General features: G+C 36.8%; 42 protein-coding genes. 32 read left to right on the top strand and 10 right to left on the bottom strand.

The window, feature by feature from the left end; all coding sequences use genetic code 11:
• Positions 1-334: 334 nt before the first annotated feature.
• Complete coding sequence (locus V6E76_RS10265; protein ID WP_247352570.1) at positions 335-1,591, bottom strand: BaiN/RdsA family NAD(P)/FAD-dependent oxidoreductase; 1,257 nt, start codon at positions 1,589-1,591, stop codon at positions 335-337.
• Between the two features lie 82 nt (positions 1,592-1,673).
• Here V6E76_RS10265 and V6E76_RS10260 point away from each other — a divergent pair, with 82 nt between their 5' ends.
• The 7 genes from V6E76_RS10260 to V6E76_RS10230 all read left to right on the top strand — a co-directional run bounded on the left by V6E76_RS10260 (position 1,674) and on the right by V6E76_RS10230 (position 9,323).
• Positions 1,674-3,311: a polysaccharide biosynthesis protein gene (locus V6E76_RS10260; RefSeq protein WP_247352568.1), complete on the top strand. Its 1,638-nt coding sequence runs from the start codon at positions 1,674-1,676 to the stop codon at positions 3,309-3,311.
• Positions 3,312-3,995 (top strand): pseudouridine synthase, encoded by a 684-nt coding sequence (locus V6E76_RS10255; protein WP_247352566.1) that lies wholly within the window; start codon positions 3,312-3,314, stop codon positions 3,993-3,995. It abuts the gene before it with no gap.
• Between the two features lie 81 nt (positions 3,996-4,076).
• Positions 4,077-4,763, top strand: a complete 687-nt coding sequence (locus tag V6E76_RS10250) for a hypothetical protein (protein WP_247352564.1) — start codon at positions 4,077-4,079, stop codon at positions 4,761-4,763.
• 124 nt (positions 4,764-4,887) lie between these two features.
• Entirely contained in the window at positions 4,888-6,294 is a 1,407-nt protein-coding gene (gene pepV / locus V6E76_RS10245; RefSeq protein ID WP_247352562.1) for a dipeptidase PepV, read from the top strand.
• A gap of 307 nt (positions 6,295-6,601) precedes the next feature.
• Positions 6,602-7,393: a phosphotransferase family protein gene (locus V6E76_RS10240; protein ID WP_166626806.1), complete on the top strand. Its 792-nt coding sequence runs from the start codon at positions 6,602-6,604 to the stop codon at positions 7,391-7,393.
• A 19-nt stretch (positions 7,394-7,412) separates the two neighbouring features.
• The gene (gene trmB, locus V6E76_RS10235) at positions 7,413-8,045 is read left to right on the top strand and encodes a tRNA (guanosine(46)-N7)-methyltransferase TrmB (RefSeq protein WP_247352560.1); all 633 of its coding nucleotides are present in this window, start codon (positions 7,413-7,415) and stop codon (positions 8,043-8,045) included.
• A gap of 84 nt (positions 8,046-8,129) precedes the next feature.
• On the top strand, positions 8,130-9,323 hold the full coding sequence (locus V6E76_RS10230) for an aminotransferase class I/II-fold pyridoxal phosphate-dependent enzyme (protein WP_247352558.1): 1,194 nt from the start codon (positions 8,130-8,132) through the stop codon (positions 9,321-9,323).
• Between the two features lie 14 nt (positions 9,324-9,337).
• Here V6E76_RS10230 and V6E76_RS10225 read toward each other — a convergent pair whose 3' ends face one another.
• A complete protein-coding gene (locus V6E76_RS10225; protein WP_247352556.1) occupies positions 9,338-9,634 on the bottom strand; it encodes a hypothetical protein in 297 nt (98 codons plus the stop codon).
• A gap of 70 nt (positions 9,635-9,704) precedes the next feature.
• On the opposite strand from V6E76_RS10225, the gene V6E76_RS10220 reads away from it, so the two are divergent.
• The 9 genes from V6E76_RS10220 (at position 9,705) to ccpA (ending at position 18,394) form a co-directional block, all read left to right on the top strand.
• The gene (locus V6E76_RS10220) at positions 9,705-10,778 is read left to right on the top strand and encodes a M42 family metallopeptidase (protein WP_247352554.1); all 1,074 of its coding nucleotides are present in this window, start codon (positions 9,705-9,707) and stop codon (positions 10,776-10,778) included.
• Positions 10,779-10,781: 3 nt separating this feature from the next.
• Positions 10,782-11,771 (top strand): PTS sugar transporter subunit IIC, encoded by a 990-nt coding sequence (locus V6E76_RS10215; protein ID WP_247352551.1) that lies wholly within the window; start codon positions 10,782-10,784, stop codon positions 11,769-11,771.
• Between the two features lie 15 nt (positions 11,772-11,786).
• Entirely contained in the window at positions 11,787-12,605 is an 819-nt protein-coding gene (locus tag V6E76_RS10210; RefSeq protein WP_247352550.1) for a DUF1444 family protein, read from the top strand.
• A gap of 11 nt (positions 12,606-12,616) precedes the next feature.
• The gene (gene ytpR / locus V6E76_RS10205) at positions 12,617-13,201 is read left to right on the top strand and encodes a YtpR family tRNA-binding protein (protein ID WP_247352548.1); all 585 of its coding nucleotides are present in this window, start codon (positions 12,617-12,619) and stop codon (positions 13,199-13,201) included.
• 15 nt (positions 13,202-13,216) lie between these two features.
• On the top strand, positions 13,217-14,902 hold the full coding sequence (locus V6E76_RS10200; RefSeq protein WP_247352545.1) for a DNA translocase FtsK: 1,686 nt from the start codon (positions 13,217-13,219) through the stop codon (positions 14,900-14,902).
• Between the two features lie 15 nt (positions 14,903-14,917).
• Positions 14,918-16,219, top strand: a complete 1,302-nt coding sequence (murC, locus tag V6E76_RS10195; protein ID WP_247352543.1) for a UDP-N-acetylmuramate--L-alanine ligase — start codon at positions 14,918-14,920, stop codon at positions 16,217-16,219.
• A 90-nt stretch (positions 16,220-16,309) separates the two neighbouring features.
• Entirely contained in the window at positions 16,310-16,780 is a 471-nt protein-coding gene (locus V6E76_RS10190) for a DUF948 domain-containing protein (protein ID WP_247352541.1), read from the top strand.
• A gap of 33 nt (positions 16,781-16,813) precedes the next feature.
• Positions 16,814-17,242, top strand: coding sequence for a YtxH domain-containing protein (locus tag V6E76_RS10185; RefSeq protein WP_198687538.1), 429 nt, complete (start codon positions 16,814-16,816; stop codon positions 17,240-17,242).
• A 162-nt stretch (positions 17,243-17,404) separates the two neighbouring features.
• Positions 17,405-18,394 carry a catabolite control protein A gene (gene ccpA, locus V6E76_RS10180; RefSeq protein ID WP_247352539.1) on the top strand — a complete coding sequence of 330 codons (990 nt, stop codon included), beginning with the start codon at positions 17,405-17,407 and terminating at the stop codon, positions 18,392-18,394.
• 114 nt (positions 18,395-18,508) lie between these two features.
• Here ccpA and V6E76_RS10175 read toward each other — a convergent pair whose 3' ends face one another.
• From V6E76_RS10175 to V6E76_RS10165, 3 genes are read right to left on the bottom strand one after another with little or no spacing between them, the layout of a single operon-like run.
• The gene (locus V6E76_RS10175) at positions 18,509-19,654 is read right to left on the bottom strand and encodes an acetoin utilization protein AcuC (RefSeq protein ID WP_247352537.1); all 1,146 of its coding nucleotides are present in this window, start codon (positions 19,652-19,654) and stop codon (positions 18,509-18,511) included.
• Positions 19,654-20,289, bottom strand: coding sequence for a CBS and ACT domain-containing protein (locus V6E76_RS10170; RefSeq protein ID WP_247352534.1), 636 nt, complete (start codon positions 20,287-20,289; stop codon positions 19,654-19,656). Before V6E76_RS10170 ends, V6E76_RS10175 begins: the two co-directional genes overlap by 1 nt.
• A gap of 17 nt (positions 20,290-20,306) precedes the next feature.
• Entirely contained in the window at positions 20,307-20,939 is a 633-nt protein-coding gene (locus V6E76_RS10165) for an N-acetyltransferase (protein ID WP_247352532.1), read from the bottom strand.
• 244 nt (positions 20,940-21,183) lie between these two features.
• Here V6E76_RS10165 and acsA point away from each other — a divergent pair, with 244 nt between their 5' ends.
• Both acsA and V6E76_RS10155 read left to right on the top strand, forming a co-directional pair.
• A complete protein-coding gene (gene acsA, locus V6E76_RS10160; RefSeq protein WP_499797809.1) occupies positions 21,184-22,851 on the top strand; it encodes an acetate--CoA ligase in 1,668 nt (555 codons plus the stop codon).
• Positions 22,852-22,991: 140 nt separating this feature from the next.
• Entirely contained in the window at positions 22,992-24,659 is a 1,668-nt protein-coding gene (locus V6E76_RS10155; protein ID WP_247352527.1) for a formate--tetrahydrofolate ligase, read from the top strand.
• Positions 24,660-24,751: 92 nt separating this feature from the next.
• On the opposite strand, the gene V6E76_RS10150 is transcribed toward V6E76_RS10155, so the two are convergent.
• Positions 24,752-27,286 carry a transglycosylase domain-containing protein gene (locus V6E76_RS10150; RefSeq protein WP_247352525.1) on the bottom strand — a complete coding sequence of 845 codons (2,535 nt, stop codon included), beginning with the start codon at positions 27,284-27,286 and terminating at the stop codon, positions 24,752-24,754.
• 402 nt (positions 27,287-27,688) lie between these two features.
• Between V6E76_RS10150 and tyrS the strand changes: the two genes are divergently transcribed.
• The gene (gene tyrS / locus V6E76_RS10145; protein WP_247352573.1) at positions 27,689-28,951 is read left to right on the top strand and encodes a tyrosine--tRNA ligase; all 1,263 of its coding nucleotides are present in this window, start codon (positions 27,689-27,691) and stop codon (positions 28,949-28,951) included.
• A 272-nt stretch (positions 28,952-29,223) separates the two neighbouring features.
• Here the strand turns inward: tyrS and V6E76_RS10140 are convergent, their stop codons facing one another.
• Positions 29,224-30,552, bottom strand: a complete 1,329-nt coding sequence (locus tag V6E76_RS10140) for a YjiH family protein (RefSeq protein ID WP_247352524.1) — start codon at positions 30,550-30,552, stop codon at positions 29,224-29,226.
• A 147-nt stretch (positions 30,553-30,699) separates the two neighbouring features.
• Between V6E76_RS10140 and V6E76_RS10135 the strand changes: the two genes are divergently transcribed.
• Positions 30,700-31,650, top strand: coding sequence for a dipeptidase (locus V6E76_RS10135; RefSeq protein WP_247352522.1), 951 nt, complete (start codon positions 30,700-30,702; stop codon positions 31,648-31,650).
• Positions 31,651-31,686: 36 nt separating this feature from the next.
• Here V6E76_RS10135 and V6E76_RS10130 read toward each other — a convergent pair whose 3' ends face one another.
• The gene (locus V6E76_RS10130) at positions 31,687-32,175 is read right to left on the bottom strand and encodes a hypothetical protein (protein ID WP_247352518.1); all 489 of its coding nucleotides are present in this window, start codon (positions 32,173-32,175) and stop codon (positions 31,687-31,689) included.
• 106 nt (positions 32,176-32,281) lie between these two features.
• Here V6E76_RS10130 and V6E76_RS10125 point away from each other — a divergent pair, with 106 nt between their 5' ends.
• From V6E76_RS10125 to V6E76_RS10095, 7 genes are all read left to right on the top strand, one after another.
• A complete protein-coding gene (locus tag V6E76_RS10125) occupies positions 32,282-33,415 on the top strand; it encodes an MFS transporter (RefSeq protein ID WP_247352516.1) in 1,134 nt (377 codons plus the stop codon).
• A gap of 65 nt (positions 33,416-33,480) precedes the next feature.
• Positions 33,481-33,750: a hypothetical protein gene (locus tag V6E76_RS10120; protein ID WP_499797808.1), complete on the top strand. Its 270-nt coding sequence runs from the start codon at positions 33,481-33,483 to the stop codon at positions 33,748-33,750.
• Between the two features lie 92 nt (positions 33,751-33,842).
• The gene (locus tag V6E76_RS10115; RefSeq protein ID WP_247352514.1) at positions 33,843-35,042 is read left to right on the top strand and encodes a DUF418 domain-containing protein; all 1,200 of its coding nucleotides are present in this window, start codon (positions 33,843-33,845) and stop codon (positions 35,040-35,042) included.
• Positions 35,039-35,713, top strand: coding sequence for a response regulator transcription factor (locus V6E76_RS10110; protein ID WP_247352512.1), 675 nt, complete (start codon positions 35,039-35,041; stop codon positions 35,711-35,713). Before V6E76_RS10115 ends, V6E76_RS10110 begins: the two co-directional genes overlap by 4 nt.
• A gap of 4 nt (positions 35,714-35,717) precedes the next feature.
• The gene (locus tag V6E76_RS10105; RefSeq protein ID WP_247352510.1) at positions 35,718-36,710 is read left to right on the top strand and encodes a sensor histidine kinase; all 993 of its coding nucleotides are present in this window, start codon (positions 35,718-35,720) and stop codon (positions 36,708-36,710) included.
• A 102-nt stretch (positions 36,711-36,812) separates the two neighbouring features.
• On the top strand, positions 36,813-37,574 hold the full coding sequence (locus V6E76_RS10100) for an ABC transporter ATP-binding protein (protein WP_247352507.1): 762 nt from the start codon (positions 36,813-36,815) through the stop codon (positions 37,572-37,574).
• A complete protein-coding gene (locus V6E76_RS10095) occupies positions 37,561-39,498 on the top strand; it encodes an ABC transporter permease (RefSeq protein WP_247352506.1) in 1,938 nt (645 codons plus the stop codon). Before V6E76_RS10100 ends, V6E76_RS10095 begins: the two co-directional genes overlap by 14 nt.
• A gap of 104 nt (positions 39,499-39,602) precedes the next feature.
• On the opposite strand, the gene queF is transcribed toward V6E76_RS10095, so the two are convergent.
• Complete coding sequence (gene queF, locus V6E76_RS10090; protein ID WP_247352504.1) at positions 39,603-40,091, bottom strand: preQ(1) synthase; 489 nt, start codon at positions 40,089-40,091, stop codon at positions 39,603-39,605.
• A 133-nt stretch (positions 40,092-40,224) separates the two neighbouring features.
• On the opposite strand from queF, the gene V6E76_RS10085 reads away from it, so the two are divergent.
• The gene (locus tag V6E76_RS10085; protein WP_247352501.1) at positions 40,225-41,130 is read left to right on the top strand and encodes an alpha/beta hydrolase; all 906 of its coding nucleotides are present in this window, start codon (positions 40,225-40,227) and stop codon (positions 41,128-41,130) included.
• 15 nt (positions 41,131-41,145) lie between these two features.
• Here V6E76_RS10085 and V6E76_RS10080 read toward each other — a convergent pair whose 3' ends face one another.
• Complete coding sequence (locus V6E76_RS10080; protein WP_198687548.1) at positions 41,146-41,364, bottom strand: hypothetical protein; 219 nt, start codon at positions 41,362-41,364, stop codon at positions 41,146-41,148.
• 77 nt (positions 41,365-41,441) lie between these two features.
• Here V6E76_RS10080 and V6E76_RS10075 point away from each other — a divergent pair, with 77 nt between their 5' ends.
• From V6E76_RS10075 to pruA, 4 genes are all read left to right on the top strand, one after another.
• Entirely contained in the window at positions 41,442-42,065 is a 624-nt protein-coding gene (locus V6E76_RS10075; RefSeq protein ID WP_198687549.1) for a GNAT family N-acetyltransferase, read from the top strand.
• An 18-nt stretch (positions 42,066-42,083) separates the two neighbouring features.
• Positions 42,084-43,265 (top strand): M20 metallopeptidase family protein, encoded by a 1,182-nt coding sequence (locus V6E76_RS10070; protein ID WP_499797807.1) that lies wholly within the window; start codon positions 42,084-42,086, stop codon positions 43,263-43,265.
• A gap of 1 nt (position 43,266) precedes the next feature.
• On the top strand, positions 43,267-44,541 hold the full coding sequence (locus V6E76_RS10065) for an amidohydrolase (RefSeq protein ID WP_247352497.1): 1,275 nt from the start codon (positions 43,267-43,269) through the stop codon (positions 44,539-44,541).
• A 119-nt stretch (positions 44,542-44,660) separates the two neighbouring features.
• Positions 44,661-46,202 (top strand): L-glutamate gamma-semialdehyde dehydrogenase, encoded by a 1,542-nt coding sequence (gene pruA, locus V6E76_RS10060; RefSeq protein ID WP_247352495.1) that lies wholly within the window; start codon positions 44,661-44,663, stop codon positions 46,200-46,202.
• Positions 46,203-46,217 lie beyond the last annotated feature (15 nt).

The following is a 46,217-nucleotide window of genomic DNA, read 5'->3' as shown; positions in this document are numbered from 1 at the left end:
CTTTTCTTTAATGTTGTACGAATTTTGATGATGATGCGTTAGATGGTCAACGGCAATTCTTCGTTGAACTCCTAGTCGGTTTGAAGGTCAACATCGTTTTGCTGTTGAACTCCTAATCGGTTTGGAGGCTAACATCGTTTTGCCGTTGAACTCCTAATCGGTTTGGAGGCTAACATCGTTTTGCTGTTGAACTCCTAGTCGGTTTGAAGGCTAACACCATTTCACCGTTGACCTTCTAAACAGTTTGAAGGTCAACATCGTTTTGCCGTTGAACTCCTAGTCGGTTTGGAGGCTAACACCATTTCACCGTTGACCTTCTAACCCAATCTATTCATTAATCCCTGTGTGAACAGTGGTAGCCAGCAGTATAACCGGTGATGAGGGCACTCGTAATATTATAGCCCCCTGTATAACCGTGGATATCTAAAACTTCACCAGCAAAGTGTAGGCCATCAACCAGCTTGGATGACATGGTGGATGGTTGAATTTCTTTTAGGTTTACACCTCCACCTGTAACAAAGGCTTTTTCAATAGATTGTGTACCATTGACGGTAAATCTAAAACGTTTAAAGAATTCGACAATTTTTTGTCGTTCTTGATTGGAAACATGGTGACCACTATTATTCATATCAATGTCTAAGTATTCCAACATAAAGGTAATCAATCGTTCTTGATGCATATTCTTTAAGATATTTTTGAGGCTTTTATCGATATTATCTTTAATGAGTTTGTTTATATCCTCAGTTAATTTACCTTCTGAGATATCTGGGAAGAAATCGATTTGCATGGTAATATCCTGACGTTTTTGAGCTTGTTGTTCACGGTAGACAAACTGACTGCAACGAAGGGCCGCTGGACCACTGACTCCAAAGTGAGTGAAAATCATATCCATTTGATGGGTAATTCTTGGCTTTCCATTTTTCTTTAAAACAGAAAGGGCAACATCATCTAAGGAGATTCCTTTAAGTGTGCCATCTTTAAAGAATTTTTCATTTGAAGTAATTGGAACTTCAGTTGGAAATAACTCAGTAATTGTATGCCCAAGTGTTTTAGCAAATTTATGACCATCGCCTGTAGATCCAGTTTGAGGGACACTTTTCCCTCCAGTTGTTACGATCACATTTTTTGAATAAATGGTTTGATTATCCGTCGTTTTGACACCTGTGATGCGACCATCTTCGGATAAAACAGCTTGCACTTCAGTAGAATACTGTACGGTCACCTTATTTTCTTCTAGCTTCTCTAAGAAGACGTTCAATACATCCCGTGCCTTATTTGACACTGGGAACATACGGCCATGGTCTTCTTCCTTTAATTTCACACCGTTAGATTCTACGAAACGAATGATAGATTCGTTGTCAAAGACAGAAAAAGGACCATAGAGAAATTTACCATTACCTGGAATATGTTTAATGATTTCCTCATATGGCAGACGGTTTGTTACATTGCAACGTCCACCTCCTGAAATCAGTAGCTTTTTACCAAGTTTTTTGTTTTTTTCAATCAGTAGGACTTTATTATTATTTAAACTTGCAGCATAAGCAGCCATAATACCACTCACGCCACCACCAATGACTATCGTATCGTACATTTTCTTGCTCCTTTTAGTTTTAAAGTTTAATCTAATACATTATAATAATTTGTATGTTTAATATAGATAAGAAGGGTTAATTATGTCGGATCAGAAGAAGATGTTTCGCGGCACGTTCTTACTCACGGCCGCAACATTCACAACACAAATATTAGGTATGCTCTATCTCATCCCATTTTACAGCATTATGGGTGGAGAAGAAAATTTAGCTTTATATGGTTATGCATACACGCCATATACAATTATGTTATCAGTCGCAGCAGCAGGTGTACCAGGTGCTGTGTCTAAATTTGTGGCTAAATATAATGCACTAGGTGCCTATGAAACAAGTCGGAAATTATATAAATCAAGTTTGATTGTGATGATGGCCTCAGGCTTCATTGCCTTTTTAGCACTGTTTTTCCTAGCACCATATATCGCCGAAGCACAGAGTGCCGCTGGTGGTAGTGGTGACCATAGATGGAGTGCTGAAGACATCACAAGTGTTATCAGAGTGGTTAGTTTCGCAGTCATTGTCGTTCCATTCATGGCAACATGGCGTGGAATATTCCAGGGACATGAATCATTTGGTCCAACAAGTGCATCATCAGTTGTTGAACAAATCTTAAGAATTGCTGTCCTTCTAACTGGAGCTTTTGTTGTTATTAACGTCTTAGATGGATCTATAAAAACCGCTAACCAAATTGCTGTCTTCGCGGCTTTTGTCGGAGCAATTGGTGCAACACTCACACTTGCTGTTTTTTGGAGAAAGCGTAAGCCAATGATGCAACAACAAATCGGCACTGATACGAGTGGTATCAGTCTATCTTACGGGCAGATGTATAAGGAAATTATACGTTACGGCTTACCGTTTATTATTGTGAGTGTCAGTATTCCAGTTTTATTATTTATCGATCAGATGACACACAATAATGCATTGTCCCTAGCAGGTGTGCCTGGGTCCTTGCAGGATTCATGGTTTGGTATGTTGAACCTAACAACACATAAATTGGTAATGATACCAACTTCCTTTGCATCAGCCTTTGCAATTACTATTTTACCTTTTATAACGAAAAATTATCAGCAGAAGTTATTTGATAATGTACATGGTCAAGTAAAATCGATGATCTTAATGCTGCTATTTTTCGTGATTCCAGCAGGACTTGGTATGATGATCCTTGCTGCACCAATTTATACTGCCTTTTATAGCTACAACGAGGTTGGTATTATGATACTTACGATTTATGCACCGGTCAGTATCATTATTTCACTGTTTTCTGTTACTTGTTCAATTGTTCAAGGTATCGATAAACAGAGCCATACTTTCTATGTAGTCATCATCATGTTAATCGTTAAAGCTGTAATAAATATTCCATTGGTGATGTACTTCTACACAGTGGGTGCAGTTATGGGTACAGCGATTGCACTTGGAGTTGGTGTAATTATGAACTTAATTATTATTAAAAAATACGGTAAGATTCGTTTTAGTGCCTTCGTGATGCCAATCTTTAAAATTATAGTTTTAGCATTAGCAATGACATTAGTTGTTGAAGTCGTATACTACTTATTACTGATGAATATGAACCAACCACTGACGACAGTTACTGCAGTGATTGCTCTAGTGATCACAGTACCTATAGGAGTATTAGTTTATATGCTTATTGCCTTTAAAACAGGTATTGCAGATGAAGTGTTAGGTGAACGCGCTATGAAAATTCGTCGGAAAGTGAAGTTTTTATAAATGAGACTGGATAAATATCTTGCGAACGCAAACATTGGTAGCCGTAAAGAGGTTGGCAAGTGGATCCGTAAGGGCATGGTAAAAGTGAATGGTCAGATTGAAAAGCAAGTGAAAGCTGAAGTCACTTATGAAGATGAAATCACTTTCCAAGATGAACGCGTAAATTTAGAAGAGTATATCTATCTTATGATGAATAAGCCAACTGGTGTTATCTCGTCAACGGAGGAAGGACCAACAAAGACAGTCATCGATTTAATAGACCATCCTCAAAGAAAAGAGCTGTTTCCGGTTGGTCGTTTAGACAAGGACACGACAGGGCTTTTATTAATATCCAATGACGGAAAACTTGCCCACCGCCTTTTATCGCCTAAAAATGAACACTTTAAAACCTATCATGTCACTTTAAAAAATCAGGTTGATAACAAGGATGTTGAACACTTGGAAAACGGCATACAGTTGAAAGATTTTAAGACGAAGCCAGCTCAAGTTGAGCAAATCGATGCGCACCATCTTCACCTATCCATCAGTGAAGGAAAGTTTCACCAAGTTAAAAGAATGTTTCAAGCCTTGGATAATGAAGTTATCGCCTTAAAACGTGTTAAATTTGTGTCACTTGACCTAGATGAATCATTAAGAGAAGGGCAATGGCGTCACTTAACAACAGATGAAATAAAAAAATTGTAAATTTAAGTTTACCTTTGTTAATGCAGGGTATATTTCATATTAAGCAAAAGAATTATAATCAAGAATATGAGGTGTATCAAAATGGGAAAATTATTTAATTTTGTATTTAGAGTCGGGGCAGTACTTGGTATTGCATATGCTGCAAAAAAATTAGCTGATAATAAAGATGCTGTAAAAGCTGAATATAACAAAGCTAAGGAAGATCCTAAAGCTTATGCTCAAAACGTCCAAGAAAAAGCAACGGTTAAAGCACAAGAAGTACAGGAAAGAGCAAAGGAAGAATACGGTAAAGTAAAAGAAGACCCTAAAGCTTATGCTCAAAATGTACAGGAAAAAGCAACTGCTAAAGCTCAAGATGTACAAAATAAAGCAAGCGAACAAGTAGAAGTTGCTAAAAATAAAGCACAAGATGTACAAAATAAGGCTAAAGATGAATATCAAAAAGCAAAAGAAGACCCAGAAGCTTATAAGGAAAACTTAAAAGCAAAAGGGAAAGAACAAGTAGACCAAGCAAAAAAAGAAGTGAAGAAAGCTAAGGATAATTCTAATGAAGCAGTAGATGCTAAGCCAGATTCTGAAAACACTGATGATTTAGCTGAAAGAGAATCTACACTTGCAGATGAAGGCGGATTATCAAGCGATGAAGTTGAAAAAGAAGTAGAACAAGCTGAAAAAGAAAGCAACGTTGATGTAGTTGTAGATGAAGGTGACTATAACGAAAACCATAACGTTCATGTCGTAACTGACAAAAAGAAAAATGAAAAATAAGAATTAGAATTTTATAATTCGAATGAAAGGGAAATCTCGGGAGCTCGAGATTTCCCTTCTTTCTTTTAATGATGTATTAACTCAGTATATAATATAAGTAATGATACTTTGGGGGTTACATAATATGGATGCTAAACAGTTAGCTAACAAGTATAAAGATGAATTAATCAAAGACCTGATGGGACTGTTGGAAATCGACAGTGTAAAAGGGGAAAGTGAAGTAGATGCTCCAGTTGGCCATGGGCCAAAAAAAGCTTTGGAATACATGCTTGATCTTGGTAAGAGAGATGGGCAAGAAACGAAAATGGTTGGTAATTTAGCGGGGCACATAGAATTTGGTCAAGGTGATGACCTATTCGGTATTTTAGGGCATGTAGATGTTGTACCACCTGGTTCTGGTTGGACAACGCCACCATTTGAGCCTGTGATAAGGGACAATCAAATATACGCGCGTGGCGTCCAAGATGATAAAGGACCGACAATGGCAGCCTATTATGCTTTAAAAATTCTTCAGGCTGAGGGTTATGAATTCAACCAACGTGTTCGGGTTATCATTGGTACGGATGAGGAATCGGATTGGGAATGTACAACGAGATATTTTGAAACTGAAGAAATGCCGAGTGCTGGTTTTTCTCCTGATGCAGAGTTTCCAGTTATTCACGGTGAAAAAGGTATCACTTCTTTCAATATAGTCCAAACTGAACTGGAAGATGAGTTCATCGATGGTGATATTGAGCTTAAAGCATTTATATCTGGAGAACGCTATAATATGGTCCCAGAATCTGCTATGGCTAAATTAAAAGTGCTTGTTAACATGAGTGCCGTGATTCAATCATTTGAAAGCTATTTAAGAAAAACTAAGTTGTCCGGAGACTACGAAATAGATGGTGGCTTTTTAAAACTGGAGTTACAGGGACAAAGTGCGCATGGTTCGACTCCAGAAGAAGGAATTAATGCAGGTATAGAGCTATTACGATTCTTATATACTCTAGAACTCGATTCTAACGGGCGTCAATTTGTAAGTTTTGCAAATGACTATATCTTCGATAATTTTAAGGGGCAAGCTTTTAACATGGCACATCAGCACGAAGAATTAGGTGAAGTTAGTGTCAATACTGGAATGATTAACTATACTGAGGTTGACGGTGGCGATTTTGGTATCAACTTAAGATATCCACAAGGTTTAGATTTTGAAAAAGGAATCGAAGCTTTTAAGGACTTAATTAATGAAAAAGGATTTAATATAGAAGATATTCAAGATCAAGCACCACACTATGTCGATAAGAATGATGACCTAGTTGTGACACTTTTAGATAGTTATCGAAAACATGTAAATGATACGAGAGAAGCATTTACCATTGGCGGCGGTACATACGCACGTACCTTAAAACGCGGAGTTGCCTTTGGTGCAATGTTTAAAAACACAGTAGATACAATGCATCAAAAGGACGAGCATATGGATATAGATGAGTTGATTTTAGCTACTGCGATCTATATAGAAGCGATGTATCGATTGGCAGTTAAACATTAATCTATTCAATAAAGTATTTAATTTAGTTATAAAAACTGGTATACTTGCATATGCTATTTATTAATTTAAGAGATTTAAATGTTCGGTGAAAAGTTAACGTTTAACAACATTTAGTTTTTCTATTTAATAAAATCTTAGGTAAAATCACATTTATTCAGTACTAACATTGAGTTGGCAAAAGTATTCATTCTTTTGCTCTTGAAATAAAGCCATAAACGATATAAGATTTTAAACACGAACTAAATTTGCGCTATCCAAATACTTGCTAGCGCATTTTTTATTTGAACGAGGAAACGAGGTGTGAGAATTGGATCATTTCTATCAGCTCGGCTGGCAGTTAGATCCTTTAGGAGGCCCATCTGGGGAAGCTTACAAAGCAGAACAAGATGGTAGAAAACTCTTCCTAAAGCGCAATGCCAGTCCTTTCCTTGCTGCCTTATCCGCCGAAGGCATCGTCCCTAAACTTGTTTGGACGAAGCGTATCGAGACGGGAGAAGTTGTTACAGCGCAGCATTGGAAAAACGGCCGGGAGTTGACAAAAAGAGACATGGGTGGTGCAAGAGTCGCTGCTTTAATGAATAAAATTCATACGTCTCGTCAGTTGCTCACCATGTTAAAACGATTGGGCATGAAACCAATGCTTCCGGAAATTTTACTAAACAAAATACAGTCATCATTGTCACCGAAAGTGAATGCTCACCATGTTGTTAGAGACGCGATCCAATATCTTGAGAACAGAGTGCCTACAATCGATGTTAAGGATTGTCGAGTATGTCACGGTGATGTTAATCATCACAATTGGTTATTGTCCGATACCGATGAGTTATTCCTAGTGGACTGGGAAGGTGCAATGATTGCTGACCCTGCGATTGATTTAGGAATGATTTTATATCCTTATGTTGATCATTCAGAATGGCAAACTTGGCTTGACAATTACGGCGTTGAATTAACAAACGACTTAAGAGCACGTATGAAGTGGTACACGTTTGTTCAGGCGATTACGATGATTCAATGGTATGAAGACCGTAAACGATTTACAGAAATGAACGATTGGATTTTATTCCTGTCAAAAGTGATGGAGAAAGACCGTCTTATTTAAATTGAAAGAGTGAATACGTTTGAGAATGCGCAATAAACCATGGGCGTTTGACTACTTAGAGTCAAACGCTCATCTTGTGGATATTAATAATGAATATGCTAAAAAGATTAAGGACTTCTTTCCAGTTGACCGTGAGCTTCATATCGAAGTGGGCACAGGTATGGGGACCTTTATTACAACATTGGCAAGTCGAAATCCAGATATCAATTTCGTCGGTATTGAGCTCGACAAGAATGTTATGATTCGTGTTGTTGAAAAGGTAAAAGCCTTAGAATTAGATAACCTAAGGTTAGTACTGCTTGATGCTAATAAGATTATGGACTACTTTAACCCTAATGAAGTGGACAAACTTTACTTGAACTTTTCAGACCCTTGGCCTAAAAACCGCCATGCGAAAAGAAGGCTGACACACAGTGGGTTTTTATCGTCCTATAAATTAATATTAAAAAACGATTCTATTGTCGAGTTTAAAACTGATAATAGAGGGCTATTTGAATTTAGTTTACATTCGATGAATGCATTTGGTATGAGATTCCAAGCTCTTAATCTGGATGTACATGATAATGAACCAGAAGATAATATCAGAACTGAGTACGAGGAGAAGTTCTCAAGCCGTGGACATAAAATATACTGGATACAAGCATCTTTCTAAGGAAGGGTGCTTTTTTATATTCGTGTATTATCCTATAAAGAATGTTAAAATAATAGGATAAGAAGAATAGAGTGGAGGAATATTATGACACAGTTCGATTTTGATAAACAGACCACGCGTGAAGGTACATATAGTGTGCAATATGATGGCACAGAAGCCCTATTTGGACGGACTGGCCTAGCACCTTTTTGGATTGCAGATATGGATATCCAAACACCCGAAGTGATTCGCGATGCGATTAAAGCGCGTCTAGATAATGGAATCTTCGGCTACACAATGTGGCAGAATGAGCGTTTTTATGGGCCCATTAAACATTGGTGGAAGACTCGTTTTAATGTCGAGCTTGATAATGATAATATCCACTATGCAGCTTCAGTTTTATACACCGTAGGTGAAGTGATCAGACAAGTGACTGAAGAAGGAGACGGCGTTATACTAACGACACCTTCATATAATTCATTCCCTAATTTAATTAAAGGAAATGATAGAAAGATTGTTGAATCCCCATTAATTTACGATGCTGAAGTTAAAGAATACTTCCTAGACGTAGAAGGCTTCACTAAACTTTGTGAAGATGATTCAGTCACGCTTTATATTCACTGTAATCCTCATAATCCGACAGGCAAAGTTTGGTCTAAGGCGGAATTAGAAACTATTAAACGTATTTGTCAGGACAATAATGTATATTTGATTAGCGATGAAATCCATATGGACTTTGTTAGACCTAAGGAAGATTTTGTATCAATGGTTTCCTTAATCAATGAAAATGATCCTGTCTTAATTACAACTGGCCTTGGTAAATCGTTTAACCTGGCAAGCTTACCTCATTCATATTTCCTTACTAAAGATAGAAATATTACACAGGATATTAATAAAGCTATGGGAGGACGCTATAACGTAAATACAGCCTCCAGCCTTGCCTTAGTAGCAATCGAAGCCGCTTATAATGAATGCGGTGAATGGATGGATGAATTGAACGCTTATATTGAGGGCAATTTTAAATATATTAGCGATTATATCGATGAACATCTTGCTGATGATTTATCTTTTGATATTCCTAAAGCGACTTACTTAGGGTGGATTAGTTTTGAAAAATCAGGATTGGATGCTGAACTCGTTCACAAAGCACTTGTTGAAATAGGGGGCATTGCTGTTTCACCAGGTAAGTTGTATTTAGATCATGAAAATAAGCATTTCAGATTTAACGCAGCATCACCTAGATACAGAATTGAAGATGGTTTAGAAAGAATTAGAAAAACTTTCGAACAGATAAAATAAAAAAATCATGGAGATTACTGAATAGTAATCTCCATGATTTCAGCTGTATACGGGTCAGCTAGGAAGTTATACTTCACAGCGTTGTCATCGTTACCGACATGTAAAACCCCACTGATTGTATTTGTGTTAAGTCCGAAACGGTTTCTTCCGTCTGCTTGATAGTCTAATGAGATAAATGAAATATTCTCAAATTGTAAATGAAGATTATCAACAATTTTCTTAGTGTCGACTCTACGATGTAGACTCAACCACACAATTAATGGAACTACAGTCACAGCTAATAATGTAAATATAATTAAATTACGCTTCATATGTACATCCTCCTTAAAGCTCAGTTTACCATAGAATATAAGGGAAATAACAAGAAAAAGGGGTAATTTTATGGAACTATCACAAAAGACTTTAGAAAGAATGAAAACTTTAACGGAACTTCACGGTGCACCAGGGTTTGAAGATCAAGTTAGAGATTATATGAGAAGAGAGTTAAAGGACAATGCAGATGAACTCATCCAAGATGGTCTTGGAGGTATCTTTGCAGTTAAAAGAAGTAAGAAAGAGAATGCACCTAAGGTCATGGTAGCCGCACACATGGATGAGGTTGGCTTCATGGTAACTGAGTTAACAGATAATGGATTCATAAAATTTACGCCACTCGGTGGATGGTCAACAGATGTTTTGTTAAGTCAGCGTTTTAGTGTTCGAACTTCAGATAATGAGGAAATTGCTGGTGTAATTGGTAGTGTCCCAGTTCATTTTAGACGAGGAAATAATAAGGAAACTAAAATTGAGGACATGCTACTTGATGTTGGTGCAGATTCTAGAGAAGAACTTCTAGAGATGGGAATTAATTTAGGCGACTCAATTGTACCTAAAGTTGATTTCCAAGTACTTAAAAATGAGAAGAAATTACTTGCTAAGGCTTGGGATAATCGTTATGGCTGCTTAATTGCCATTGAAGTTTTGGAGGCACTGAAGGGTGTAGATTTAGATTGTGACTTATACATTGGAGCAAATGTTCAAGAAGAAGTCGGTCTTCGTGGTGCGAAAGCAAGTGCGAATTTAGTACAGCCAGATATTGCTTATGTTGTTGATTGTTCACCAGCAAACGACATGTTAGGTAAGAAAGACGACATGGGTAAAATTGGACAAGGTACATTATTGAGACTGATGGACAGAACGATGATTTTAGCGCCTAAGATGAGACAATTCTTAATAGATACAGCTGAAGAAAACGATATTAAATACCAATACTACACTTCACCAGGTGGAACAGATGCAGGGAGCATCCATGTATCTAATGATGGTGTCGTGAGTGCTGTTGTCGGAATTTGTTCCCGCTACATTCATACTGCAAACTCGATTATTAACTACGAAGATTATCTTCATGCAAATAAATTGTTAACTGAACTAATTAAAAAATCAAATAGAGAAACAATTGAAGAACTAAGAGGATAAACGATGAAGAAAATTTTACATCGATGGTTTATCGAAGCGATGAGCTTTATGGCGCTAGGCTTGTTTGGCTCCTTAATCATCGGTTTGATCATTAATACTATCGCTCAATATATCCCTTTTTTAAGTGGATTTTCAGCCATAGGAGACGCGGCTCAGAGTGTTACAGGTGCCGCCATTGGTGCAGCAATAGCTTATGGTTTAAAATCGCCGCCACTTGTTATATTTTCAACACTTGCAGTCAGTCAATATGCTTATGACCTAGGTGGTGCAGCAGCATCTTATATCGTGGCGCTGATTGTTATCGAGCTCGCAAGGTTATATCAGAGTAAGACAAAGCTTGATATCATCATCACCCCCTTATTAACCTTAACAATCGGACTCTTTAGTGCCTCATTTATTGGTGAGGCTGTAGGTGGCGTGATGACAGGCCTTGGTGACATTATCGTGTTTTCAACAGACCAGCAGCCTTTTGTTATGGGTGTCTTGGTCAGTGTCGTTTTCGGAGTGACACTCACTGCACCTTTATCTAGCGCTGCCTTGGCCTTGATGTTAGATTTAAACGGTTTAGCAGCAGCAGCTGCAGTGATTGGATGCTGTTGTCACATGGTCGGATTAGCTGCGATGAGCTATAAAGATAATGGTATTTCTGGTGTGATCTCTATAGGTCTAGGTACATCGATGTTACAAGTGCCAAATATTTTAAGAAATCCATTTATCATCATACCACCAGTATTATCGAGTGCGATCATTGCACCGATTATGACTGTGTTTTTCCCCATGGCTAACAATGCTGCTGGGGCAGGAATGGGAACGAGCGGTTTTGTTGGTCAAATAATGGCGATTGAAACGATGGGCTTGTCAGTATCAACAATCGTTTTGATATCAGTATTTCATATTATTTTACCTCTGATTATTACTTTGATATTCTATAAGCTGTTTAGTCACTTCGGCTTTATAAAAGCGGGAGATCAAGTGATACGTTTAGGAAAATAAATGTAGGAGGTCACCATGAATATATATAAATTTAAAAACTTAATTATTGAAAAATTGAATGAAAAAAATCTTGAGTTTAATGAAAAGTTTGATAGGGAAGAAGAAACACTCAGAGTTGAGAGAACTGATAACAATAAGGGTATCACAGTAGCCTTGTCTAAAGCTTTAACAAAGGCGAAAAATGATGATTCCCTCATTGATGAAATCGTTTATTATATTGATGAATCACTCAGAAGAATGGGTGAAGAAACGATCGATCCAAAAGAAGCGATGGTTTACCCGGTCATTCGTGCGACTAGTTTCCCAAAAGAAACCAAGGATGGTAAACACTTTATTGTTGAAGAACATACGAATGAAACCAATATCTATTATGCGATTGATTTCGATAAGAGCTATCGACTCATTGATGAAAATCTTCTAGAAGATATGAGTATGTCAAAAGAAGACATGAAGGTGCTTGCAAATAACAACTTAAAAAATTTAAAAATCGACTTGAAGAAGGAAACGATTCAAGAAAATGACTTTTACTTCGTCAATCACAATGACGGTTATGACGCTTCTAGAATATTAAATGTTGATTTTTTAAATGATATGTTGGGTCAAACAGAAGGTGAAATGTTAGTCGGACTGCCACACCAAGATGTGTTGATTATTGCAGATTGTAAAAATAATGTTGGCTATGACATAATGGCCCAAATGATGATGCAGTATTTTGCAGAAGGTCTAACACCAATTACGTCGCTGTCGTTCTCCTATGACGGAGATAAGCTTCAACCAGTGTTTATTTTAGGGAAACAAAAGAACTATAATAAAAAGAAAAATGACAAAGAATAGAGGGAATACTTTTGAGAATCACATACAATAAAGACCATATCGGTGATGTTTTACTTGTCACGATGAAAAAAGCAGATACAGTTTCTTATGATACAAAAGGTGATATTACATTAATCAAAGATGGCAATGAAGTTATTGGATTAAATATCTTCAATGCTTCGAGTCATTTTGACGATTTAGATGCATCATACAGAGACTATGAAAAAATGGTGCCTTTAATCAACGAACTTTTATCAAAAAATGATATTGAGTCTCTCGAATTTGATCTAAAGCCTAAATTTATAGTAGGTAAAGTAATAGAGAAGACACCACACCCAGATGCTGATAAACTAAATGTAACAAAAGTTGATGTAGGCACTGAACTATTACAGATCGTTTGTGGCGCACCGAATGTTGATGTAGAACAAAAAGTTGTCGTGGCATGTAATGGTGCCATTATGCCAAATGGTCTTTATATTAAGCCGTCCGTCTTACGTGGTGTAAATTCAAACGGTATGATTTGTTCTAAAAAGGAATTGAACTTAGAAGATGACGGAGTAAAAGGTATCTACATCCTCGATGATAGTTATAATGTCGGACAAATTTTTTCAGTCTAGTAAAGGTGTGATGAAATGACTAGAAGAAGGCGTGAGTTTAACAGAGAACGCTCTAATAAAGAAGAAAAGAAGGAAACTTTTAAATTTCCTATGGATTTAGATGGTTCAAATCTAGTAAATGATGATCGTAGTGTCGAGACTCCGTCTAATTCGACACCTGACTATGTTAAGCGACCTAAAAGAGAGTCAAGGCATCTAGATACAAAACCATCTGTTAAAAGACCCACACGTTATACAATCTTAAAAGCGAGAGAAGTGCCATCTGCGATCCACGGCCTAAACAAAAAAACAGAACCTGTAGATGAGCGCGAAAGATATTTAGAAAAATTTAAGAACTATAATTCTGTCATTGTTGACAACATTGTTAAAGAAAGGCAGAAAAAAGAAAAGCGTAAGAATGTACTTAAGCGTAAAGAGCAACAACGACGTTTAGATTTAGCGCTTGAAGAGAAGAAGCGTAAGGCACAAAAAGCGAATGGTGAAGTGAAAAGAACAGGGGCAACCGTAACGAAAAAAGACAACGATGCTCTGAGTGTATTAGGTTCTAAACAAAATAGCTTAAAACAAAAGCAACAAGCGGTGTCGGCTAAACGGGTTGGACCAAACGTGAGCCAACCTGGTGTGAGTATATTAGGTCAGGCACAAAATAGTCACTATAAAGAAATGGATAAGTCATTAAGTGAACGAATCAATCAAGCTTTTGATACACTAGATGTGGAGGGTAGAGTGATTGATTACACATCTAATGGTATTATAGGACGCTATGAAGTAAAACTTAATCGTTCATTCAGAGTGTCTAATATTCCGCGTTTAAATCAGGCACTAAAAGAAGCGCTCGGTTTAGAACATTTACGCATTATGTCTTCTTTAATCGGAGCATCGAACATCGGCCTAGAAGTACCTTTACAAGATGTGAGCCCTATTCATTTTAGAACATTATTTGAATCTAGTAGCTTAAAACTTAGGAAGAATGATTTAAAATTTGCTGTAGGAAAAACAGTGGATGATAAAATCTTCTCATACGAGCTATCTAAGGCCGGTCATATTTTAATATATGGTAATCAGCCGAATTACGATGTGCATCCAATCGATAATATTATGTTGTCATTATTAATGAATCATAACCCTCATGACCTAAATACATCTGTTGTTGCAGAATCAGATGACTATGATGATTATCTAGATGTACCTCATGCTTTTGGTTCTAAAATTAGTCCATCACATCCCGACGCTTTGTTGGAAATTTTAACTGAACTTAATGAACGTAACGTTCAGTTTAGACGTGCACATGTAAGAAATATTCAAAGTTATAATAATCGTGTTAAATATGAAAGCCAAAAGTCAACGATGGTCGTTATTATTGATGACTTGGAAACATTAATTAATAATGAAAACGCTGATGTCCCAAGGGCACTCGTGCAAATTTTACGTCAAGGCAAGCCCTTAGGAATACATGTTTTGGCAAACTTTAAAAATAAAGATAATGGCATTAGATATGAACTTTTACAATTAATGCAAACAAAAATTTCCTTCTTCGACAAAGATAATGGTGCGGTAAATACTGCACATGAGTTGACAGAAGGTAACGATACGTTAGTTGTCATTCCGACTTCTAATAAGCCAAACCGTGTGTCGATTGGAACAATTGATAACAGTGTAAGGCAAAGTGTGTTTGATCACATAAAACATAATAATCGATGAAAGATTGGTGTAATCGTGAAGAAATATCATTTTATCGGAATAAAAGGTGCGGGTATGAGTGCCTTAGCTCAGGTATTACATGACATTGGACATACCGTTCAAGGCTCTGATATTACAAATGAAGTGTTTACTGAAGGACCACTCCGTAAAAAGGGTATAAAAATACTTCCATTCTCTGAAGATAATATTGTTGAAGGGATGACATATATAGCAGGTAATGCTTTTAAAGATGATCATCCTGAAATTAAAAAAGCGAGAGACTTAGGTTATGAAGTGGTGCGTTATCATGTATTCCTTGCTGAGTTTATGAGCAATTATATATCAGTTGCGGTCACTGGTGCACATGGTAAGACTTCTACAACAGGCCTCTTGAGTCATGTGATGAATGGCTCGGTAGATACAACTTATCTAATCGGTGACGGTACTGGTTTTGGACTACCAAAAAGTGAATACTTTACATTTGAGTCGTGTGAATATAAACGCCATTTTCTGAGCTATTATCCGGACTATGCCATCATTACTAATATAGACTTTGATCATCCCGATTACTTCAAAGATATTTCAGATGTCGTTGATGCTTTTAAAGAGATGGCATCACAGGTGAAAAAAGCAATTGTTGCTTACGGTGGTGACGCTCACATACAAGAAATAAAAGATTTAGGGAAAAAAGTCGTGACTTACGGTATTGATAGCGATGATGATATTGTTGCAGAGAATGTTGTCGTTAGTGAGAATGGTACAACCTTTGATGTAAAAATTGATGGCGCCTACTTTGAAACTTTTAAAACACCAATGTTTGGTGACCATTTAATTTTAAACTCACTTGCTGTCATCGGAATTGCTTACTTAGAAAAATTAGATATTGAAGCGATAAAAGCTTCATTCTTAAGCTATGGTGGCGTCAAACGTCGATTTTCAGAAACTAAACTTCACAACATGGTGATCGTCGATGATTATGCACATCACCCGAAAGAAATTGAAGCAACTCTAGAAACCGCACGTAAAAAATACCCAAATAGAGAGATTATTTCAGTCTTTCAACCGCATACTTTCTCACGAACAGAGAAATTCTTAAAAGAATTTGCAACAGCCTTATCTGCTTCAGATAAAGCCTATATTGTTGATATTTTTGGATCAGCTCGGGAAGCAAGTGGTAATTTAACGTCAAGAGATTTAGTTGACTTAATAGACGGTGCAGAATCTCTGTCTGAAGCAAACTTAGAAAGTTTAGATCAACACTCAGATGGAGTGATTATCTTTATGGGTGCGGGTGACATTCAAAAATATGAAAAACGCTTCACAGAATTATTATCTTAAACAATAAAATAATTGAAATTTATGTTTATTGCTATGAAATTTAGGCTATGATAATTAAGAAAACAGTTAAGAAATATTGGAGGCGTTAAAATGGATTGGCAAATAGTTTTATACATTGCCGCAGGCGTAGCTGCGATTGCATTTTTAGTATTATGTATCGCGATTGCAGTTGTATTATTCTCAGTTAAGAAAAACTTAGACCACGTAGCTGATACACTCGATGGTTTAGATGGACAAATTCAAGGTATTACACGTGAATCTACTGACTTACTTCACAAATCAAACAGACTTGTTGAAGATATTCAAGGTAAATCAGAAAAACTTAATGCTGTTGTAGATGCTGTTCAAGGTGTTGGTTACTCTGTCACTAACTTGAATGATTCAGTTGATCGTGTGACAAATTCAATTACTCACAACATTTCACAAAATGAAGAGAAAATCTCACAAGTTGTTCAATGGTCAAATGTTGCAATGGAAATTGCAGACAAATGGCAGTTAAGACAACAACAAAGAAATAATGCTTACGGTAAGGTTAACGTACAAAATGACGAAAACTTGTAAGTGTAATGATTAATCCTGTTTGGAGGTAAAATCATGGAAACGTACAATAGAGACAGACACATTCAAGGCATCGACACATATGATGCTACTGTCGAACGATCTACTGGCAGAGACTTCACTTTCGGACTTGCACTTGGTCTTCTAGCGGGTGTAGTCGGCGGATTGTTTATCGCACCGAAATCGGGAGATGCATTACGCGATGACATTAAACGATTACAGGATTCAGTTAAAAATGAGGATGGACACGATGGTCCTTCATTTACTGAAGTGTTAGATGAGAAGTTTGGAGATGTTAAAGAGAAAGTGCTTCACAAGAAAGCAGAACTAGATGAGAAATCTAGAGTAAAGAAACTTGATTCTGAGGATGTCCAAGCTCAAAAGAGAGCAATAAGAGATGAAGTTGCAGATGATAATTTAGACAAAGCGAATGTTGTTGATATGTCAAAATACGTCGATAAGTAAGCTTTTCAAAGAAAAGAATATGAGTATTTTATTCAGTCACTACATGTGACTGAATTTTTTTGTTATAATGTTTGTATATTTGTGCTATGAGAGTGCTAACATTTTTGATATATTAATATATATAAAACGCTTACATTTCACTATTAGACTCGGAGGGATATTATGACAGTAACGATATACGATGTGGCTAGAGAAGCAAAAGTCTCCATGGCAACAGTTTCTAGAGTCTTAAATGGTAATCCAAATGTCAAACCAGAAACAAGGAAAAAAGTTAAAGATGTTATAGACAGGTTAAACTACAGACCAAATGCTGTTGCGAGAGGTCTAGCAAGTAAAAAAACAACGACGGTCGGCGTTATTATTCCTGATATATCAGACCTTTATTATTCTGCACTTGCAAGAGGCTTAGAAGATATTGCAGAAATGTATAATTATCAAATTATTATTACAAATACAGATCAGGATCCAAGAAAAGAGGAAAATGCCTTCTTAAACTTAGTGAGTAAACAAGTTGATGGTATTGTATTTCTTGGTGGTAAGTTAAACGATAAGGTAAGAGAAGATATTTCTTCATCAAATGTGCCTGTTGTAATCTGTGGTAGTGGGGAAGTCGAAAGTGACATACCGAGTGTCAACATTAACTATTTTGAGGCTGCTAAAGAAGCGGCAACAAAATTTATTAAAGATGACACCAAGAACATCGGTTTCATTACAGCTGGCTATTCACGTTTCCAGGAAAACCGTATGGTTGAAGGTATGAAAGCCGCTTATAAAGAAGCTGGATTAAATGGTGATGACTATTTAATGGTTGAAGATGCTGCTGATTATGATAGTGGTAAAGAAATTTTCGGTGATCTGATGGAGAAAGAAAGAGATGCAGTAATTGTCATTAGTGACGAAGCTGCAATCGGTATTTTACATGGTGGTCACGATCACGGCGTTGCGATGCCACAAAGGTTACAAATCATCAGCTGTTCAAATACAAGGCTTGTTACAATGGTTAGACCGAAAATTTCGAGCATTGCAGTACCACTTTATGATTTAGGTGCTGTTGGCATGCGTTTATTAACTAAATTAATGAACGAAGAGAGTGTGGATACGACAATGGTTGAATTACCACACCGTATCGATTATAGAACGACAACTAGATAGTGATACACATGAACGCTTACTAGAGATGGACATTTTCGTCCGTCCTAAGTAGGTGTTTTATTTTGTAATTGTATAAAAAAGCGTATGCCTCGGTTTTAGGCATACGCTTTACATTTATTGTTCAAAATACATTAAAATTCTATTTAAAGTATTTTGATTTTTCTCTGTTATTTCCTTTCGTCGAGGAATTTCCATATAATCTTCTAGTGTATCCTCCCAATTGAGCGGAAAATCGACCTTGCATTCATCTTTATATTTTTCTATAAAGCAAGTAGGCAAGAGACCTCTCGGTGCTTTTTCTTCATTCATAGCCAACCAAATCTGACTCCACATTCTTGGAACGACCTGCCATATATTATAGCCACCACCACCGATAGCAATCCATTTACCGTTCGTATATTGATCGGCCATTTTTTTAACAAACCTAGGTATTTCTTCAAATGATTTTGACGTCAATGATAAGTGAGTCATTGGATCTCTAAAATGTGCATCGACACCATTTTGACTGAGTATGAGATCAGGCTTGAATTTTTGAATCGCACCTTCTAAAGATTTCTTAAATACTTCTAGAAAAGAATCATCTTCAGTGAATGCATCGATTGGTAAGTTGACCGTATATCCAAATCCTTCTTCAGTCCCTCTTTCTGTTACGCTACCTGTCCCTGGGAAGAGGTAACGTCCTGTTTCATGTATAGATAAGGTCGCAACATCATTACGTCCGTAAAAAGTCCATTGTACACCATCGCCATGATGAGCATCTGTATCTACATAGAGTACGGTCTTATTATAATTCTGGACGATGTATTCACAGGCAACTGCAGCATCGTTATAGATACAAAAGCCGCTTGCTTTACCACTAAAGCCGTGATGAAGACCACCAGATAAATTAACTGCTTGATTCGTTTTTCCAGTCATAACAAGGTCCACTGCTGTCAGTGTGGCTCCGACGAGTAGGGCAGACTTTTCATGCATATCTTTGAAACTTGGTGTGTCCTCAGTTTCTAAGCCGTACTTAATCAGTTCTTCGGCTGATAACAAACTATGACCTGCATCTTGAACAGCTTGAATATATGCACTTGAGTGCACTAAGGAGAGTTCTTCAATAGTAGCAGTTCTTGGTTTAACAATATGTTCTGTAGTTAAATAACCACTGTCTCTTAACAAGTCAGTGGTTAACTTTAGCCGCATCTGATTAAAAGGATGACTGTCACTAAAGCGATATTTTAATAATTCATCATCATAAATGTATAGAGGTTTCATCAATGCATCCCACCCGGACTAATCACATTAAAGCCTGAAGCTTCTAATTTTTCTATTGCGATGAGCGGGTTCATGGCCTCAATTCTTAAGACAATGATTTTGTTGCCTTTGACTTCAGTATTTGGATAAATTGAGATACTGGCGATTTTCATGTTTAAATCTTTAAATATTTTACCTAGATCATATATAATTCCCATCCGGTCCTTGATATCTATTTCGATAATGGAACCAGGCTCTCTAATACCTGTTAATTCTAAAAATGTATTTAACATATCCTTTTGAGTGACAATGCCTACTAATTCCTTACCGCTCATCACTGGGATTGCCCCAATACTATAATGGTAAAAGTCCTTGGCGATTTCTTCGACAAAATCTAGTGGATGACAAGTTGTCACTTGTTGTCTCATAATTTTTTTAAGTTCTAGGTCCAAAGAAATTTCAGTATCACCACCTGCAATGGAAGGAAGCGCGAGATTGAGGTCTTTATCGGAAATAATTCCTACAAGATCGCCAGCATCGTTAACAATCGGTACGTGTCGAATTGCTAAGCTGCTCATCATGTTCATTGCATCGTGGATTGTATCATTCTCATGTAGAGTTTTAACTTGGCTGGTCATAATCTTTTCTACTAACATTCAATACGCACCTTTCGTCAGATTAAAAATCTGTTTTTAAAACGAATTTCATCGAATTGTTGCATTTGTTCATCATTTATATTGCGGCCAATTCTAGCCATTAAAGTATTGGCTGGGTGGCCAGTAATTTCTGGGTCATTCGTTTGAAATACTTCATAGCCTGCACGTTGCATCAATTTAATCATTAAATTTTTATATTCATAGACATCGAGACCACTGTTTTTTAAGTCCCAGTGCCAGTAATATTCTGTCGTAATTATGATGTAATTTTCGACAAAATGATCCTTGATAGATAACTCTAGCATGTGACTGGCTAGGCTATAGCCTCTATATGGTAAAGTGACTTCCACTGCACCGAGTTCCATTATGAAGGGGAGATTTCCATCTGACCATCTCTCAAGTGGGTCGGGATGTAAGAAGGTGACGTAACCAATAATATGGTCATCAATTCTGCATATAATAATGCGCCCTTCATTTAAATCTGCAATTTCTAAAAGTGCTTGGAATTGGTCTTTAGGCTGCCTAAAGGCATCTAAGCCATCATCAAATGTAAAATGTTTTAGTTCATCTGATGTGAGTGGACCTTCTATAATTACAGTGTAATCGTTAGCGTTAGTTTCTGTTTTATAGTACGTTTTCTGATGCTTCAACGAAACACCCCTTAAAGAAATTTATATACGTTACTACTCATCTATATTATATATTAGAGTGAATATATACTAAAGTGAAAACGGTTTATTTTTTTGTGGGAAAATTCTAGGAATTTAGTCTTTTTCATAGAATTTTAAATCATCTTTCAATATAATGGCTATATAAACGGAATTAATATCACAAACAAGGGGCGTCGTTAAGATGAAAGTAGAAACATACAAAGCAACAGATCAACAAGCAAACATGCCGAATTACGAAGCGGCGAAAGAAAACCTATCTTGGGAAGAAGTAAGTAAACAATTTTCATGGTATGAAACCGGTAAAGTAAATATGGCATATGAACTGATTGACCGTCATGTCGATGACGGATATGGGGATAAGATTGCCCTTCATTACAAATTAGATGATGAGATTCAATCATTTACTTTTAAAGAAATTCAAGAAAAATCAAACCAGGCTGCTAATGTATTAAAAGATATAGGGGTAAAAAAAGGAGACCGTGTCTTTATCTTCATGGCACGCTCACCTGAATTATACTTCTCTCTTTTAGGTGCTTTAAAAATCGGTGCAATTGTTGGACCATTATTTGAAGCTTTCATGGAAAAAGCAGTAAAAGATAGACTAGAAAATAGTGATGCGTCAACAGTGATTACGAGTACTGAACTCGTCGGGAGAATCCCAGTTGATGAATTACCGGAACTAAAAAACGTTGTTGTCGTAGGTGATAATGTCGATGATCAATGTATTGACTATCGAAGCCTAGTGAAAGACGCATCAGTTGATTTTGAAATAGAATGGTTAGACCGAGAAGATGGCTTAATTCTCCATTACACTAGTGGTTCGACTGGTCAACCAAAAGGTGTATTGCACGTTCAAGAAGCTATGATTCAGCAGTATATTTCAGGTAAATATGTTTTAGATTTAAAAGAAGATGATGTGTATTGGTGTACAGCTGACCCAGGCTGGGTAACAGGTACATCTTACGGCATTTTTGCACCTTGGTTGAACCGTGCAACAAATGTCATCGTAGGTGGAAGATTTTCACCTGAATCATGGTATGATGCTTTAGAAAAGCTAAAAGTAACGGTTTGGTATAGTGCACCAACGGCCTTTAGAATGCTGATGGGTGCAAGTGATGATATTGTTGAAAAATATGACTTATCATCACTAAGACATATCTTATCAGTTGGTGAACCTCTAAATCCAGAAGTAGTAAAATGGGGAATGGACGTGTACGGTCTAAGAATCCATGATACATGGTGGATGACAGAAACGGGTGCACATATGATTGTTAACTTCCCATCTATTGACATTAAAGCAGGTTCAATGGGTAAACCACTACCAGGTATAGAAGCAACAATAGTTGATGACCAAGGACAAGAGTTACCGCCTAACCGTATGGGGAACCTTGCACTTAAAGCAGGTTGGCCAGCCATGATGAGAGAGATTTGGAAGAATAAACCTAAATATGATTCTTATTTCATCGGTGACTGGTATATTTCCGGTGACTCAGCTTACATGGATGAAGAAGGCTATTTCTGGTTCCAAGGGCGAGTGGACGATGTCATCATGACAGCTGGTGAAAGAGTTGGACCATTTGAAATCGAATCTAAACTTGTTGAACATGAGGCAGTTCAAGAAGCGGGTGTGATTGGTAAGCCTGATCCAATTCGAGGTGAAATTGTTAAGGCATTCATTGCTTTAAGAGATGGTTATGAACCTACCGATGAATTGAAAGAAGAAATTAGAGTGTTCGTGAAAAATGGTTTAGCTGCACACGCTGCACCAAGAGAAATTGAATTTAAAGATAGTCTTCCTAAAACACGCAGTGGTAAGATTATGAGACGTGTACTAAAAGCTTGGGAATTAGACTTGCCGGCGGGCGATTTATCATCCATGGACGATAACTAAATCAAAAATTTATTGAAAAAATTCACAAATAACGGAAAGTCGACCGCTTTATATGGTCGATTTTCTTTTTTTATGTAATAATGATAGTGGAGTTGTGAAATCGATTTACAACGTACAATATTTATTTAGGAGCTGAGAAGATGGCACATTTGACTGACCAGGAAATTGCTTCCAAAGCAACATTACAACCGATCCAGGATATTGCTAAAAAAGCAGGTATTCCTGAAGATGCGTTAGAAATGTATGGTAAATATAAGGCTAAGGTTGACATCAACAATTTAGAAGGTGACAAAGAAGATTCTAAGATTGTATTAGTATCTGCGATGAACCCTACACCAGCTGGTGAAGGTAAATCAACGGTAACTGTTGGCCTAAGTGATGCATTCAACAAAATTGGTAAGAATGTAATGGTTGCTTTACGCGAACCTTCATTAGGACCTGTAATGGGTGTTAAAGGTGGCGCAACTGGTGGTGGACAAGCACAAGTTCTACCTATGGAAGAAATTAACCTTCACTTTAACGGTGACTTACACGCGATTACTACAGCGAATAACGCGTTAAGTGCTTTTATTGACAACCACATTCACCACGGTAACAAGTTAAACATTGATCCACGCCGTGTGAGCTGGAAACGTGTTATCGACATGAATGACCGTGCTCTACGTGAAGTTGTTGTTGGTCTAGGTGGACCGACTAAAGGTGTTCCTCGTCAAGATGGTTTTGATATTACAGTAGCTAGTGAAATTATGGCTATTCTTTGTTTATCAAATGACATCATGGATCTTAAAGAAAAATTATCTAAAATTGTATTTGGTTACACATATGACAAAAAACCTGTAACAGTTGGGGAGCTTGAGGTAGAAGGTGCATTAGCATTACTTCTTAAAGAAGCAATTAAACCTAACCTAGTACAGACTATGGAAGGTACACCTGCTCTAATCCACGGTGGACCATTCGCTAACATTGCACATGGTTGTAACTCGATCATTGCAACAAACACTGCGAGACAACTTGCAGACATCGTTGTTACAGAGTGTGGATTTGGTTCTGACTTAGGCGGAGAGAAATTCATGGATATTAAAGCGCGTATGGGTGGATTCAAACCTGATGCGATCGTTTTAGTTGCTACAATCCGTGCGCTTAAGATGAACGGTGGCGTTGCAAAAGCTGACTTAGGTGAAGCAAACGTTGATGCACTTAAAGAAGGTGTTGCTAACTTAGGTAAGCACATCGAGAACGCTCGTAAATTTGGTGTAGAACCAGTTATTGCTTTAAATGACTTCGTAACAGATACTGACGAAGAAAGAAACTTCGTTCTTGACTGGTGTAAAGAGCAAGGCGTACGCGTTGCACTTACACAAGTTTGGGAAAAAGGTGGAGAAGGCGGCGTTGCACTTGCAGAGCAAGTACTTGAAGCTGTTGAAGCAGGAAATGACTTCCACCACTTATATGAAGATGAATTACCAATCGCTGACAAAATTGAAAAAATTGTTACTGAAGTATACGGCGGTGACGGCGTAGTACTTACAGACAAAGCTAAAAAACAAATTGCTGATATCGAAGCGAACGGCTGGGGCAACTTCCCGGTATGTATGGCTAAGACTCAGTACTCATTATCAGATGATCCTAAGAAACTTGGACGTCCATCAGGCTTCACTGTAACAGTACGTGAGGTTATCGCTAAAGCAGGTGCAGGATTCGTTGTTGCACTGACTGGTGATATCATGACAATGCCAGGACTTCCTAAAGTCCCTTCTGCAAACAACATGGATGTTAATGCAGATGGATCTTCAACAGGATTATTCTAAAGATAAGTTAAACCACTCTATGCTAAGCATCGAGTGGTTTTTTGGTTGAAATCAAATAAAAAGGCGGGAAATTTCCCGCCTCATTCAAGTATTTAGTTTTCGTCCTCTTCCTCGTCTTCATCTTCATCTTCGTCATCACTTGAGCTACTACTTGAAGAACCTCTCGGGACTCTATAAGTGTCATCATAAGTTCTCGTCACAGTTCCTCTTAGATCTCCGTTAGATAGACTTGAGTCAATACCTGCACCCATTCTTGCTTGAATTGCAGGATCATTTAGAGAACTCTTATCACTGAATTGTGTATCTTCAGCAATTAAACCTTCAATTGGTCGATCCATACTTCTTGAACAATCATCTTCTAATTCCATAGTTAATGCACAGAAATCTTCTGTTCTAACTGATGATGGTTGTTGGAATTCTTCGTATGCACCCATCGTTTCTGGAGCGACTGCTGTTAAAGCTTGTGCCATGTTTCTCCAGTTGTAGATATGTGGATGTGTTTCCGCATCAGTATCATACACTTGAGGAATATTTCTATCATAACCCATCCAGATTCCTAAGGTAACTTTAGGGTTAAAACCAATCATCCAGGAATCGACAAATTGCTCTGATGTACCCGTTTTTGCTGACCAATCGTAAACGTCACTGACTGCTTCATAGTAATCTTTAATATGGTAAACCGAACCAGAAACAAAGGATTCTTTCAACATATCTGCCATTAAGAATGAAGTAGATTCCTTAAATACTCGAGTTGGATCGCCTTGATGTTCATAGACGACTTCACCTGTTGGAGAAGTAATCTTTTCAATCATATAACTTTCATTCATTTCACCTTGATTACCAAAAGTAGAAAAGGCATCGACATTGCTTTCAACTGACGTATCGAGTGGACCAAGTGGTAATGAAGTAATACCAACGAGTTGTTCAGGTACACTCATATTCATTGCATCTAAGTACTGATATGGATCATGATTTCTAACTTCTGACCATAACCTCAAGGTACTTAAGTTGTAAGAGTTGCTGAGTGCGTGTTTGGCAGAAACTAAACCGTACTCGTCACCAGAATAGTTTGCTGGTTGATAGCCATTGTTGTTGAACTCTTCATCGAGTAAGACAGTATCAGGTGCAATCAAGCCTTCTTCAATGGCAGGTGCATAAGTACTCAGTGGTTTCATAGTCGAGCCTGCCTGACGTGTTGTCTGTGTTGCGTGGTTAACTTCTGAATTTTCATAGTTACGGCCGCCAACAAAACCTAATATTTTACCAGATTGGTTATCTTTTAAAATCATACCAACTTCATGATCTAGAATTTCCTCTTCTTCACCTTGAACAGCATTCAAGGCATCTAAACTTGAACGTTGTCCATAATAGTTGAAATTATTATTTTTAGTGTCTTGCATTGTGTCGTAAATTTCCTTATCGATTGTTGTTTCGATTTGGTAACCTTCGTTACGCAATGCATCATTTGCTTTTTGAGTGTATTCTTGGTCTAAGAGTGGAGTAGAGTCAACATCCTCACGACTTACGCCTTCTTCTTCTGCCAAGATGTATTTGATGACTTCGACACCACGGCGTTCAACTTCATCGGTTAAGAATGGGTAGTTTTGGTTTGGAACAACCACGCTAGAAGCCATATTTTCATAGATGTTATAGCCGACAGCTTGATCATGTTCTTCTTGGGTAATGACACCTTCGGTCAACATTCTTGAAAGAACAAACTCCTGACGGTTCTTACCTGCTTCTAACAGTTCAGGTTCTTTCATTGACCCATCTTGATTAAACGGTGTGTATGCATATGGGTTTTGCGGTAAACCTGCTAAAAAGGCACTCTCTGCAATATTTAACTCAGCTGCAGGCTTTCCAAAGACACCTTGAGCTGCAGATTCGATACCTGCAATGTTTTGGCCATTCGCATTTCTACCAAATGATACTGCGTTTAAGTATGCTTGTAATATTTCCTCTTTCGATAATATATTCTCGACTCTAAATGCGAGTAGTAACTCAGTTGCCTTCCTATCGAAAGTAGGGTCGTTAGTTAGCATTTGGTTTTTGACCAACTGCTGGGTAATGGTACTACCTCCTGAACTTGCTTCACTACCAGATAACTCCTGAAGAGAAGCTCTCATAAATGCCTTAGGTACAACACCGTTGTGCTCATAGAAATGTTCATCTTCTGTAGCGATAAGGGCATTCATTACGTTTTCAGAGATTTCGTCATATGAGACGGTTTCGCGTATAAGATCTGAACGAAGTGTTCCGAGTTCTTCACCGGAACCAAAAGTCACAGACGTACTTTCAGTCATTTCTGTCAGGGCAGTTTGGATTTCATCTTCAGCGAGCACTTCCTCATCAGAAACAAGTGCTGCAAAATAGCCAAGACCGATGCTGAAAAGAAATAGTCCAAGTAGAGTAACTGCTAATAGTAAGAATAAAACAACATTCCAAATCGTATCATACGCTGTGAAGAATGTTACTCTAAGTGGAGACCCAGCTTTTTTAAAGCGGGCGACTGTATTTTGATATTTGTCCTTCGCAGTCTCGCCGTGAATCTTGTCAGTTTTCTTATCAGAGTCACTGCGCGAAAACATCTTCTTTATATTATCAATAAAGTCATTTTTCTTTTTCATGCCAACCTCCTATTAAAAAGATTATATCACATGTTTTCAGTGCTCCCTAGCGATAAAAGACCGAAAATACTATGATAATCAACCATTCCATATTAGCTTAAAATCTGTAATTTTCAAGCTATAAGACCTCACCAACTTGACTTTAATCTCCTGATTATAATATACTGATGTAAATTTAATGAATAAATTCAAGCGGTGAGACAAGTAATCTTTTTATTTGATTCAGAGAGCAGACGGTTGGTGAGAGTCTGTGAGGATATCTAGATGAATACACTCATAAGTTAGTTTGAACGTCTAGAATTACGTATATTCTATTTAGAGATAAATTGTTTGGTGGTACCGTGTCAGCACCCATACTATATGTATGGGTGCTTTTTATTTATTAAAAAATTATAGGAGGCTATTATGACAACTTTATTAGAAGATTTAAAATACCGTGGTATTGTATATCAGATGACTGATGAAGATGAAATTAACAAGATGTTAGAAAGTGAGAAAATTTCTTTATATTGTGGTGCCGATCCAACGGCAGATAGTTTACACATTGGTCACTTAGTCCCATTCTTAACATTGAGACGCTTCCAGCAATATGGACACCGTCCAGTTGTTTTAATTGGTGGCGGTACAGGGATGATCGGAGACCCATCTTTTAAAGCAGATGAGCGTCAGCTTTTATCCGAAGAACAAATTGATGAGAATGTTAAGGGTATTAAAAAGCAAATGGAGACGATCTTTGACTTTAGTGATGAAAATGCTGCAGTACTCGTAAATAATAAAGACTGGCTACAAAACATCAGTTTAATATCTTTCCTAAGAGATTACGGTAAACATGTTGGGTTGAACTATATGTTATCGAAAGATGCAATCCAAACGAGATTGGAAACTGGTATTTCATATACAGAATTTACTTACACAATTTTACAAGCAATTGACTTTGGTCACTTAAATAAAGTATTCAATGTACGCATGCAGATTGGTGGATCAGATCAGTGGGGTAATATCACTAGTGGTCTTGAATTAATGAGACGTATGTATGGTACGACGAATTCAGAAGGCTTAACTATTCCACTGATTACGAAAGCTGATGGTAAGAAATTCGGTAAGACCGAGTCAGGAAATATTTGGCTCGATAAAAACCGTACATCGCCTTATGAATTCTACCAGTTCTGGTTAAACCAATCAGATGAAGATGTTATTAAATTCTTGAAACTATTTACCTTTGTAGAACGTGAAGAAATTGAGGCACTAGAAGAATCAGTTGCAACTGAGCCACACTTAAGAAAAGCTCAAAAACGTTTAGCCGAAGAAATTACTGAATTTATACATGGTAAAGACGGACTAGAAGAGGCGAAGAAAGTAACAGAAGCATTATTTAGTGGAGATATTAAATCTTTAGATGCGAGTCAAATTAAAGATGCGCTTAAAGATGCACCATCTGCTACAGTTGAAGCTGAAGATAATAATTTAGTAAACGTCCTTGTCAATGCTGGCATCTCATCATCAAGAAGACAAGCCCGTGAAGATATTCAAAACGGTGCGATATACATCAATGGTGAAAGACAGCAAAACTTAGACCATGAAATCTCAGAAGCGGATAAGGTAGACAATGATTTCACAGTGTTCAGACGTGGTAAGAAGAAATACACGATTGTATATTACAAATAAAAGGTAATTTCTAAGCTAAATATAAAACGCACTTGACCCCTTGAGGAGTCAAGTGCGTTTTGTCTATAAGTGGTTGTTTTTAAGGTGACTTATAGATTTTTAGGACTGATTTGTCTATAAGTGTGTGATTCTGAAGAGACTTATAGACTTTTTGAGATATTTTATCTATAAATATATAATTGCTAGGCCACTTATAGAAATATAATCACAATTTAAATACAAGCACAAAAAAACGACATGAGAATCCGTAGATTCTCATGTCGTTTACAGTATTAGAAGATAATGAACGCAGCAATAATAATAATTGGTAAGGTAATCACTGTTCTTATCAAGAAGATTGTGAAGAGTTTACCGAGTCCAAGTGGAATCTTAGAGCCTAGTATTACACCACCGACTTCTGATAAGTAGATTAACTGTGTAATACTCATGGCACCAACAATGAAGCGGGTCATGTCTGATTGTACGCCTTCAATTAAAATCGCTGGTAGGAACATATCAGTAAAACCGATGAATAATGTTTCTGACATCGCCTGTGCTTCTGGAATGCCAATCAATTCTAGTAATGGTACAAAAGGTAGGCCGAGCCATGTGAATATTGGTGTATATTCAGCTAAAATTGTACCTAGTGTTCCGATAGCCATAACGACTGGTAAGACACCAAACCAAGTATCAAACACGGTCTTAATACCTTCTTTGACTAGTGAAACAAAACCTGGTGACTTTTCTGCCTTTGTCAAAGCTTGTTTATATCCCCAAGAAAATGGATTATGACCTTGTGGAATTGTTTCTTCCAGTTCAGAACCATCATTATAATAGCTATCTTCAATCTTAGATAATGGTGGAATTCTCGGCATAATCAAGGCTGCAATTACACCAGCAATAAATATTGTTAAATAGAATGGACCAAACAAATGCATCAGTCCAATTAAGTCTAAAATAACAATTGTAAAAGTAATCGATACGACGGAAAACGTCGATGCAATAACACTAGCTTCGCGTTTTGAGTAATATCCATCCTCATATTGTTTACTCGTTAGGATGACACCGACAGTACCATCTCCAACCCATGATGCTAAGTTATCAACTGTTGAACGTCCAGGTAGGGTGAACACAGGACGCATGAATTTCGCAAACAGCGTGCCAACAAACTCTAACAATCCATAGTTTAATAATAACGGTAAGAAGAACCCGGCAATAATGAATACCGTGAATAAGGTTGGCTGTAAATCATTTAAAATCATGCCACCTGTACCAGAAGAAGTAATCATCTCGGGACCGACACCATAATAAGCAAGAACTGCAAATATTGCACCGATTGCTCTTAAAGTGACCCAAAAATGACTGGTATTAAAAATGCTAGACCAGAATCCAGTATCAATTTTTAATATCCAGGTAAACAAGATGCTCATTATGGCCGCAAAGACAATCGTAATGACAACAAGTAATGTAATCGTTTCAACTGAAATTAGTTCAATTATCCAGTTAGCTAAAAATGCAACAGGAACTGTTGTTTCACCATCAATATTAAGGGGAACAAGAAACATAAAGATTCCAAATAAGGACGGTAATAAAAATTTAAGGAATGTAGTAGATCTTGTCATATGATAACCTCTTTATTTATAGATTTAGAAAGTTCATTGAATGTATTAAATAATTATACATCATCATGTATAAAAGTAAATAAGTAAACGTTTTCATTTGTATGTATTATATTATAATAGATATAAGATTAAAAGGGGAGTGTTAAAATGAATATTATTGATACACATTGCGATGCTTTATTGAAATTACAAAGTGACCAGCGTAGCACTCATGGCTACTATGGTAGGAAAAGAAATTTAAATTATTTAGACTCTAAAGAAATTGATACTAATATGAAACGTAGGATTGAAGGGAATGTAAAAGTTCAGTTCTATGCAATCTTTATATCACCAACAATTCCTGATAATGAAAAATGGCAGCATGCACTAGAACAAGTTGATGCTTTTTATAATGAAGTACTCACAATGGATAAGATGGTGCACATAAAGAAATTATCCGATATCAATAATTTAAAAGAAGATGAATACGGGGCGGTACTAACCCTAGAAGGTGTGGATGCGATTGGCAATGACTTAATGAAATTAAGAAACTTATTTCGCTTAGGCGTCCTATCAGTTGGTTTAGTATGGAATAATGCTAACTTAGTTGCTGATGGTGTGGGGGAGACTCGCGGCACTGGCTTAAGTAAACTTGGTCACCAAGTCGTAGAGGAATGCAATAAACATGACGTTTTAATTGATGTGAGTCACTTAAACGTTCACGGCTTTGAAGATGTGATTGAAAAAGGTAAGCATGTATTCGCCAGTCATTCTAATTCACGCACAATAATGGATCATCCTAGAAATCTCTACGATGAGCAAATCATTAAACTCGTTCAAAAGGGTGGTATGGTCAATATTGTCTTTTGCCCAGCATTTGTCGGAGAAGAGGACCTTGTCATTGATGACCTCTTAACACATATCGATAAAATCCGTGAACTCGGCGCTGAAAAACACATTGGTCTCGGTTCAGACTTCGATGGTATTCCGAATTTCGTCGCTGATCTCGAAGACTCAGGTGACTATCCGAACCTTATGTCAGCTATTGAGGAACGATACGGTAAAGATTTTGCTGAAGATATTGCATCAAGGAACTTCATTAATAACTTTTGTTCATAAAAAACTAGGTCGCTATATAGCGACCTAGGTCATTACTTATTCATTATTTTCACTGATGAGCTGATCGATATCAGCTCTATTTTTTTGGACTTCTTCTTCTAGGTTTTGAATCTCTTCAAGCTGTTGATTGATGTCTTCACTTAGCGACTCATCCTCAATAGGATTGACAATAAAGAACTCAGAATTAATTTCTGAATACAATTCCATCAATGTTCGTAAATTATCTAGATAGGTTTGAATCGCCTCCTGAACTTCTAAGTGATGATCCTCAGACAAGGTATAATTATCTATTGTTTGTTTAAAATCATCGATTCTAGGAATAATACCTTCATTGATATCTGCTAAGGCCTTGTCCCGGTTAGACTCTTCCTGTATATTCGTAACAGTTTCACTAATTTTTTTATTTAATTCTGAATCGTTTCTTTCAAAAGCTGAGGTCATCTGGCTATAGTTTTCTGTTGATTCACTAGAACATGCACTTAAAACTAAAAGGATTAGAGAAAACAGTAATATATATCTTTTCATGATTCACTCCTATGAATATAATATTTCTATCATTTAAATGGGTCATACTTTATTGTATAATAGCAGAGTTGCACTTTAAAATAATTTACATATGGAGCGTTTATAAATGAACAAAAAATTAATCGTCACTTTTACCGTCGGTATCTTTTTACTCGGCATGATGGAACTCATTGTATCCGGTATTTTAGAGTTGATGAGTAACGATCTTGGTATCAGTCATGCTCTGACTGGACAGTTAATTACGGTCTATGCGATCAGCTTCGCAGTTTTTGGACCGATATTAATTCGTTTAACTGAAAATTTAAACTCTAAGCCTGTCGTTCTTCTATCCTTAGTTGTATTTATAATAGGTAATGTCGTTTTCGGTTTAGCTGACACATTCTTTATGCTTTCTGTCGGTCGTGTCATTACCGCAATGGCTGCTGCAGTGTTTATTGTAAAAATATTAGATATGACTGTTGTTTTATCTGAACCGAGAGTTCGTGGTAAGATGCTTGCTACAGTCTATATGGGCTTTAGTGCCGCAAACGTATTCGGGATTCCGATCGGTACGATTATCGGTGCTCAGTTTGGTTGGAGAATTATTTTCTTATTAGTTATTATCTTAGCGATTCTTGTTGGTATTGGTGTGATTCTGTTTGTTAACAGTAAAGCACTTGAGAGTGATATTCAACCAGGAGAACAAAAAAGTCGAATCACATCTAAAAGAAATGTTTCATTATATATTACTGTGACATTGGCTGTGTTGATTGGTAACTATATTATCTTAGGTTATATTTCACCACTTATGACATCACACGGTTACACTTTAGAAAATGTTTCAATGGCCCTGTTAATTACAGGTGCTGGGGGAATGGCTGGGACATATATTGGCGGTAATTTAGTCGATAAAATTGGCGCTAAACGTACAGTTATTACCATGCTTTCATTCTTCCTACTCAGCTTATTCATGATGCCATTCTTATATGATACACCAATTCTCTTCTATATAAATGTATTCTTGTGGGCACTCTTCCAGTGGGCAACTTCACCTGCTGTACAAGGTGGTCTAGTAGATAATATTGAGGGGTCAAGTTCAAATGTATTCAGTTGGAACATGTCCGCTCTAAATCTTGGTATCGGGATAGGGGCAGTTATCGGTGGTATCTTCATCAACAACTTCGACATATCTTATGGTCCTTGGTTAGGCTTTGTCATCGTCTTTATTGGTATGATTGCAGCCTTTAATATAAGAAACTAACGAGCTTAAATTTCAAATGTTGATGTTTATCCTGTATAATTAAAAGACCAAAAGGAGAGAGAATCATGTTAATGCGTTTGGTGATGATTGTCATACTCAGTGTGGTTGCAATATTTATTGTGAATTATACTGGATATACATCCATTGAATATACTTGGAGTAACATATTATATGGTACGTTAATTATTATATTATGCATTGTTATATATAAAATCTTGGTGAGATTTCTAAGATTATTCTTATTTATTGTCATTGTAGTTCCAGTGGCTTTGATATGTTTTTACTATATATACACATATTTAACTGGTGCACCACCAGAATTTATGCAGTTTTAAAATCGCCTTTCTTTCATAAAGAAATGCGATTTTTTATTTTTACTAGTAAGATTAGGGTAAGTTAGAAATAAATAATCTTTAGAGGTGGACCAATGAACCAAAATCAACCTGTTTCATTTAAGGAAAGAATACATGAAATTGATGGCATTCGAGGATTTGCCTTGTTAGGTATATTGATGATGAATATTATGGCATTTGCAGGTCCTGATATTGAGGACAGCTTGAATCCAGAGCGCAGTGATATATACACAGGTTTTTGGAATGAACTGAGTTTATTATTTATCAATACGTTTTTTACAACGAATTTTTTTACAATGTTTTCATTCTTGTTTGGATTAGGATTTTTCATCTTTTTATCTAGAGCGGAACAAAAAGGTAAAAATCTTGCACCCTTGTTTTATAGAAGAATGTTTGTCTTATTAATCTTTGGTCTCCTACATGGAATATTTTTATGGTATGGCGATATTCTGTGGACCTATGCGATTGCCGGTGCACTTCTTTTCTTCTTCTATAGATTGAGTCCTAAGGTGAACGTGATTATTGCAGTACTGATATTAACAATGATCTCAGGCTTAATTTTACTAGGGGCTCTAGCCTTATTCTTAATGGGTGATCAATCGATGGCTGGCTTTGCCTTTGAAATTGGAATGACAGATGCGATTCGTAGTGGTTCTTATAGTGATGTTGTCAGTATGAATATGACCTTACTCGGTATCTCGGTTTCAGGAATGATTTTTGTTGTGCCAATTGTACTTGCAATGTTCTTAATCGGTTTATCTTTCGGTCAAATGAGAGTGTTTGAAAACTTATCTGCACACATGAGCATGATTAAAAAACTTGCTTGGTACGGTTTAGGTATCGGTCTGCCAATTAAAATTGTAACAGGATATTTTACAACCTATGCGGGTGATAATGATATTTATTCAACACTTGGGCAACTCTCAAGTTCTTTAGGTGGCCCATTGATGTCACTCGGCTATGTTGCATTGATGCTAATTTTAATGAAGCACTTTAAAGGGCTTGTGAAAGTTCTACAACCAGTCGGTCAAATGGCTTTGACAAATTATATTGGTCAAACGGTAATAATGTTACTTATCTTTTATGTTGGTGGTTTATTTAATCGTGTGGATGCAATATATTTTGTGCCGATCGTACTCGTTGTTTTCGCTGTGCAAATTATTTTATCTAAGATGTGGATGTCTAATTTTTCATACGGTCCACTAGAGTGGATATGGAGAACACTGACATACTTAAATATAATGCCGATTAAGAAAAAGGGGTCTAATCAATGAAGTTACTCATTATAGAAGATGATATGGTACTTTTAGATGAGCTTGTTAAAAGGTTCAATGAATGGGATATAGACGCATTTGGAATAAAGGATTTTAGCGACGTAATGAACGATTTTATAGAGGTCAAACCTAACTTAGTCATCATCGACATTACACTTCCAAAATATGACGGATTCTATTGGTGCAGAATGATTAGAAATATTTCTAGTGTCCCTATCATTTTTCTATCCTCGAGGGATCATCCTGCTGATATGGTGATGAGCATGCAAATGGGTGCGGATGACTATGTCCAAAAGCCTTTTAACTTTGAAGTATTAAATGCAAAGGTTCTAGCGTTATTAAGACGAACTTATGAGTATAAGGCAACTGACGTCAGTGTCTATAAATATAGGAATGCTGTATTTGATTTTAAAAAGTTGAAAATTATTATGGAAGAAAATGAAGTTGAACTAACAAAAAATGAATCTTATATCTTATCAATTTTGGCTCAAAACATAGATGAGGTTGTCTCAAGGAATGAAATTATTGAATCCCTATGGGATGACTCTAGATTTATTAGTGATAATACATTGACTGTGAACGTAAATCGCCTGAGAAAAAAACTTGAGGAAATAGGGTTAGACAATGCGATTGAAACAAAGACAGGTAGTGGTTACGTCTTAAAGGGGTAAAATAATGTACTTTAAAGAAAATATAAATATCGCTGTTTTGTTTATAATAATGAATAGTTTTATAGTCCTTATAGGAATGCTTGATAACGGTATTCCAAACGTTTCTGTCATCTACTTGATTTTATTTAATCTTTTAATCTTTATAATATATTTAGCTTGGGATATTGTGAGAAAGTGGAAGTTTCAAAATGAGTTTGATGCCTTAGGTAACCTAAATGATGTGGAAACTGTAGACCAACCCACAGTAAATACTCAAAAGAAGATTTATGACAAGTTAGATGAGTTAAGGCTTCATCATCAAGCAGAACTTGAGGAAGAAGCGGGGAGGACAAAGGAAAACTTAGATGAGCTGACACGGTTCATCCATGATATGAAAATGCCAGTCACAACCATGAAATTAATGATTGATGACTTAGAAGGCGATCATCATGACAAACTCCAAAGTGAATGGACCAGACTGAATAATATGCTGAACGAAATTTTATATCTTCAGCGACTGCCCAATATTAAAAATGATTTATATATTGAATCATTTAATATTAATGATTTGATTAAACACTCGATACTTAAGTTGAGAAGTGTGTGTATGGAAAAAAATATAGGTTTTGATGTTGAACTTAAAGATGAGCATGTATATTCTGATAAAAAATGGTTACAGTTCGTTTTAGATCAAATTTTGACAAATAGCGTGAAGTATTCGAATGATAACGACATAGTCATTTCAGGAGAAATGGTGGCGGATCATTTTCGACTTACAATCACTGATTTCGGACGAGGAATCGAAAGAAAAGATATAGACAGAATTTTTGACTCAGGATTTACATCAACTTCAGATCACGATGATGATCAATCTACAGGTATGGGGCTCTATTTAAGTCAGGAAGTGTGTAAGGTGTTAAATATTGACCTAACCGCACAATCCACATATGGAGAATATACAACAATGACCTTAATCTTTAATAAGGCAAATAAATTCTCTGATATCACTATGAAGTGACATTTTTGTCACTTCATAGTGCTTTTTGTTAGGAGATTCAAACGATAAATGTATTTCTAGAGATTAAACTGGTATTAACAATTAAAACAGGAGGCAATTAATATGTTATTAAAAGCAACGAACATTAAAAAAAGTTACGGCAATAAGTTTAATCGCACAGAAGTTTTAAAAGGTATTGATTTGAATCTAAAAAAGGGGGAGTTTGTTACCATCATGGGCGCCTCAGGTTCTGGTAAGACGACCTTACTTAATGTGCTCAGTTCAATTGACAAAGTGACAAGTGGTCACATTTACATCGATGATTTTGACTTTACGACTTTAAAAGATAAGAAATTAGCAGACTTCAGAAAGACGGATCTAGGATTTATTTTTCAAGAATATAATCTCTTAGATACTCTAACGGTAAAAGAAAATATTATGTTACCTCTATCTATACGTTCGATGTCTAAATCAGAAGCGGAAAATCAATTCGAGACAATTGCTAGCCAACTCGGAATTAGTGATCTAAAGAACAAGTACCCTAGCCAAATCTCTGGAGGACAGGCTCAAAGAACGAGTGCTGCACGTGCATTTATCCACCAACCGAAAATTATTTTTGCTGATGAGCCAACCGGTGCGCTAGACTCTAAATCAGCAAGTGATCTGTTGAAAAAGCTACAGCAACTAAATGAAAATCTTAACACAAGTGTACTCATGGTCACACATGACGCAACTGCTGCGAGTTTCTCACATCGAGTGGTATTTCTAAAAGATGGTCTGGTATATACATCACTTTCACGTGGTGACATGAGTCAGGATGATTACTACAGTGAAATTTTAGATACCCAACGCGTCTTAGGTGGTGTGCTTGATGAATCTAAATAGTTTAATCATCAAAAACTTTTATAGAAACCTTAAAAACTACGCGCTGTATATCTTCGCACTTGTCTTTAGTGTTGCCTTGTTTTTTTCATTGCTAACACTGACGTTTGACGAAAAGGCTGGCGAAGAAATTTCACAAAGTACTGCAATGAACGCCTTGTTCTCTGTCGGATCCGTTGTCATTGTGATTATCATAATATTCTTTGTCATGTTTGCGAATTTGATATTCATTAAGAGAAGACATAGGGAACTTGCACTTTATCAGTTAATCGGGATGAATAAGTCCAAGGTATTTAGAATTTTACTGGTTGAAAACTTTATCATATATTTTGGAAGTTTAGTTCTCGGTATCATTTTAGGATTTTTTATCTCTCGACTATTGTTGATGATTCTAATGAAAATCATTGGTGTTGACTTAATGGTTGAGATGAGTTTCTCTATGGTAGCAGCCCTCACCACAGCTGGCGTTTTTGTATTTATCTTCATTTGCTTATTAATACAAAATAGAATCTTCTTAGGTCGACATCAACTTATTGATCTATTGAAATTAAATAAGGTATCAGAGTCGAGTCAACGACCAATTGGTGTACCGACTGCCTTGTTTGGAATTCTCGGAATCGTTATGGTAGCAGTGGGATATTTCCTATCATCCCAGATGTTTGATATGGCCATGGAGATGCCAGTACTACTCCCCATTTTAATGTTAGGTATTTTGTTCTTAACGATTGTAGGGACTTATCTTATATTTAAATGTGGTGTCGCTCTAATTTTAAACTTCTTTAGAAAAAGAAAAGCTGGCCATGTTAATGTAAAAGATGTACTGTCTACGACATCTATTATGTTTAAGATGCGTTCAAATGCTTTCTTACTCACAATAATCACAGTCATTACAGCAATAAGCATTACAGCAATGTCACTATCGTATATTAACTTTTACTCGACCGAGAAAATGCTAGAAAGTACTGAACCATACGACTATACGGTTGAAACAAGTGAAGATATTGATTTCTATGAAGATATGTTAAATGATGAGGGATATAGCATTAGTCGTTACGAAAAAGAATTCCTATTATTTAATGTACAAATGGATAATCAAATGGAAACAAATTTAGCCAGTCAAGATATAGACGGTATACAATATCCTATCGTAAGTGATGCAGACTTTGAAGGTTATGATGTAAGTGAAAATGAAGTCTATGCAACAGGGACAATGGCAATCTTAGACTTTTTTACAGATCTAGAAGCGGGCACTCCTATGACCTTTACTACAACTGAAGGATTTGAAAAAACAGTACAAGTTTCAAAAGTATATTCTGAAGCAGTACTCCCAACACGGTTAACCTTTGGTATGCCGACACTAGTAGTGGACGATAAAGTATATAAAGAATTGATGGAAAACGAAGTAGTGTCTGAAATTGATGCTGAAAGGCCGACAGAACTTGCAGCCTTTAACATTGTTGAAGGAGACAATGAGGATGTATTAGAAATGATGGATAAGGAAGAAAATCCAGCATTCTCATCACAGCAAATGTCCTATAATGAGATGATTCAAACATCAGGTATTCTCATGTTTGTCTTAGGCTATTTAGGCTTTGCTTTCTTACTCACATCAGGTTGTATTTTATACTTTAAGCAAATTGATGAATGTGAAAGTGAAAAAGGATCTTACCAAGTCCTGAGAAAACTTGGATTCACAAATAATGAGATACTAAGAGGTCTAGTCAATAAGATGGTTATATCCTTTGGTATACCACTCATCATTGGATTACTTCACTCAATTTTTGCAGTCAGATCTGGTTGGTTTATATTCGGTGTTGAGATGTGGAGACCCACACTCCTCGTTATGCTCATCTACACAATTCTATATTCAATCTTTGCACTGATGTCGCTCTTATATTATAAGAAGACGGTAAGTAAAAGCCTTTAATAAAAAAGCCGGATGTTAGCTTTTCAGGGGCATCGCGTAAGCCTGTAGTCTTACGCTGATGCTTTTCCCTAGAAGTCTAACATCCGCTTTTTATAGGTTTAATCTTATCTATTATCTACTTTCTCTGGATACATATCATGATTTAACATTCTATGCGTACTCATTTCTTCATATTTAGTACCTGGTCGACCGTAGTTAACATAAGGGTCGATGGAAATCCCTCCACGCGGTGTGAATTTACCCCAAACTTCAATGTATTTTGGATCCATTAATTTCACTAGATCATCTAAGATCATATTCATGCTCGTTTCATGGAAGCCCCCGTGATTTCTATAGGAGAACAGGTAAAGTTTTAAAGCCTTACTCTCTACCATTTTGACATCAGGTATGTAAGAAATATAAACAGTAGCAAAGTCTGGTTGTCCTGTCATTGGACAGAGTGTTGTGAATTCTGGACAGTTAAATTTAACAAAGTAGTCTCTACCAGGATAGTCGTTATCGAAAGTTTCTAATATATCCGGATTGTATTCATAGTTATATGATACTTCTTGGTTTCCTAATAAGCTTAAATCTTTTGAGTAATCTTTTGTCATTACATTATCCTCCTAAATACATATAAATAATTTTGTCTACTTCATTATACATTTGTCTGAAATAGTTGTCTTTTATATATATTGAACTGAATTTTTTGATAATATTAAGGTAAGGAAGTGAGGCTTGAAATTTATGAATATAAAGAAATTTAAAATCGGTGATTATTATGCTGAAGTTACTGCGCTGCTCGGTGAAACTGGAGTGAGTTTTGAGAAGAAGCCTGCTGTGGTTATCTGTCCAGGTGGTAGTTACATGTATCTATCTAAAAGAGAGGCTGAACCTATTGCCTATGATTTTCTTAAGCGGGGTTATCAGGTATTTATACTAAGCTACTCAACGATCGGTACGATGATAGAAAGTGAAGGACGTCAAGCTTCAAGAGATGAACTCTATCAAATCGCTTCAATGGTAGAACCTGACAAAGTGCTTGGTTCTGAATTTCCAAATCCGTTAATTGAGCTTGCATTAACACTCTCACATATTAGAGAAAACATTCATGAATATAATGTAGATCCAGATAATATTGGATTAATTGGTTTTTCTGCAGGTGGACACTTAGCTGCAAGCCTCAGTGTTCATTGGAATAAAACGTGGTTAAGTGATTTAGTTGGTAAGGAATCACGTTGGTTTAAGCCGAATTTCCAAGTGCTTTCGTATCCAATTTTAGACTATGACTTAAACAGAGAAATTGCTGAAACTCGTGGTGTAGGAGATCCAATATATATGTCTATGGCGAGTCGTATGGTATTTGGTGCTGAAATTGACCCAGAAATTATAGACAAGGCGACCTTAAAAAACCATGTAGATCAAGATACCCCTAGAACTTTTATCTGGCATACGGTAGGAGACCGCTTGGTCTATGTGAAAAATGCACTTGATTTTGCAGATGCTCTAGAGAAAGCGGGTATTCCGTGGGAACTGCACACTTTTACAAAAGGTGATCACGGGTTAAGTGTTGCGAGTGAAATTACTGGTAAAGTAAATAAGCATGTTCAAAATTGGGTTCCACTTATGTTTGAATGGTTAGAACTCAAATAAAAAAAGCCGCTAATTTTAGCGGCTCACATAATCCAAATGATATTCCGTATACAATTCAGAGTGATGTGGGTAAATCAACTGTACGACGACATCCTTGTCATTGAAGTCAGGATGTTTTCTCACACATTCAAAAATAAAGTCGTCTACAGCAGATTGTTCTTCTTTTATATTATGGATTATTTTAAAGAAACTGTGATCTTCGTTGGAGTTCATGCATTTTACTAATATATTCATGTTAACCAACTCCTCAATATAAATATAACCGAAAGAAATATACAATAAACATATTAACTAAGAAAGAAGGGATTTCCATGAATTTCGTTAAACTAAATAAGCATGATATTGATGAAATGCTGGTCTTACAAGATTCTGTCTATGAATTTTTAGAGCAAAAAGAAGTGCTACAAAAGCTCTCTAGAAGTGAGTTTGAACAAGGTGTTGAACAAGGCTATACAGCTGGTGTCTTTGTTGATGATCAACTTGTTGCTTTAAGAACGATGTATATTCCGCACTTAGATGAAGACGAACATTTAGCTGACGATGTTCAAGTGCCACGTGAGCGCTCGATTTATTCGGAAATTTCTCTTGTGCACCCAGATCATAGAGGGCAAGGATTACAGACTAAAATGGGAGAGTTTCTAATCGATCAGGTTAGGGAGTCTGGTGATTTTGATTACATCTTTTCAACAGTTATGCCGTCAAACCTTGCGAGTCTAAAAGATAAATTTAGGCTTGGGTTTAAAATTATGCGTACGAGACTGAAATATAATGGTAAGAGAAGACACATTTTATATTTACCGCTTAATACAGAACTGACTAATCATGGTGAGGTCATCAAAGTCAAGTATGACAATTATGATTGGATGATGAATGACGGACAAAATTATATTGGTTGGCAACTCGAAGGAGATTTTATAGATTATTATAATAAGTAAGACAAAGGTGGAAAAATGATGTTTACTATTGATGAACTTACGATTCAAGATGCAATCGATTTTAGAAGAACCTTGCATCGATATCCTGAGTTGAGTACAGAAGAATTTGAGACTTCGAAAAGAATTCAGGAAAAATTAACTGAATATGGTATCCCATTTGAAACAGGTTTTGCTGGTACAGGTGTGCTCGGTATTATAGAAGGGGAACAAAGCGGTAAAATTATCGGGATTAGGGCGGACATTGACGCGCTTCCAATGAAAGAAATTTCAGGAGTGGACTACGTTTCGGAAAATGAGGGCGTCATGCACTCATGCGGTCATGATGCACACACGTCGATGTTACTCCATGCGGGTAAAGTGTTAAACGATAATAAAAAAGAATTAAAAGGTACGATCTTATTAATCTTCCAACCTGCTGAGGAGCTATCACCGACAGGTGGATCGAAGGCTATGATGGAAGATGGCGTCTTTGATGAATATGAACCAGAAATGCTCTTAGCTCAGCATGTGTGGCCAGATCTTGAGGTCGGCAAATTTGGAGTGATGGCAGGGCCAATCATGGGCAATTCCGATAAATTTAAAATTATTATTAAAGGTTCTGGTGGCCATGCTTCTATGCCACACAGTACGGTCGATGCATTAATTACAGGAAACCAGGTTGTCAATGCTTTACAAACGCTCGTAAGTAGAAATGCAAATCCGATGGAACCTGCGGTATTAACTGTCGGACGCTTTGAAGCAGGCACTAAGCACAATGTCATTGCAGAAACTGCAGAACTTGAAGGTACGATTCGTACACAGTCAGATGGTACAAAAGCAATGATGAAGAAACGCTTCTTTGAAGTGGTTGAAAATGTTGTAGCGTCAATGGGTGCTGAGTGTGAAATTATTTTTGACGATGGATATCCGGCAACAGTAAATGATGCACACTGGGCGAGTGAACTTAGAAAATCTATTGTGAACCTCTACGGTGAAGCGGCTGTCCCAGCCTTGCAACCGAGTCTAGCGGGGGAAGACTTTTCAAGATTCCTTCAAAAATACCCGGGTGTGTATTACTGGTTAGGAACGTCAGTCGATGAGGGTCAAAAACCACTCCATAACCCTGCATTTAGATTAAATGAAGATGCTTTTAAATATGGGATCACAGCTATGGTAAATATGGCTGTAGATACACTGAATAGCTTAGCAAAGGAAGAATAAAATGTTGGATAACTTAGTTGAAACAAGAAGAAAATTTCATCAGTTTCCTGAAGTCGGATTTACTGAATATATTACAACTTATGAAATTTATGAGCATTTAAAAGACACTGATTTTACCTTACATCTCGGTGACGATGTTTTACTTAAGAGCGCGAGAGTCGGAATGCCTTCAGAAGAAACGATGGCAGCATCTTATCAAAGAGCACTTAATTACGGTGTGCCAGAGCCATTTTTAAGTAAAATAAAAGATGGTATGACTGGTGTTATCGCGACTATAGATACAAATAAACCAGGTCCTCATTTTGCGGCACGTTTTGATATTGACGGTCTGCCGATTACAGAAGCAACAGATCAAGCACATATACCTAATAGTGAAGGCTTTATTTCACAGCACTTTGGTGAAATGCATGCCTGTGGTCATGATGGTCATATCACGGTTGGACTTAATCTCGTGAAATATATCAATGCTAACATCGATAATTTAAAAGGACGTTTTACCATTATTTTTCAACCAGCTGAAGAAAGCGTTAAAGGTGCAAAATCTGTTGTAGAAAAAGGCTGGTTGGATGATGTTGATTACTTCTTTTCCTTACATCTTGGTATTAGAAAAATGCCGGTGGGAACGGTTTCTCTATCCACGACTGATTTCTTAGCGACGACCAAATTAGATGCACATTTCACAGGAAAATCAGCACATGCTGGTGTGGAACCAAATGAGGGAAATAATTCACTTTTAGCGGCTTCAAGTGCAGCTTTGAACTTAAATGCGATTGCTAGGCATAGAGACGGTGCAACTAGAATTAATACAGGTTCACTTCTAGCGGGAAGTGGAAGGAATGTCGTCGCAGATCAAGCTAAAATGGAAATTGAGACACGTGGTGAAACAACTGAGTTAAATGAATACATGTATGAAAAAGCGGTAAAAGTCTTAGAATCATCAGCTAATATGTATGACAATAAAGTAGAGATAGAACTCGTTGGGCAGGCTGTAAGCTCAGTTTGTAGTAGTGAATTGGTTAAAATGATTAGAGATACAGTTGAAAAAGTAAATTCTGTAAAAGACTTAAGAGATGCCTTACCACTTGGTGCCTCAGAAGATGTTACTTTGATGCTAGATCGCGTCCATGAAAAAGGTGGGCAAGCAACTTATATGTTGTTCCCATTTGATCTTAAGTATGGACATCACCACCCGAGTTTCGATCTGGATGAGAACGTCTTACCAGTCGCAGTAGAAGTATTCCAAAATGTTACTCTAGCAATAATGAAAGCGGATTAAAAAATTTACAGAATATGCAAAGGAATAGTTGGAGATTTTCTTAAACAATGTTATCTTAAAAATGCGGAAAGAATTTAATAAGTTTTAAAGGATATTAAAAACAAAGGAGAATTTATTTTATGATACCGTACAAACATGAACCATTTACTGATTTCTCTAAAGAAGAGAACAGAGATTTATTAAATAAGGGGTTTGAAACAGTTAAGAAAGATTTTGGTTCTGACTATCCATTGATCATTAATGGTGAAAGAGTCTTAACTGAAAAGAAATTAGCATCTTATAATCCTGCACAAAAAGACGAAGTCATTGGACAGATGTCTCAAGCAGGTGAGAAAGAAGCATTAGATGCGATGGAAGTTGCTAAAGAAACATTTAAAGAGTGGAGAAAATCAACATTTGAATTCCGCTCAGATGTGCTTTTCAAAGCAGCTAACATTATCCGTAACAGAAAATTTGAATTTACAGCTTTACTTGTAAAAGAAGCAGGTAAACCTTGGAAAGAAGCTGATGCAGATACTGCAGAAGCGATCGATTTCTTAGAATATTATGCAAGACAAAATATAGAACTTAAAAACGGTAAAGCAGTCGTTTCACGTCCGGGTGAGAAAAACCGTTTTGACTATATTCCATTAGGTGTGGGGCTAGTGATTTCTCCATGGAACTTCGCTTTAGCAATTATGGCAGGTACAACATCTGCAGCCTTAGTGACAGGAAATACAGTTCTATTAAAACCATCTTCTAAAGCTTCAGTAATTTCTCATAAATTTGTTGAAGTGTTAGAAGAAGCAGGTTTACCAAAAGGTGTAGTTAACTTTATTCCAGGTTCAAGTCGCGAAATTGGTGACTTACTAGTAGAACATAAAGATACAGCATTTGTATCATTTACAGGTTCACGTGATGTCGGCGTAGACATTTATGAGAAAGCAGCAGTCGTTCAAGAAGGTCAAGTTAACCTTAAACGTGTGATTGCTGAAATGGGTGGTAAAGATACAATCGTAGTTGACAGCAGTGCAGATTTAGATTTAGCTGCAGAGTCAATTGTCACTTCAGCATTCGCATTCTCTGGTCAAAAATGTTCAGCATGTTCACGTGTTATTGCACTAGAAGATATTCATGATGAGCTATTAGAAAAAGTTGTTGCTTTAACTAAAGACTTAACAATTGGTAACCCAGAAGAAGATAACTTTATGGGACCAGTTATCGATGAATCATCCGTTGAAAAAATTCAAAAATACTTGGAAATTGGTAAAGAAGAAGGCAAGCTTGAAGTCGGTGGAACAATCGATAACGAGACAGGTCACTTTGTACACCCAACAGTATTTTCAGGACTTAAACATGATGATCGTATCATGCAAGAAGAAATCTTCGGTCCAGTAGTTGGTTTTGCAAAAGCTTCAAACTTCACTGAAGCGATTGAGTTTGCAAATGATACAGACTATGGTTTAACAGGTGCAGTGTTAACGAAAAATAGAGAACACCAAGAAGAAGCAAGACGTGACTTCATGGTAGGTAACCTATACTTCAACCGTGGTTGTACAGCAGCAATCGTTGGTTATCACCCATTCGGTGGCTTTAAAATGTCAGGTACTGACTCTAAAGCAGGTGGACCAGACTACCTTACACTTCACATGCAAGGTAAAACAACTTCAGAAATGTTCTAAGTTAGAATCAACTCG

Source organism: Jeotgalicoccus huakuii (assembly GCF_036665975.1).
GTDB classification, from domain to species: domain Bacteria; phylum Bacillota; class Bacilli; order Staphylococcales; family Salinicoccaceae; genus Jeotgalicoccus; species Jeotgalicoccus marinus.
This window is presented reverse-complemented; position numbering and strand designations above follow the sequence as displayed.

Bases quoted from the DNA above. Each gene is read 5' to 3' on its own strand.
- V6E76_RS10265 (WP_247352570.1), bottom strand. From the start codon at position 1,591: ATGTACGATACGATAGTCATTGGTGGTGGCGTGAGTGGTATTATGGCT.
- V6E76_RS10260 (WP_247352568.1), top strand. From the start codon at position 1,674: ATGTCGGATCAGAAGAAGATGTTTCGCGGCACGTTCTTACTCACGGCC.
- V6E76_RS10255 (WP_247352566.1), top strand. From the start codon at position 3,312: ATGAGACTGGATAAATATCTTGCGAACGCAAACATTGGTAGCCGTAAA.
- V6E76_RS10250 (WP_247352564.1), top strand. From the start codon at position 4,077: ATGGGAAAATTATTTAATTTTGTATTTAGAGTCGGGGCAGTACTTGGT.
- pepV (WP_247352562.1), top strand. From the start codon at position 4,888: ATGGATGCTAAACAGTTAGCTAACAAGTATAAAGATGAATTAATCAAA.
- V6E76_RS10230 (WP_247352558.1), top strand. From the start codon at position 8,130: ATGACACAGTTCGATTTTGATAAACAGACCACGCGTGAAGGTACATAT.
- V6E76_RS10225 (WP_247352556.1), bottom strand. From the start codon at position 9,634: ATGAAGCGTAATTTAATTATATTTACATTATTAGCTGTGACTGTAGTT.
- V6E76_RS10220 (WP_247352554.1), top strand. From the start codon at position 9,705: ATGGAACTATCACAAAAGACTTTAGAAAGAATGAAAACTTTAACGGAA.
- V6E76_RS10215 (WP_247352551.1), top strand. From the start codon at position 10,782: ATGAAGAAAATTTTACATCGATGGTTTATCGAAGCGATGAGCTTTATG.
- V6E76_RS10210 (WP_247352550.1), top strand. From the start codon at position 11,787: ATGAATATATATAAATTTAAAAACTTAATTATTGAAAAATTGAATGAA.
- V6E76_RS10200 (WP_247352545.1), top strand. From the start codon at position 13,217: ATGACTAGAAGAAGGCGTGAGTTTAACAGAGAACGCTCTAATAAAGAA.
- V6E76_RS10190 (WP_247352541.1), top strand. From the start codon at position 16,310: ATGGATTGGCAAATAGTTTTATACATTGCCGCAGGCGTAGCTGCGATT.
- V6E76_RS10185 (WP_198687538.1), top strand. From the start codon at position 16,814: ATGGAAACGTACAATAGAGACAGACACATTCAAGGCATCGACACATAT.
- ccpA (WP_247352539.1), top strand. From the start codon at position 17,405: ATGACAGTAACGATATACGATGTGGCTAGAGAAGCAAAAGTCTCCATG.
- V6E76_RS10175 (WP_247352537.1), bottom strand. From the start codon at position 19,654: ATGAAACCTCTATACATTTATGATGATGAATTATTAAAATATCGCTTT.
- V6E76_RS10170 (WP_247352534.1), bottom strand. From the start codon at position 20,289: ATGTTAGTAGAAAAGATTATGACCAGCCAAGTTAAAACTCTACATGAG.
- acsA (WP_499797809.1), top strand. From the start codon at position 21,184: ATGCCGAATTACGAAGCGGCGAAAGAAAACCTATCTTGGGAAGAAGTA.
- V6E76_RS10155 (WP_247352527.1), top strand. From the start codon at position 22,992: ATGGCACATTTGACTGACCAGGAAATTGCTTCCAAAGCAACATTACAA.
- V6E76_RS10150 (WP_247352525.1), bottom strand. From the start codon at position 27,286: ATGAAAAAGAAAAATGACTTTATTGATAATATAAAGAAGATGTTTTCG.
- V6E76_RS10140 (WP_247352524.1), bottom strand. From the start codon at position 30,552: ATGACAAGATCTACTACATTCCTTAAATTTTTATTACCGTCCTTATTT.
- V6E76_RS10135 (WP_247352522.1), top strand. From the start codon at position 30,700: ATGAATATTATTGATACACATTGCGATGCTTTATTGAAATTACAAAGT.
- V6E76_RS10130 (WP_247352518.1), bottom strand. From the start codon at position 32,175: ATGAAAAGATATATATTACTGTTTTCTCTAATCCTTTTAGTTTTAAGT.
- V6E76_RS10125 (WP_247352516.1), top strand. From the start codon at position 32,282: ATGAACAAAAAATTAATCGTCACTTTTACCGTCGGTATCTTTTTACTC.
- V6E76_RS10120 (WP_499797808.1), top strand. From the start codon at position 33,481: ATGTTAATGCGTTTGGTGATGATTGTCATACTCAGTGTGGTTGCAATA.
- V6E76_RS10115 (WP_247352514.1), top strand. From the start codon at position 33,843: ATGAACCAAAATCAACCTGTTTCATTTAAGGAAAGAATACATGAAATT.
- V6E76_RS10110 (WP_247352512.1), top strand. From the start codon at position 35,039: ATGAAGTTACTCATTATAGAAGATGATATGGTACTTTTAGATGAGCTT.
- V6E76_RS10105 (WP_247352510.1), top strand. From the start codon at position 35,718: ATGTACTTTAAAGAAAATATAAATATCGCTGTTTTGTTTATAATAATG.
- V6E76_RS10100 (WP_247352507.1), top strand. From the start codon at position 36,813: ATGTTATTAAAAGCAACGAACATTAAAAAAAGTTACGGCAATAAGTTT.
- V6E76_RS10095 (WP_247352506.1), top strand. From the start codon at position 37,561: ATGAATCTAAATAGTTTAATCATCAAAAACTTTTATAGAAACCTTAAA.
- queF (WP_247352504.1), bottom strand. From the start codon at position 40,091: ATGACAAAAGATTACTCAAAAGATTTAAGCTTATTAGGAAACCAAGAA.
- V6E76_RS10085 (WP_247352501.1), top strand. From the start codon at position 40,225: ATGAATATAAAGAAATTTAAAATCGGTGATTATTATGCTGAAGTTACT.
- V6E76_RS10080 (WP_198687548.1), bottom strand. From the start codon at position 41,364: ATGAATATATTAGTAAAATGCATGAACTCCAACGAAGATCACAGTTTC.
- V6E76_RS10075 (WP_198687549.1), top strand. From the start codon at position 41,442: ATGAATTTCGTTAAACTAAATAAGCATGATATTGATGAAATGCTGGTC.
- V6E76_RS10070 (WP_499797807.1), top strand. From the start codon at position 42,084: ATGTTTACTATTGATGAACTTACGATTCAAGATGCAATCGATTTTAGA.
- V6E76_RS10065 (WP_247352497.1), top strand. From the start codon at position 43,267: ATGTTGGATAACTTAGTTGAAACAAGAAGAAAATTTCATCAGTTTCCT.
- pruA (WP_247352495.1), top strand. From the start codon at position 44,661: ATGATACCGTACAAACATGAACCATTTACTGATTTCTCTAAAGAAGAG.